The 57,671-nt window shown below is 42.1% G+C and carries 52 protein-coding genes (2 of these 52 running past the window's edge); 29 read left to right on the plus strand and 23 right to left on the minus strand.

The window, feature by feature from the left end; genetic code table 11:
* Nucleotides 1–1,066: the 3' portion of a SurA N-terminal domain-containing protein gene (locus CCS02_RS02015; RefSeq protein WP_072838032.1), read on the plus strand. It extends 758 nt beyond the left edge of the window; 1,066 of the gene's 1,824 nt are visible here — the last part of the coding sequence; its start codon lies beyond the left edge, outside the window; it ends in the stop codon at nt 1,064–1,066.
* An 80-nt stretch (nt 1,067–1,146) separates the two neighbouring features.
* Here CCS02_RS02015 and CCS02_RS02020 read toward each other — a convergent pair whose 3' ends face one another.
* From CCS02_RS02020 to CCS02_RS02050, 7 genes are read right to left on the minus strand one after another with little or no spacing between them, the layout of a single operon-like run.
* The gene (locus CCS02_RS02020) at nt 1,147–2,073 is read right to left on the minus strand and encodes a Dyp-type peroxidase (RefSeq protein ID WP_100188129.1); all 927 of its coding nucleotides are present in this window, start codon (nt 2,071–2,073) and stop codon (nt 1,147–1,149) included.
* A gap of 27 nt (nt 2,074–2,100) precedes the next feature.
* Nucleotides 2,101–3,936 carry a BatD family protein gene (locus CCS02_RS02025; RefSeq protein WP_100635496.1) on the minus strand — a complete coding sequence of 612 codons (1,836 nt, stop codon included), beginning with the start codon at nt 3,934–3,936 and terminating at the stop codon, nt 2,101–2,103.
* Entirely contained in the window at nt 3,930–5,693 is a 1,764-nt protein-coding gene (locus CCS02_RS02030) for a VWA domain-containing protein (protein ID WP_100635498.1), read from the minus strand. Before CCS02_RS02030 ends, CCS02_RS02025 begins: the two co-directional genes overlap by 7 nt.
* Nucleotides 5,690–6,718 carry a VWA domain-containing protein gene (locus tag CCS02_RS02035; RefSeq protein WP_100635500.1) on the minus strand — a complete coding sequence of 343 codons (1,029 nt, stop codon included), beginning with the start codon at nt 6,716–6,718 and terminating at the stop codon, nt 5,690–5,692. Before CCS02_RS02035 ends, CCS02_RS02030 begins: the two co-directional genes overlap by 4 nt.
* Nucleotides 6,711–7,208 carry a DUF4381 domain-containing protein gene (locus CCS02_RS02040; RefSeq protein WP_100188125.1) on the minus strand — a complete coding sequence of 166 codons (498 nt, stop codon included), beginning with the start codon at nt 7,206–7,208 and terminating at the stop codon, nt 6,711–6,713. The genes CCS02_RS02035 and CCS02_RS02040 overlap by 8 nt, the downstream gene beginning before the upstream one ends.
* Nucleotides 7,208–8,119, minus strand: coding sequence for a DUF58 domain-containing protein (locus CCS02_RS02045; protein ID WP_100188124.1), 912 nt, complete (start codon nt 8,117–8,119; stop codon nt 7,208–7,210). Before CCS02_RS02045 ends, CCS02_RS02040 begins: the two co-directional genes overlap by 1 nt.
* Nucleotides 8,120–8,152: 33 nt before the next feature.
* Nucleotides 8,153–9,121 carry an AAA family ATPase gene (locus CCS02_RS02050; protein WP_100188123.1) on the minus strand — a complete coding sequence of 323 codons (969 nt, stop codon included), beginning with the start codon at nt 9,119–9,121 and terminating at the stop codon, nt 8,153–8,155.
* A gap of 273 nt (nt 9,122–9,394) precedes the next feature.
* On the opposite strand from CCS02_RS02050, the gene CCS02_RS02055 reads away from it, so the two are divergent.
* The 7 genes from CCS02_RS02055 (at nt 9,395) to CCS02_RS02085 (ending at nt 15,631) form a co-directional block, all read left to right on the plus strand.
* Complete coding sequence (locus CCS02_RS02055) at nt 9,395–9,622, plus strand: DUF2835 domain-containing protein (RefSeq protein ID WP_100188122.1); 228 nt, start codon at nt 9,395–9,397, stop codon at nt 9,620–9,622.
* 107 nt (nt 9,623–9,729) lie between these two features.
* On the plus strand, nt 9,730–10,770 hold the full coding sequence (locus CCS02_RS02060) for a quinone-dependent dihydroorotate dehydrogenase (protein ID WP_100188121.1): 1,041 nt from the start codon (nt 9,730–9,732) through the stop codon (nt 10,768–10,770).
* 124 nt (nt 10,771–10,894) lie between these two features.
* Nucleotides 10,895–13,060 (plus strand): bifunctional 23S rRNA (guanine(2069)-N(7))-methyltransferase RlmK/23S rRNA (guanine(2445)-N(2))-methyltransferase RlmL, encoded by a 2,166-nt coding sequence (gene rlmKL / locus CCS02_RS02065; protein WP_072838042.1) that lies wholly within the window; start codon nt 10,895–10,897, stop codon nt 13,058–13,060.
* 136 nt (nt 13,061–13,196) lie between these two features.
* Nucleotides 13,197–14,057: a formyltetrahydrofolate deformylase gene (gene purU / locus CCS02_RS02070; RefSeq protein ID WP_072838043.1), complete on the plus strand. Its 861-nt coding sequence runs from the start codon at nt 13,197–13,199 to the stop codon at nt 14,055–14,057.
* A 239-nt stretch (nt 14,058–14,296) separates the two neighbouring features.
* Nucleotides 14,297–14,557: a hypothetical protein gene (locus CCS02_RS02075; protein WP_012069448.1), complete on the plus strand. Its 261-nt coding sequence runs from the start codon at nt 14,297–14,299 to the stop codon at nt 14,555–14,557.
* A gap of 517 nt (nt 14,558–15,074) precedes the next feature.
* Nucleotides 15,075–15,332, plus strand: a complete 258-nt coding sequence (locus CCS02_RS02080) for a type II toxin-antitoxin system Phd/YefM family antitoxin (protein ID WP_012069454.1) — start codon at nt 15,075–15,077, stop codon at nt 15,330–15,332.
* Complete coding sequence (locus CCS02_RS02085) at nt 15,320–15,631, plus strand: type II toxin-antitoxin system RelE/ParE family toxin (protein ID WP_100635502.1); 312 nt, start codon at nt 15,320–15,322, stop codon at nt 15,629–15,631. Before CCS02_RS02080 ends, CCS02_RS02085 begins: the two co-directional genes overlap by 13 nt.
* Before the next feature lie 273 nt (nt 15,632–15,904).
* Here the strand turns inward: CCS02_RS02085 and CCS02_RS02090 are convergent, their stop codons facing one another.
* Entirely contained in the window at nt 15,905–16,990 is a 1,086-nt protein-coding gene (locus CCS02_RS02090) for a DUF3549 family protein (RefSeq protein WP_100635503.1), read from the minus strand.
* A gap of 117 nt (nt 16,991–17,107) precedes the next feature.
* On the opposite strand from CCS02_RS02090, the gene CCS02_RS02095 reads away from it, so the two are divergent.
* The 5 genes from CCS02_RS02095 to can all read left to right on the plus strand — a co-directional run bounded on the left by CCS02_RS02095 (nt 17,108) and on the right by can (nt 21,957).
* Nucleotides 17,108–17,449 carry a YqcC family protein gene (locus tag CCS02_RS02095; RefSeq protein ID WP_072841478.1) on the plus strand — a complete coding sequence of 114 codons (342 nt, stop codon included), beginning with the start codon at nt 17,108–17,110 and terminating at the stop codon, nt 17,447–17,449.
* The gene (locus tag CCS02_RS02100; RefSeq protein WP_100635504.1) at nt 17,446–18,309 is read left to right on the plus strand and encodes a DUF1853 family protein; all 864 of its coding nucleotides are present in this window, start codon (nt 17,446–17,448) and stop codon (nt 18,307–18,309) included. Before CCS02_RS02095 ends, CCS02_RS02100 begins: the two co-directional genes overlap by 4 nt.
* 58 nt (nt 18,310–18,367) lie before the next feature.
* Nucleotides 18,368–20,347, plus strand: coding sequence for a putative bifunctional diguanylate cyclase/phosphodiesterase (locus tag CCS02_RS02105; RefSeq protein WP_072841474.1), 1,980 nt, complete (start codon nt 18,368–18,370; stop codon nt 20,345–20,347).
* Between the two features lie 127 nt (nt 20,348–20,474).
* The gene (locus CCS02_RS02110) at nt 20,475–21,332 is read left to right on the plus strand and encodes a putative RNA methyltransferase (RefSeq protein ID WP_072841472.1); all 858 of its coding nucleotides are present in this window, start codon (nt 20,475–20,477) and stop codon (nt 21,330–21,332) included.
* Complete coding sequence (gene can, locus CCS02_RS02115; protein WP_072841470.1) at nt 21,325–21,957, plus strand: carbonate dehydratase; 633 nt, start codon at nt 21,325–21,327, stop codon at nt 21,955–21,957. Before CCS02_RS02110 ends, can begins: the two co-directional genes overlap by 8 nt.
* Nucleotides 21,958–22,084: 127 nt before the next feature.
* Here can and CCS02_RS02120 read toward each other — a convergent pair whose 3' ends face one another.
* Both CCS02_RS02120 and CCS02_RS02125 read right to left on the minus strand, forming a co-directional pair.
* Entirely contained in the window at nt 22,085–23,038 is a 954-nt protein-coding gene (locus CCS02_RS02120) for a LysR family transcriptional regulator (RefSeq protein WP_012069462.1), read from the minus strand.
* 108 nt (nt 23,039–23,146) lie between these two features.
* A complete protein-coding gene (locus tag CCS02_RS02125; RefSeq protein ID WP_100188107.1) occupies nt 23,147–24,337 on the minus strand; it encodes an AGE family epimerase/isomerase in 1,191 nt (396 codons plus the stop codon).
* A 222-nt stretch (nt 24,338–24,559) separates the two neighbouring features.
* Here CCS02_RS02125 and CCS02_RS02130 point away from each other — a divergent pair, with 222 nt between their 5' ends.
* Together CCS02_RS02130 and CCS02_RS02135 are read left to right on the plus strand one after the other, a co-directional pair.
* Nucleotides 24,560–25,774, plus strand: a complete 1,215-nt coding sequence (locus CCS02_RS02130) for an ROK family transcriptional regulator (RefSeq protein WP_100635505.1) — start codon at nt 24,560–24,562, stop codon at nt 25,772–25,774.
* Between the two features lie 35 nt (nt 25,775–25,809).
* Nucleotides 25,810–27,306 carry a TyrR/PhhR family helix-turn-helix DNA-binding protein gene (locus CCS02_RS02135; protein ID WP_100635507.1) on the plus strand — a complete coding sequence of 499 codons (1,497 nt, stop codon included), beginning with the start codon at nt 25,810–25,812 and terminating at the stop codon, nt 27,304–27,306.
* Between the two features lie 56 nt (nt 27,307–27,362).
* Here CCS02_RS02135 and CCS02_RS22110 read toward each other — a convergent pair whose 3' ends face one another.
* The 4 genes from CCS02_RS22110 to CCS02_RS02150 all read right to left on the minus strand — a co-directional run bounded on the left by CCS02_RS22110 (nt 27,363) and on the right by CCS02_RS02150 (nt 32,001).
* Nucleotides 27,363–27,524 carry a hypothetical protein gene (locus CCS02_RS22110; RefSeq protein ID WP_157789920.1) on the minus strand — a complete coding sequence of 54 codons (162 nt, stop codon included), beginning with the start codon at nt 27,522–27,524 and terminating at the stop codon, nt 27,363–27,365.
* 212 nt (nt 27,525–27,736) lie between these two features.
* Nucleotides 27,737–28,558: an HAD-IIB family hydrolase gene (locus CCS02_RS02140; protein WP_100188104.1), complete on the minus strand. Its 822-nt coding sequence runs from the start codon at nt 28,556–28,558 to the stop codon at nt 27,737–27,739.
* Between the two features lie 63 nt (nt 28,559–28,621).
* A complete protein-coding gene (locus CCS02_RS02145; RefSeq protein ID WP_100635508.1) occupies nt 28,622–30,034 on the minus strand; it encodes a sigma-54-dependent transcriptional regulator in 1,413 nt (470 codons plus the stop codon).
* A 14-nt stretch (nt 30,035–30,048) separates the two neighbouring features.
* Complete coding sequence (locus tag CCS02_RS02150; RefSeq protein WP_232728796.1) at nt 30,049–32,001, minus strand: transporter substrate-binding domain-containing protein; 1,953 nt, start codon at nt 31,999–32,001, stop codon at nt 30,049–30,051.
* Nucleotides 32,002–32,189: 188 nt separating this feature from the next.
* Here CCS02_RS02150 and CCS02_RS02155 point away from each other — a divergent pair, with 188 nt between their 5' ends.
* Together CCS02_RS02155 and CCS02_RS02160 are read left to right on the plus strand one after the other, a co-directional pair.
* A complete protein-coding gene (locus CCS02_RS02155; protein WP_100635510.1) occupies nt 32,190–33,161 on the plus strand; it encodes a TAXI family TRAP transporter solute-binding subunit in 972 nt (323 codons plus the stop codon).
* A 113-nt stretch (nt 33,162–33,274) separates the two neighbouring features.
* Complete coding sequence (locus tag CCS02_RS02160) at nt 33,275–35,863, plus strand: TRAP transporter permease (RefSeq protein WP_100635511.1); 2,589 nt, start codon at nt 33,275–33,277, stop codon at nt 35,861–35,863.
* A gap of 85 nt (nt 35,864–35,948) precedes the next feature.
* Here CCS02_RS02160 and CCS02_RS02165 read toward each other — a convergent pair whose 3' ends face one another.
* Nucleotides 35,949–36,302 (minus strand): HopJ type III effector protein, encoded by a 354-nt coding sequence (locus tag CCS02_RS02165; protein WP_100635513.1) that lies wholly within the window; start codon nt 36,300–36,302, stop codon nt 35,949–35,951.
* Nucleotides 36,303–36,362: 60 nt separating this feature from the next.
* Nucleotides 36,363–37,556, minus strand: a complete 1,194-nt coding sequence (locus CCS02_RS02170; RefSeq protein WP_072841453.1) for a Bcr/CflA family multidrug efflux MFS transporter — start codon at nt 37,554–37,556, stop codon at nt 36,363–36,365.
* A 293-nt stretch (nt 37,557–37,849) separates the two neighbouring features.
* Between CCS02_RS02170 and CCS02_RS02175 the strand changes: the two genes are divergently transcribed.
* Complete coding sequence (locus tag CCS02_RS02175) at nt 37,850–39,736, plus strand: ABC transporter ATP-binding protein (protein ID WP_100188100.1); 1,887 nt, start codon at nt 37,850–37,852, stop codon at nt 39,734–39,736.
* A 36-nt stretch (nt 39,737–39,772) separates the two neighbouring features.
* Nucleotides 39,773–40,102 (plus strand): DMT family transporter, encoded by a 330-nt coding sequence (locus CCS02_RS02180; RefSeq protein ID WP_072841449.1) that lies wholly within the window; start codon nt 39,773–39,775, stop codon nt 40,100–40,102.
* A 93-nt stretch (nt 40,103–40,195) separates the two neighbouring features.
* Here CCS02_RS02180 and CCS02_RS02185 read toward each other — a convergent pair whose 3' ends face one another.
* The 4 genes from CCS02_RS02185 to CCS02_RS02200 form a co-directional block, all read right to left on the minus strand.
* Nucleotides 40,196–41,062, minus strand: a complete 867-nt coding sequence (locus CCS02_RS02185; RefSeq protein WP_100635515.1) for an ABC transporter substrate-binding protein — start codon at nt 41,060–41,062, stop codon at nt 40,196–40,198.
* 149 nt (nt 41,063–41,211) lie between these two features.
* Nucleotides 41,212–42,969, minus strand: coding sequence for an alpha-amylase family glycosyl hydrolase (locus CCS02_RS02190; RefSeq protein ID WP_100635517.1), 1,758 nt, complete (start codon nt 42,967–42,969; stop codon nt 41,212–41,214).
* 116 nt (nt 42,970–43,085) lie between these two features.
* On the minus strand, nt 43,086–44,315 hold the full coding sequence (locus tag CCS02_RS02195; RefSeq protein WP_100188097.1) for a glycosyl transferase: 1,230 nt from the start codon (nt 44,313–44,315) through the stop codon (nt 43,086–43,088).
* Nucleotides 44,316–44,384: 69 nt separating this feature from the next.
* Complete coding sequence (locus CCS02_RS02200; RefSeq protein ID WP_100635518.1) at nt 44,385–45,206, minus strand: HAD-IIB family hydrolase; 822 nt, start codon at nt 45,204–45,206, stop codon at nt 44,385–44,387.
* A 138-nt stretch (nt 45,207–45,344) separates the two neighbouring features.
* Here CCS02_RS02200 and CCS02_RS02205 point away from each other — a divergent pair, with 138 nt between their 5' ends.
* On the plus strand, nt 45,345–46,238 hold the full coding sequence (locus CCS02_RS02205) for a DMT family transporter (RefSeq protein WP_100635520.1): 894 nt from the start codon (nt 45,345–45,347) through the stop codon (nt 46,236–46,238).
* 523 nt (nt 46,239–46,761) lie between these two features.
* Here the strand turns inward: CCS02_RS02205 and CCS02_RS22115 are convergent.
* Nucleotides 46,762–46,902: a hypothetical protein gene (locus CCS02_RS22115; RefSeq protein ID WP_157807962.1), complete on the minus strand. Its 141-nt coding sequence runs from the start codon at nt 46,900–46,902 to the stop codon at nt 46,762–46,764.
* A gap of 487 nt (nt 46,903–47,389) precedes the next feature.
* On the opposite strand from CCS02_RS22115, the gene CCS02_RS02210 reads away from it, so the two are divergent.
* Genes CCS02_RS02210 through CCS02_RS02225 form a run of 4 tightly spaced genes read left to right on the plus strand, consistent with a single transcriptional unit; the run spans nt 47,390 to nt 50,620 of the window.
* Complete coding sequence (locus tag CCS02_RS02210) at nt 47,390–47,677, plus strand: hypothetical protein (protein ID WP_100635521.1); 288 nt, start codon at nt 47,390–47,392, stop codon at nt 47,675–47,677.
* A 2-nt stretch (nt 47,678–47,679) separates the two neighbouring features.
* A complete protein-coding gene (locus CCS02_RS02215) occupies nt 47,680–48,222 on the plus strand; it encodes an ABC-three component system protein (RefSeq protein WP_100635523.1) in 543 nt (180 codons plus the stop codon).
* A 47-nt stretch (nt 48,223–48,269) separates the two neighbouring features.
* Complete coding sequence (locus CCS02_RS02220) at nt 48,270–48,731, plus strand: ABC-three component system middle component 5 (protein WP_157807963.1); 462 nt, start codon at nt 48,270–48,272, stop codon at nt 48,729–48,731.
* Nucleotides 48,728–50,620: a hypothetical protein gene (locus CCS02_RS02225; RefSeq protein WP_100635526.1), complete on the plus strand. Its 1,893-nt coding sequence runs from the start codon at nt 48,728–48,730 to the stop codon at nt 50,618–50,620. The genes CCS02_RS02220 and CCS02_RS02225 overlap by 4 nt, the downstream gene beginning before the upstream one ends.
* A gap of 380 nt (nt 50,621–51,000) precedes the next feature.
* Here CCS02_RS02225 and CCS02_RS02235 read toward each other — a convergent pair whose 3' ends face one another.
* A complete protein-coding gene (locus CCS02_RS02235; RefSeq protein WP_100188086.1) occupies nt 51,001–51,438 on the minus strand; it encodes a DUF3010 family protein in 438 nt (145 codons plus the stop codon).
* A gap of 360 nt (nt 51,439–51,798) precedes the next feature.
* Between CCS02_RS02235 and CCS02_RS02240 the strand changes: the two genes are divergently transcribed.
* Complete coding sequence (locus tag CCS02_RS02240; protein WP_100635528.1) at nt 51,799–53,031, plus strand: pyridoxal-phosphate-dependent aminotransferase family protein; 1,233 nt, start codon at nt 51,799–51,801, stop codon at nt 53,029–53,031.
* An 84-nt stretch (nt 53,032–53,115) separates the two neighbouring features.
* Here CCS02_RS02240 and yddG read toward each other — a convergent pair whose 3' ends face one another.
* A complete protein-coding gene (gene yddG / locus CCS02_RS02245; RefSeq protein WP_100635529.1) occupies nt 53,116–54,042 on the minus strand; it encodes an aromatic amino acid exporter YddG in 927 nt (308 codons plus the stop codon).
* A 256-nt stretch (nt 54,043–54,298) separates the two neighbouring features.
* Between yddG and CCS02_RS02250 the strand changes: the two genes are divergently transcribed.
* From CCS02_RS02250 to CCS02_RS02265, 4 genes are all read left to right on the plus strand, one after another.
* On the plus strand, nt 54,299–55,291 hold the full coding sequence (locus CCS02_RS02250; protein WP_100635531.1) for a Bug family tripartite tricarboxylate transporter substrate binding protein: 993 nt from the start codon (nt 54,299–54,301) through the stop codon (nt 55,289–55,291).
* 99 nt (nt 55,292–55,390) lie between these two features.
* On the plus strand, nt 55,391–55,831 hold the full coding sequence (locus CCS02_RS02255) for a tripartite tricarboxylate transporter TctB family protein (protein ID WP_072841427.1): 441 nt from the start codon (nt 55,391–55,393) through the stop codon (nt 55,829–55,831).
* 1 nt (nt 55,832) lies between these two features.
* Nucleotides 55,833–57,353 carry a tripartite tricarboxylate transporter permease gene (locus tag CCS02_RS02260; protein ID WP_072841425.1) on the plus strand — a complete coding sequence of 507 codons (1,521 nt, stop codon included), beginning with the start codon at nt 55,833–55,835 and terminating at the stop codon, nt 57,351–57,353.
* 99 nt (nt 57,354–57,452) lie between these two features.
* A protein-coding gene (locus CCS02_RS02265) for a response regulator transcription factor (RefSeq protein WP_072841423.1) crosses the window boundary here: on the plus strand, nt 57,453–57,671 show its start. Its footprint extends 465 nt past the window's final position; 219 of the gene's 684 nt are visible here — the first part of the coding sequence; its start codon is at nt 57,453–57,455; the stop codon falls past the right edge of the window.

Below are 57,671 nucleotides of genomic sequence, written 5' to 3' on the forward strand. Positions count from 1 at the left end.
AGATGCTTATCAGGCTTCTATTTCTGTTTTGGCGCAAGAAGAAAGATCCGCGTCACATATCCTTATTGAAACATCTGATCGTAGCGATGACGAAGCTAAAAAACGTCTTGAAGAAGTAGAGGCTAAACTTAAAGCAGGTGCTAAGTTTGCTGATTTGGCTGCTAAATATTCAGATGATATTGGTTCGAATAAAGATGGCGGTAATTTGGGTTATGTCGAAAAAGGCATTATGGGTTCTGCTTTTGACGATACGCTTTTCTCTATGAAAAAAGGCGAAGTTAAATCGGTTAAAGGTCAGTATGGATACCATCTAATCAAACTGGATGATATTTCAAAACCTGATGTACCAAGCTTTGCTTCCAAAAAAGAAGAGTTGCAGCAAAAGTTACGTGAAGACAAAGCAAGAGATGCTTTGCTGACGGCTCATGAAGATATTACTGATTTGGCTTATGCGAGTGATAAGTTAGACGCTATTGCAAAAGAATACGGTGTTGATGTACTTCAAAGTGCGTATTTTGGTCGTGATGGCGGCTCTGATGAGGTCACTAGTAATCCTGCAGTTATTGCTGCTGCGTTTGGCGCGCCTGTTTTAGAAGATGGTCAGAACAGCAACTTGGTTGAGCTGAGCGATGATCAGGTGGTTGTGCTGCATTTAAATGATCACAAGCCAGAAGCTTTCCAGTCTTATGAAGAAACGAAAGAGCAGGTTGCTTCTATCGTGGTGCAAAACAAAGCGGTAGAGTCACTGCGCGCTAAAGCAGAAAAAGCGAAGAGTGCAAGCAATACCAAGTGGACTTCTGTAAAAGATGCTAAGCGTGGTCAAGATGAAATGACATCATTGGCTTTCTCTTTGCCTCATCCAGATGGCAAGCCTGTTATTGAAGTGAAAGGTTTATCTAATGGTGATTTGGCTTTGATTCGCTTAAATAAGGTTGATGCTGGTAATGCGACGGTTCCTGATGATCAGAAGCTAGCTTATGAGCGTTACTTGAATCAGACTCAAGCGACTCTTAGCACTCAAGGTCAGCAAGACTACCTAAAAAATAAAGCAAAAATAGAAAGATAAACAACAGTTTTTGCAAAAAAAAGCCACTCAAATTTGAGTGGCTTTTTTATTTTCTTGAAATTTCTAATGGGTGAATTTTTTTACTTGCTGTTAGAAAGAGACATTAACCATTGGTTTGAAGGTATAAAGAATGCTTGTCCTGTTGTGGCGCGAGTGTACTTCATTAGGTGGTCTGTGTTGCCGTTCTCGTCACCTTTCACCATGCTTTCCAGCATGAGATTAAAAATCACTGGCGTCTTGCTGTAGCTAGCAAACATAAGACCTTTTTCCGTTAAAGTGGCGAATGGCATGCTGTGGCGCAAGATTTCCATCGAGTTGCCATTTTCATCTTTTAGTGAGGTGCGCTTGGTATGAGCGTGAACGGATTTTTCTGCTGAAGGGTATTCTTGGTTGGTGTGCTTAGTTCGTCCAAATATATCTTCTTGAGTTTTTATATCTTCTTTTTCCCATTTTTCTAAGTCATGAACGAAACGCATTAAATTGAAGTATGAGCCATGTTCAAACCTTGGGTCTTCATCGCCGACTAGAGCCACTGCCTTGCGTTGTTCGCCAGCTGGGTTTTCAGTGCCATCCACAAAACCAGTCAAATCACGATTATCTAAATACTTAAAGCAACTGACTTCGTCGACTAACGTGACGCTATTTCCAAAGGCTTTAAAAAGAACGCTAGCTAACTGGTATGTTGCATCATGGCGAGATGAGCGTATATGAAGAACAAGATCAACATCTGTTGGTGTGAATTCAATATCTTTGCCGGTGATATGAGGGAAAGTGGCAAGAAGTTGTGGGCGCGTAGTGTCTAGTTTATCCCAAATTAGATCGCTAAGGCCTATAGCAGCGTGTAGCTCTGCTGCTGGGAATTGTGCTTGGAGTTCTTCAATAAGCGCAGGAGCGGCTGCTAAGGCGTTTTTAAGGGTGTTGATTTCTGATCTATTTACATTGAATGTAATAAAAAGGGCGTCACTTGAGGCTTCGGCAATAATACCTGTTTGAAATGGTGTCATCATGTTGGTCCTTTTTTGCAATAGCATTCATTAAAAGTTTGGATAAAGTGTTTTTAGCTGACTAGCCTGCGAAGGTTTGGCTTGTCCGCTTGTGTACTCTTCAAGTGCAATGGCAAGAGGCTCTCCTTGCCATTCATGTGCTGGATTGTTTGAGTACAGCATTAATTCCGCTTCCATTAGAAGTTGAGTCACTTGAACGGATGTTAGGCGTTTTATGTCATCTACACTGCGAATTTCATTGTCTCCCCAGCGATGGCGGGCCCACTCTAAAAGTTTTGGTCTTAAAGATTGGAGGCTGTTTTGCTGGCAGCATTCAATTAGCGCGTTGTAGGCACTTTGTTCGTCAGAAGTGCTGAGTGGTGCAAATTCTTGCAATGTAGGGACTTGGTAAATGTCATCTGGCTGTGTTTTTTTGCGCTTGAACCAAATAATAGCCCATATAGTTAGCATGGACACTGCCAAGAAAAGTAATCCAGCAATTAGGTAATGACGCAGTGAAAAGCCATCTTCAGTTTGTAGTACTTCTAGATCTAATCCATTTTCAGGTGTTGACTGAGTCGGTTGCGTGGTTTTTTCTATGGTTTTTTTGGCCAAAGATATTGGGGCAACCGAGCGAGTTTGTGCTGGTAATGGTTCACTGATTGTTTGTTTGTTTGCTGTGGCGTCATTTGCCTTGCTTGAAGTACTTGGTAATGGCGCTATTTTAATGCTTTTTGTTGAGGCGCTGGCCGTACTGATTGTTCTTGTTTCAGTGTCCCAATAGGTGATATTGATGTCTGGTAGTGTAAGGGGGCCTTGTTCTGTTGGCACCACTTCAACCGTGATGCTTTGGCTGCCAGTCACACCGTTGGCCGTTTTTTGGTTATCAAACTTTGGTGGTTTTGGATAGAGTTTGTATTTGCGAGTACTGTTAAAATCTAGTGTTGGAATCTGTTCTGGCAGCGCACCTTTAGCACTGATGTTAATGGTCCAAATAAGTGTGTCGCCCACTCTTGGGGCATCATTCGACTTATCAAGAGAGGTCGATACAGTTACCTTGCTGCTAGGTAACCAAGCATCACCCGTGTAGCTGGCTGGGATAGGAGTCACTTGCAGGTTGAGTGGTTCGCTTTGAACCTTAATCATTCTTCTGCCAGTTGATGTATTGATCATTGCTTGAATGCTTTGAGGTGGTATCGTTAATAGACCGCTACGCTGTGGAAACGCTAAATAGTCCCGCGTAATCACCTGATACTGCGTGCCATTAACCGTTTGATAATTCATCTGGTCGTCAGCAAGTCTTTCAATGACAAGATCAGGATGCGAAGGAACTGATCGGTTCGCATTCTGAAGTGCAACTGACGTATAAAGTTTGACGCTCAATATGACTTCTTGCTGAAGGTATGGCTCTATTTCAGAGACTTCCGTTTTTAGCATGACAGGCGGATTACCATTGCCGTCCAAGAGCTGTGGAGAGCTTTTTATGGTCAGTCTAATTGGTTGGGATTCATGATCGCCTATTTTAATCGGTGGAATTTCAACCGTGCCGACAGATTTTGGCATCAAGGTGACAACCCAGAAGTTTAAAGCAGTGCTGGTGCCTAAGTTGAAGCTAAATTGGCTATTTTGGCTTTTACCTAAAATATCAAAATCGCGTTCTAAGGGGGTTAGATCTGGCCCGTTCCCGGTGTCTGAAAAATCAGCACGTAAAGTCAGTTGGACGACTTCGTTCTCGGTTGAAACGTTTTTATTGAGAGTTGCAGTAACGCTGGCGGCATGAATAGAGCTTGATAATGTAATAAAAAGCAGGGTCGTCATTAGTGAGAAAAACAAGCGACTTGGCTTGTTTTGCGATATTAATGAAAGGAAGTATTGCTTTATTACCATGGGTTTTGCCCATCCTCTTGCGAAAATCGATTTTCATTGCGCTTTTCTTGGTGTAAATACCAGAGCTTGCGTTGCAGTAGTAATCCTGGGTCGTCTTGGATTTGTCTTAGCCACTGGTTCAGCGCTTGTGTTTTTTCTTTGTCTAACTGTGTGTTTTCAGGCTTTTTCTGTTTTTGTTCGTCTGAGTTTTCATTTTGCTTATTATCCTCAGGTGTTTTGTTTTTGTCTTGTTTTTCGTTCTTTTTATTATCTTTTTTTGAGTCAGACGGATCTTTTGAGTCGTTTTTATCCTCAGGATCGCTTTTATTATCTGCATCAGACTGGTTGGGTTGTTTGTTTTGATTCTTCTCTTTGTCTTGTTGTTTAGATTTTTCCTGTTCTTTTTTCTGTTGGTCTTTCTTTTGTTGTTCTTGTTGCTGTTTTTTTAAGTAATCGAGATTGTCTTTGGCGGCTTTTAGTGAAGGGTCCTGTTCCAATGCTTTTTCATAGGCTCGAATAGCCTGTTCAGTATCGCCTGATAATGCCAACGCATTACCCAAATTATAATTTTCTGCCGAATTTCTATTTAGGTTTTCTAGCTGCTGAATTGTTTCAGGATAATTTTCTAAAGCGTACGATGAGGCTGCTTTCCACTCTGGTTGCTGAAAGTATTGATCAGCAGCTTGCCAATTGCCCTGATCCACAGCTTGTTGACCTTTTTGATCTGGCGTCAAAAACCAATCAAGAGGTGAAGCTTGTAGCTTCTCTGAAGGCAAATAAATGACACTAACCAGCAGCATAAAAAGCATGCCTTTGCGAAACTGAAATGCCAGCCAAAATAGAAAGGGTAAAGCAAGCCATTGGCCTTGTTCTATCCAGTGTATGCTTTTATTTTGTGCTTTTTGGGTTTGCTGATTATCCAATGCGGTATTGGTGATCTGCGCGAGCTCTTGAGAGCTTAAGCGTCCTTGGTGAAATGTCCCGTCAAGCGATGTTGTGAGGGCTTTTAAGTCTTTGATCGGTGTGATCGGCGAGACATTCCTGCCATTCTTTTTCAGAATTTGGCCGTCAGGTAGTTTGATTGGTGATGTATTGGTTGTGCCAACAGCCACTAAATCTAACTGTATGTTTTTGCCTTTAAATAACGTAGGGATTGCCGTCTTATCCTGTTCGCTAAGGTCGTCGGTTAACACAATAAGATGCAGTGGCGTGGCGTCATCTTTGCTAAGAGATAATGCGGTTTCAATACCACTGGTCAGGTTGCTGCCATACGTCGGCATGATGATCGGATCTAATGCGAGCAAAAAATGGGTGATGGTTTCTCTGTCTTGGCTAAAAGGGCTGATAACAAAGCCTTCACCAGCAAATGCGACCAGTGCAATATCTCCTTCTTTACTTTGAGCCAAGATATCTCGAATAGTTTGCTTTAACTGAGTTTGTCTATTGGGTTTAATATCGGTTGCGTACAATGACAATGATTGATCGACAACCAACACTGTTTTCTGGGTGTTTTCAAACATGGTGGTTGGTGCTTTCGTCCAGCTGATGCCAGCTAAGCCAATCCAACATAACGATATTGCTGCTAAACCGAACCATTTATTCACATTGCTGGATGTATTTTGATAAACCAAATGCTGCATCAAACGCTGATCAACCACTTTATCTAGCGTGCTTTTATTCGAACTTTTTCCTGTGATGAAATACGCCAGTAGTAAGGTTATCGGTAACAAAATAAGCCAATAGGGGCGTTCAAAATGAATCAAGTCAAAAAGCATCATGCTTGACCTCCTTTGCGCGAGATTCTTTTATGAAAAAAGTTACTATTCAATGTAAGTTGCTTGCTGGCGAGTAGTGCCAAACCTAGAAAAATAATCGAGCCAAGACCTAGCCAATGGAACAAACTGGTCAGTGGTCGTTGCCAAATATCTTCGGCAGGAGTTGGTTCTAACGCATCAAGTGTTTGATAAATAGCTTGTAGATCTTCGGTGCTTTTGGCGCGGAAGTATTCACCACCTGTTTGTGCGGCAATGTTTTTTAATAGCGTTTCGTCTAGATCGCTTGAAGGATTGATGGCTTTAGGGCCAAAGAAGCTTTGTACAATCATGCTGTCTGCGCCAATGCCTATGGTGTGGATTTTTACGTTTTGTGAGGCGGCAAAGGCGGCGGCTTGTTGTGGTTGTACTCGACCTGCGGTATTCGCGCCATCCGTCATTAGAATAAGCACTTTTTTATCGGAGGGTTTGTCTTCGAGTCTTTTTATTCCCAGTCCGATGGCATCGCCAATGGCCGTCTGTTCACCAGCAAAACCAATTTGAGCTTCTTGCACGAGCTGATTAATCGTCTTGGTATCAAAGCTTAGCGGTGCTTGAAGATAGGCTTTTGAGCCAAAAACGATAATACCAATACGATCACCGCGGCGTTCTTGAATAAAGTCAGACAAAACAGATTTTGCGGCTTCTAATCGGTTTGCAGGTTGGCCGTTGAGCGCCATGTCGGTAACTTGCATACTGCCAGATAAATCGAGAGCAATGAGCAAGTCTCGACCTGACGGAGTGACTTTTGTCGGTTCGCCTAACCAAACCGGTTGGGTCATCGCAAAGATCAGCAGAATCCAAGAAACCAATAGGCAGGCGTAACGCAAAGTTGGGCGTTTAGGTATCGCTTTGCCATCTTGGTGATTGACTAACTGTTCCGTATTACCCCACCAAATACCGTCGCCTTTGGGCTTGGCTTTTGGCAGAAAATACATAATAAAGGGCAAAGGTAAAAGAAGAAGGAACCAAGGCCAAGACAATTCAAGCATGGTGTTTCCTTATCCAATAACAAGTGTTTTTTATCATAGTGCTGCGTTGTTCTGTGGCTAGCTCAATCTGGCTTCTATAAGGACCATCGATAAACTCGCTGCCAAGAAAAGAAAATTGTCGTTTTGCTGGCATGGATTTGTCTAACGTTTCAAACAAGGTCTTGCTGGGCAAAGCGGCGGTTTCTGTTTTGCCTTCACTAATAAGGCAGCGTCGAACCATTTCGTGGCAAAGTAAAATGCAGTCTTTATCGCTAAGTTCGCTCGATGTATTGGTGACGGCAGACAAAGCTTCCCGTCGGTATGTGCGCTTTTTGTGGCGTCGATACCATAAGACGAGCAAGCCTATAATTAATAGAATAACAGCTGCAACAATAAGCCAGGTCCACCAAACTGGCGGCCACATAGGAACAGATTGGGGCAGCAGGTAAGCTTTGTGCGGTAAGTCTATTGCTTGTGTTGCTGGTTGTAGAGGTGCTTGTGCAGCAGGCATTAGTGTAACGCTCCTTGTGAAAGTAAATAACGAGCGATTTTTTCAGGTGATTCGGTGATATCAAATATTTGGTGGCGAATACCAAAAGAAGCCAGCTTTTTACGCATCAACGTATTTTGTGAGAGAAAATCGGCTTTCGCTTGTTGCATGCTGTTTTTGCTGATGGTAACGGGTTTAATGCCATTATTGTCGGCCATCTGATATTGGCCAGCAGGTAGATTAAAGACATTGCTATCGATGATTTGTATCCAGTGAACAGAATTGTGCTCGGCCAGCTTCATTAATGCGCTTTCTTCGTCATCATTCCAGCTTTGTTTGTCTGTCAGTATTATTACATCTTTATTGTGAGCTTTATTGGTAAGCAAGGTGTTCGACCAAATACTGGTCGCATTACTGCCATTGGCTCGGTTTTCTATCTTAGACGCGTCTTTTAAATAGTTCAAAAGCGTAGGCAGAGTGCCAGATTTATTGCTGGCATGTTCTTGGTTGCCGTAGGTGATTCGATAAGACAGAGTGTCGCCTTGCTGTTTGGAGCGCCACGCAATAATGCCTGCAAGCTGAATAAAGCGCGTGGCAATAAAGGTATGACGAGTTCCAAAATAAGCGCGGCTAGAAAGATCAAGCAATAACAGTCGTTGATGATCGTTTTCTTGCGCATAAAGTCGAGTATGAGCTTGGCCTGTTCGAGCCGTCACTCGCCAATCGATATGGCGCAAATCATCGCTGGCTTGATAAGCGCGAAGTTCGAGCATTTCCATGCCATGACCTTTTTGTCGTGAGCGACGCTCTCCTGAGTTGGTCGCAAAACGAATGGCTTTGGGCGCTCGTCCTAAATGCTTTGCATAACTTGCCAATAGAGCGAAATGGGCGTCATCCAGCTCAGGAGATTCGGGTGATAATAATGGACTCATCGTACTAATTGCCTTTTTCTGCGATTCCCTGAGTTACAGTGCAGGAACGTGACTAATCAATCGCTTCAATAGATCGTCAACAGATAATCCGGCGGCTTGTGCTTCAAACGTCGTAATGATGCGATGGCGCAACACAGGTAAGGCAATCTGGCGAACATCGTCTGGTGTGACAAAGTCTCTACCGTTTATCAGTGCATTGGCACGAGCGCAACGATCAAGAGCCAAGGTGCCACGAGGACTGGCGCCAAATTCAATCAGATTAGTTCCTTTACCTGCATCGCCTAAATAAAGTTCTGGTTGGCGGGTTGCCATGACGAGCTGCACTATGTATTGCTCGACACTTTCAGACATATACAAAGATAAGGCTTTATGCTGAAGTTCAAGAATTTCATGGGGTTTGCAAATTGGCTGTGGCTTGCTTGCAGAGGTTTTGTGCAAATCTTGCTGACGCACTAATCTCAGTACATCCAATTCGCTAGCAGCGCTTGGGTAACCGAGGTTTATCTTCATCATAAAACGATCAAGCTGCGCTTCAGGCAAAGGATAAGTGCCTTCTTGCTCGATTGGGTTTTGCGTGGCAATAACGAAAAACAGTGCAGACAGTGGATAGCTATGATTGCCAACGGTGACTTGTCTCTCGCCCATGGCTTCAAGCAGTGCAGATTGTACTTTGGCTGGCGCGCGGTTGATCTCGTCAGCTAGCACTATGTCGTTCATAATAGGGCCGGGGATAAAGCTGAACTTGCCCGTTTCTTGCTGATAAATATCGGAACCAGTCACATCGCCGGGTAACAAGTCTGGCGTAAATTGAATGCGTTGGAAGCGGCTATCGATGGCGCTAGCAAGAGCTTTTGCAGCAGTAGTTTTTGCTATGCCCGGTGGCCCTTCTAGAAGCACATGGCCATTAGCGATTAAAGCGACAAGTAATTCATGGGTTAAATCTGGTTGGCCAACAACGGCGTGATTTAGGTGATCTTTTAATTGCTCAATTACAGTTACCATCGAACCTAGGTTCCTTATACTTTTGTCAATAAAAGTGTCAACGCAAGATGAAACCCTTGCAAAACGACTGTGCTCACCAATACTTTGTTAAAACAGGCTTAAAGCGCTCATTTATAACCTATAAGCTCGGCTTTGGCGTCTGTTTTTGCCTCGTCTTGGCTTCGCTCGTGACTTCGTGCAAAGGTCTCCATATAATAGTCTTCATCTTATCGGATTCAAATCTTTACGCACAGGGTGATCTCTGTAAGGGTAACGTAAGCACAGGACGAAAAAATGGCGAAAATTGTATTAAATGTGGCTTTGCCTGCGTTTAAATATGAAGCTATGTATGCTGGTGCGGCGAAAAACCTAGTCGCGAGCAGTCTAGATGGGCGTAAAGTTCAGTTGCCTTTGTCGGCTTTTCAGCGTTTTGTTACTCATCAAGGGATTTACGGTTTTTTTGAAGTAGAATTTGATGACATGAATAAACTGATTGCCGTTACTAAAGTTAAAGAGTTTTAAATTAGATAGCCTAAAGTTAGATAGCACGAATTAGAAGATTAAATAAATTAGACAGCACCGACCAGATAAGGCATTTATCTGATTTTAACCGCCTAGGAGCCCTAACAATGTACCAACTTGCTCGCTCGTTACTTTTTAAATTGGACCCAGAAGTGTCTCATGAATTGTCATTGGATCTTCTTGCAGCAAGCAGTCGATTGGGTTTGAATAAATTTCTAGGTGAATTGCCATCGACTAAACCTATTGATGTGATGGGATTACGTTTTCCCAACGCGGTAGGTTTGGCGGCGGGCTTAGATAAAAATGCCGATGCGTTTGAAGCCTTGGGCGCATTAGGTTTTGGTTTTGTTGAAGTAGGAACTGTCACACCGAAAGGGCAGGCAGGGAATCCTAAGCCACGTTTGTTCCGTTTGCCAGAGCATGAAGCCATTATCAACCGTATGGGCTTTAATAACAAAGGCGTAGATCATTTGGTTTCACGGATTAAATCTCACCGCTATCCTGGTGTGTTGGGTGTCAATATTGGCAAAAACCTAACCACATCAGTAGAAGACGCGGCAGCAGATTATTTGGCGTGTTTAGAAAGCGTTATTCCTTACGCAGATTACATTACAGCAAACATCAGCTCGCCAAACACACCGGGACTTCGCAGTTTGCAGTTTGGCGAAAGCTTGGCTCAGTTAATTGCGCCATTGGTTGCGGCACGTGACCGTTATGAAGCAGAACAGGGTAAGCGTGTGCCATTAGCGGTAAAAATCGCCCCAGATATGACTGATGACGAAATTAAAATGGTTGCTGATACTCTAGCTGAGCAGGGTGTTGATGGTATTATTGCCACCAATACTACCTTGTCTCGCGATGCGGTTTTGGGCCATAAGTTTGAAAAAGAAGCGGGCGGACTGAGCGGTATGCCCGTTCGTGACGCGTCTACTCATGTGGTGAAAGTATTGGCTGAACATTTGAAAGACACCTTGCCTATTATTGGTGTTGGCGGTATTTCAAGTGGCGCCGATGCGGTAGAAAAACTGCAAGCTGGTGCGCGTTTAGTTCAGATATATTCGGGCTTTATTTATCACGGCCCAGAGTTAATTAAGGAAGCTATAGCAAGCACTGATGCTTATTACCGAGAGCTTGATCTCGGTATCTAAAGATCGAATTGAAAACAAGGTGCAGCGTATTTTTGTACCTTGTTTGAAAAAGAGGGCGGGACACAATCCTGCCCTCTTTATGCGTTTCGAAACATTCATTGAAATTTAAAAAAGTATTTTATAAATGAGCACGATATTACAGACAACTGATTCAGCAAGTCAGGTTTACGCATTAGAAATAACCTGTCCTCTTGGGTTAGAGAATGTCTTAGAAAAAGAGCTGCATGGCGAAGGCCTGACGCAAACTCGATTGGGTGAAGCGCAGGTTAAGCTGACAACAGACTTAGAAGGTATGTACAAAGCTTGCCTTTGGTCTCGCGTTGCAACTCGCGTTATGTTGCCGATTGCCAATTTCAAAATGGAATCTGCCGACGACTTATACGATGGCGTAAAAGCGATTCAGTGGTCCGACCACATGAGTGCAAGCAACACCATCGCAATTGATTGCCACGGTACCAACCACCATATTCGTAACACTCAGTTTGGTGCGGTTCGTGCGAAAGATGCGATTGCCGATTATTTTGTGGCCTTATCTGGCGAACGTCCTAACGTTGAAAAAGAACAGCCAGAAGTCCGCATTGCTTTGCGTATCAAACGTGAAGTGGTGACAGTGAGTATCGATTTATCCGGCGAAAGTATGCATCGCCGTGGTTACCGTCAACAAGGCGGCATGGCGCCTCTGAAAGAAAACTTAGCAGCCGGTCTTTTGCTACGCGCAGGTTGGGGAAGGGATTGCGGTTTGACGCAATTAATCGATCCTATGTGTGGTTCTGGTACTTTCCTGGTTGAAGCCGCGATGATGTCTTTGGATATCGCGCCGGGTTTACGTCGTCCATATTGGGGATTCAAAGGCTGGAAACAGCACGATCACCGTATGTGGCAGCAGTTAATGGATTTCGCTAAGAACCGTAAAAAAGACCCTGCAACCTTGGGTATTCGTTTTCAAGGTACGGATAGAGAGCAAAAAGCCATTGCTGCCGCGCGAGAAAACATCAAGCGCGCTGGGCTAACAGACGTTATTGATGTGACCATGTCGTCGTTCCAAGAACACGAATTCGATATCAACCCTGATGCTCCGGGGCTATTAATTACCAACCCACCTTATGGTGAGCGTATCGGTGATGAAATGGCCTTGATTGCCTTGTATCGTCAGTTAGGCGAATGGGTTGTGACTCACGTACGTGGCTGGCAGTTTATGATGCTAACCAGTAACGATCATCTGGCGCGTCAAATTCCAGCTAGACCAGAGAAAAGCACACGAGTGATAAACGGTGGCATCGAGTGTCGCGCTTATCAGTTCCCATTGTTGGCTGGCAGCATAAAAGAAGACGTCGTCGCGCAATCAGTCATGACGCCGGGCGCACAAATGTTTGCTAACCGTCTGCAAAAGAATGCTAAGAAATTGAAAAAATGGGTCGAGAAAAACAAGATCCAGTGTTACCGCGTTTATGATGCTGATATGCCAGAATACTCTGTTGCTATTGATGTCTATGACAATTGGGCGCACGTTCAAGAATATCAGGCACCAAAAAGCGTTGATCCCGAAAAAGCCAAACAGCGTTTGTTTGAAGTAATGTCTGCCATTCCGACCGCGTTGAATATTTCAGAATCCAATGTGATCTTGAAACAGCGCCAAAGACAGACTGGCAAAGAGCAATATGAAAAATTCGATCAGACGAAACACGAAATGATCGTAGAAGAATACGGCTGTGAATTCATCGTTAATCTAAAAGATTATTTGGATACTGGTTTATTCCTTGATCACCGTCCAGTACGTAAATTGATTCAAGACAAAGCCAATGGCGTACGCTTCTTAAACTTGTTCTGCTACACAGCGACCGCGTCGGTTCATGCTGGACAAGGTGGTGCGCGCAGTTCGTTGAGTGTCGATATGTCGAACACTTACACCGAATGGGCGCGTCGTAATATCGAATTGAATGAATTTTCAGATCGTCACCATCAGGTAGAGCGTGCCGATTGTATTGAATGGCTAAAGCAAAGCCGTGATAAGTTTGATTTGATCTTCATGGACCCGCCGACGTTTTCGAACTCGAAAAAAATGGCAGATATCCTAGATATTCAGCGCGATCATGGTGAACTTGTACGTTTGGCGATGGCAAGACTGGCGAGAGGCGGGGAGCTTATCTTCTCTAATAATTATCGTCGTTTTGTATTGGACGAAGCGTTAGAGCAAGAATACGATGTGAAAAACATCACTCGCGAAACGCTCGACCCAGATTTTGATCGTAACGACAAAATTCACCAGTGCTACATTATTAAGAACAAGTAATTAAGCATAAGCAGTTAAGAATAAGTAGTTAAGAATAAGTAAGTGAATTCAGTATAATTCGCCGACGTTTTTAAGGCTAAACACGTTGTTTAGCCTTTGCGATTTTTAAAAGTTTTTAAGGTTTGTAAGTTTTATTATGAGAAAGAAAACATTTCGACTTGTGATTAGTTGTCCCGATAGAGTGGGGATTGTAGCGGCGGTGAGTCAGTTTTTAAACGAGCGTCAAGGCTCGATTATCGAAGCGAGTCATCACACAGATTTAGAGCAAAAATGGTTCTTCATGCGTCACGATATTGATGCAGAGAGCTTGGCTATTGATGTAGAAACATTCCGCAAAGAATTCGCGCCAATAGCAGAAGAATTCAACATGCGTTGGTATGTGAAAGACAGTGAAGATCGTCCTAAAGTTGTCTTGTTGGCAACCAAAGAATCTCATTGTCTAAACGACATCATGCATCGCTGGCACACAGGCGAACTGAACTGTGAAATCGTTGGTGTTATCGCGAACCATGAAGACCTACGTTCTATGGTCGAATGGTACAAGATTCCATATTTCTGCATTCCAGTGCCGAAAGAAAACAAAATGCCAGCCTTCCAAGAGATCGAAGCCTGTATCGATTCTACACAAGCCGATACCATTGTATTAGCGCGTTACATGCAGATCTTCCCTGAATACTTGTGTGAGAAATACCGTCACAAGGTAATCAACATTCATCACAGCTTCTTGCCGTCTTTTATTGGTGCTAAGCCTTACCATCAGGCCGCTGTTCGTGGTGTGAAGCTGATTGGTGCGACCTGTCACTACGTCACAGCCGATTTAGACGCAGGCCCGATTATCGAACAAGACGTGATTCGTGTTCGCCACAGCCATGCGGCAGAAGACATGGTTCGCTTAGGCAAAGACATCGAAAAACTCGTACTTTCACGCGGACTACGTTACCACTTGGAAGATCGTGTTCTAGTGCACGGTAATAAAACCGTTGTGTTTGCTGAATAAAGCAACTACTGCAAGGTTTGTGAAAGGGAAGGCTTCATGCCTTCCCTTTTTTTTAGTTTTCTGAGACTGTTGATCAACGAGCTCAGCTCGTGACAGGGCGAAAAAGTTTCTTTTTTTATCTTTTTGTAATCTTAATGGTAGAAAATTACCCTTCTTGAAAAAAGTGTCTATAGTTAGCATGAACGATAAATGATCAATTGATTTAAATTTAAGAGACGGCAGGCAATGTGAGGTGAACAATGAAACTCAAGTTAACGCCAACTCAAAACTTATGTGTTGGGTATCTAGAATCTGGTTTTAAATTAATCCAATTGGGTGAGCAATTTTACTTTATCAAAGGCGAACGACGCCAAAAGGTATTGCCAAAAACCTTAGATGCACTAGTGAACCGCGGCGCACTGGCTCACACCGAGCAGGGCGACTACATGCTAAGCGATGAATTCGTAGAACACCGAAAACGAATGCGTGAAATGAACGAGCCCAAACAGACTCGTCATTGACAACCTATTTATATCTACCTTGGCCCCATTTTTTCTTCTCAGGTGAATGGGGCCTTTTTTATGGAACGGATTCATCGTAACTCGACGAACACCCATCAAGAAGAGATACAAGCTACCATCTCATGAAGTTTGTCGCACAAACCTAACAAAGCTTTTAAGAGTGATTCTAAACGCTTGCGGGTATCGCTTCGTTCAAAGTATGGCATGCGCTTGTCACACTTAAGCGCGCATTAGCCATACCTGCTTGGACATTACTTGGGTATCTATATTTTTAGAAGCCTCTCTTAACAAGCAGCTCGCTTTTAAGTGTCACAGCGCAAATGCCACCGAGGGAGGTCTTGTCAGGTCACGTCTCGTTCCTCGTCTCATCTGACCTACGTGATCGGTTGGGTGAATGTTCACCTGATAACGCTTAATTATTAGTACTAGAGGGGATAATAAGCCGGTGACGGTAGGCATTAGTTCTTTTTAAATTGGAGTGATACTATAGTGATACATTTTAATCTGAGGTGTCGCTATGAGAACCGAAGTCGTTACTACATTAAAGAGGCAGGCAACGAAGTTGCTTGCTGATTTGCGTGAGTCAAAAGAGCCTATTCTCATAACTGAGCATGGTCAGCCATCAGCCTATTTGCTTGACGTAGCTGATTACGAGTTGATGGTGGAGCGGATGAAAATCTTGGAAGGTATCGCAAAAGGCGAGCAGGCCATCCGTGAAGGTCGAACAATGGATATGTCGCAAGCCAAAGAGAAAATGAGTAAATGGCTCAAATAATTTGGACTGAGCCAGCACTGGATAATCTGAATGATATTGCCGAGTATATTGCAGTTAGTAATCCGTACGCTGCGAAGCAATTAGTAGAAAATGTTATCAGTAAGGTGCAGAGACTCGAACAATTTCCTGACTCCGGCAGAATCCCTGAAGAAATTTCGACTCTAAATTATCGAGAAGTTGTAGTGAATCCCTGTCGTGTTTTCTACAAAGTTGATAACGACTCAGTCTATATTCTTCACCTGTTGAGGCAAGAAAGAGATTTGCGAAAGTATTTACTCTCTACTGAAAATGAAAGCTAACTAAGTGCTCAAATAGATTTTATCAAGACATTCGCTTTTAAGTTTATCTGCACTAATGCTGCCGGGGGTCGTCAGATCAAGCCTCGTTCCTCGTCTCATCTGGCCTACGTTATGCTTAATCAATTTGTATTTAAGGGATTGTGCGCAATCACACCGTGACTTGAAGATGGAGTGGCAATAAGTCATTTCATTCATTCCAAAAAACCTGAGTCTGTAGCGCTTTTAAGTTCACACGCTCCAGACTCCAATTCCTCTATTTCTAACCTTTCCCAATCACTGCACTGACTTTGGTGTTTGCGTGAAGATGTAACTCACCGCTTGTGCCAGTTTTGGGCTGACGTGTCCGCCGCGAAGTAATGTCCAAAGCGGTTGTTTGGTTTCTGGGTGTTGGCTTAGTTCGGCGGCGATTTGTTTGAAGGCGATGTAGCCATCTTCTCGATGCGCCAATTTTTCCATGATGATACGCAAAAGCTGTGGGTTCTGACCTAACCAATGTGGGCATTTTGCGGCGAGTGCGGCGATAGGGTGAAGGTCGTCATCGTGGCATTCAGCTAGGCTGCCAAGTAAGCCAAATAGTGGCAATAACAGTGTGTCGTTTAAGTCGGCTCGGGATAGGGCGCGTAGATGGCTTGCCTGCATGAGAGCGTCTTGCTCGGTTTGCAGTTGCGCGATAAGCGTATCTTGTAATTGACTTGACAGGGTTTCGTGTTCAAGGGCGTGACATAAAGCGCTAACAACAGGCTTAGCGGCTTGTTGAATGGCTTTTTGTATCAGGGCTTGATATTTGTCTTCGTTTACTCTGGCGGCGAGTTCTGCTATGCCTTGCAGTCCTAATGTTTGCCAGCTGTCGTTTTGTTTTGTTAGGTCCGACGATAGGTGCTTAACAACGTCGTCAAAGTAATGTGACGGTGTTTTATGTAGGTTTTTGCCTAGAATAGCATGCAGGCTTGCCATGCGTTCTTGGTCTGGTTTGAAGGCATAAGGGCTGTCTTCAAGCGCTTCTGATAATCCTGCTTCTTCACCTTTATGTAGTATCTTATCGACGATGCTTTTTATAAAATGATCTCGCGTACCAAGGTTTAAACATCCTGCTTCGTCTAATGGTAATTTAATAAACCAAATAACACCTTGATCAATGATGTCTTCTTTTTTAGATTTTTTGCCTTGTTGGCTTCCCATGTTTAATAAGCAGGCCAGCCAAGCGTGCTGACGAAATGGGAAAGGGTAGGCTTGTTGTTTACGATCGAACTGTACCGCTTGTTGTGGTGTGATTTTGGTGATGTTGCGTCCTAGGTCGTAGTAGCTTACATCACAACCGACCATATCAAATAAGTCAGACAAAGATTCTATTTTGTTCATGATAAAGTTTTGGCTCTTGTTGCCGCTTTTATTGGCGCTCTATATTGTCTGTAAAGGCGCAATTATGCGTGTAAATAAAAATACGTTATATTACCGTTTTTCAAAGGAGAAAGCAGGTTGAAAAAAGCCTTTTCTGACCATCATTTGTTAGCCGATTTATTGATGGACTTGCAAATGGCAATGCAAGATTGCGATGTTTGGCAATGTGAAGAACCAACAAAAGACGCGTTACAAAGTTCAGAACCTTTTTGTATTGATACCATGAGATTCGAGCAATGGTTACGTTTTGTGATGATAGAACGCTTTAAAACTATGTTGGCAACAGGAAGTGATTTGCCTGTACGTTGTCATATTTCTCCCATGGCGGAGGAAGCTTTTAAGGATAAACCACATGCTAAAGTTCGCCATATAGTCACATGCTTAAACCGCATTGATCAGCATTTAAGTGGTACTTTGTGATATCAAATTGGGTCCATCACCCATTAGTCAAAGATCTTGCTTGGCTGGTGGAAGGGCATTATATCGAGCGTGATTTTGATCTTCAGCCTTATTGGGTTGTGGATGTAAATGAACGTTTGTTATTGCTGGACAGTGATCCTGAACCTCTTGTTGCTGCCATGGCAGCTTGTAAGTCGCACTTTCTTGGTAGTTATTTTGAGACGTTATTTTCGTTTGCGATAGCACATTTATCACATTTGAAAATCCATTTGGAGCATTTCCAAATTGAAAGCGAAGGCAAAACGCTGGGGGAAGTGGATATTCTGGTGGAAACACCTGATGGCGAGCTTCATCAGTTCGAAATAGCGATTAAGTATTATTTAGAAAGGCCGGATCTTTTTCCTCATGATTGGATCGGGCCAAACAAGAATGACAGTTTATTTAAGAAGATCACGAGAGCCCGAGAGCATCAGTTACAGATCTTGCAAACGGAAGAAGGGATGTCTGCAATTGAAGGTGTTGCTAAAGGTCGGCGGCCTATTTCAAATCTATTGGTTTTTGGTCGCTTGTATTCTGCTTTAAGTAGTAAAGAAGAGGTTGGTGCGTGGCTTAAGCAGATTGATCGTGGCGGTTGGATTCGTGTGTCTAATATTGATTTACTCATGCCATTTTTTTCAGGTTTTTTAATCTTACAAAAGCCCCACTGGTTGTCGGCGCCCAACATAAATGATAATTTTCCTTTCAATTCTCTACAATCTGCCTACAATCTTGTAGGCGAATTCCTACTTGATGATCGTCCTCGTCATGTTTTTATTAGGTCGGCTCTTTATAAAACAGACCAAATACATCGAAATGTGTTTATTGTGCCTGATTCATGGTGAGAGATTCGACAGAGTCTAAACCCAAAATCTATTTTATTATTAGTAGTGTTTAAAACAAATGACCGATTTATCTACATTGCTGCATCGTAAGATGCCATTAGCTGCTTGGATTATAGACATAGAGCAATCAAGCGTGCCATGGTGTAATGAAGCGGCAGAAGTTCTATTAATGGACTCTTTGAGTGACATTAAATCGGGCCAACGTGTTATTGGGTCTGAGTTAAAAAGTCGCTTGGCTTTGTATTTAAAAGAGCTTGAGGTAGGAAAAACACTTCCCTTCAAATGGCCGTTCGTTTCAAAAGATGGTACACATTATAATGTACGCGGATCTGTTATTTCTTTAGGTGGTGCGCGTAAGGGATTATCGGTCGAGGCACATCCAGTCTCGGCGCCTCGTATTTCAGTAGAAAACTCTCATTCCAGTCTTCTTTCACATTTTACAACCTTATCTTTCGCTGTTTTTGAACAAAATGGCATTTATCTAGAAGCCAGCAAATGCTTTACAGAGCAATTTGGTGACATCGAGCATGTACGAGATTTATTTGCTGTAGCTGGTGCTGCTAACAGCTTTATTAGTCGTTTGGCTCAACGAGAAAGTATGTCTCAAGATATAAGGCTTTCTACTAAAAACGGGGTTCGTTGGCATAAGATTGAAGTGTCGCATCAGCTTAAGACAAATGTTGTTTATTTGTTAACCCACGATATCCAAGAAGAAAGAGATCACGAAGTAGCGCTTTATCGACTGAATAATTACGATGGCTTAACTCATTTACCGAATAGAAACTTGCTGTATCAGCAGTTAGAAAGTGCGCTGGTGAATGCTCGTAAACGTCATCGTCAATTTGGTCTTTTGTATTTGGATTTGGATGGTTTCAAAGTTATTAATGATAACTTCGGTCACCGAGTCGGTGATGAGCTTATTCAACGAGTCGCAGAACGCATAAAAGGTAGTATTCCCTCGGGTGCTTGTTTGTATCGGTTGGGGGGCGATGAATTTGTGGTGGTATTGGAAAATACCAATGAAATTGAAGAACTAGAAAGCATTGCTCGAAGTATCATGCAAAATGCGAGTAATACCTATCCTGTAGCAAAAATGGAAATGATGATTACCGCGAGTATTGGTATTGCAAGCTATCCTCAGCATGCCGATGACGTAGATAATTTGCTCAAAAATGCTGATGCAGCCATGTATCGTGCTAAGTCTACTGGACACAACATGTATTGTGTTTATGAAGATCATATGGCCGACAATATTAATGCGCATTTGACATTGGGCGGTGGCTTACGAAAGGCGATAGAAGAAGAGCAATTTATCCTTCATTATCAGCCGAAGATTAGGCTTCCTGATGAAGTTGTAGTAGGTGCAGAAGCTTTGATTCGATGGGTTCATCCAGAACTTGGGATGATCAGCCCAGATCAATTTATTCCCCTAGCAGAAGAGAGTGGTTTGATTCTTCCTTTGGGTGAATGGGTTATTCGAAGAGCCTGTCGTCAGCTGCAAGAATGGCGTGAAGCTGGTTTGGATCCTATTAAGCTCTCGGTTAATTTGTCTAGTCGTCAATTTATGCAAGCAGATTTGGTTGATATGGTGCAAAGAGCACTGGAAGAAACCGGTGTTGATCCTAAGTATCTTGAGCTCGAATTAACAGAAAGTATGTTGATGGCGGATGCTCAGCAATCAATTGAAAAGTTACATAGCTTCCGTAAGTTGGGACTGACGCTGTCTATTGATGATTTTGGCACTGGCTATTCATCACTTGCATACTTGAAAAAATTCCCAATACAAACTCTAAAAATAGATAGATCTTTTATTCATGATTTAGGTTTGGATTGTGATAACGATGCCATCGTGAAAGCCACTATTGCGATGGCGAATAGTTTAAATTTAAAGGTAATCGCCGAGGGTGTGGAAAACCGTTCACAAATCGATGTCTTAAATGGTTACGATTGCCAAGAAGTGCAAGGTTATTTGTTCTCTAAACCGTTATCCAGTGATGACTTTCTTATGTATCTGAAAGCTCACGGTGTGATGGCTTAGGCACTAGAAATTAAAATGAAACGTTGAAATAAGAAAGCTTTATGGCGTTGGATTTTTTAATGTTCTGCTTGCTGTTAATAGGTTATTCTCCTTGCTCAAGCGCCAATTAATAAACTATGGGTACACTGTGTCGACGCTCGAAAACCTTTCTTGTCCGATAGATGCCGCACTGCTCACTCGTAATGAACGAGTCTTAACGTGCGAACATGGACACACCTATGACTTAGCCAAAACGGGCTACGTTAATCTTCTTCCCGTACAAAACAAACGTTCTAAAGACCCAGGTGATAGCAAAGAGATGGTCGCCGCACGGCAAGCCTTCTTAAATCAGCAGCACTACTTTCCCATTGTTAGCGCGATTTTATCTTCTTGGCCAAAAGATCATTTAGTTAATGGTGTTCGAATTCTCGATGCTGGTTGTGGTGAAGGTTATTATCTTAGTGAAATTGGTAAGGCTTTAAGTAATCAAGGTATTAGTGCCGAGCGCACTGGTCTTGATATTTCAAAGTGGGCCATTGTCGCTGCTAGTAAACGTGACAAAGCGGTGAGTTGGTTAGTTGGTAGTAATGCGAGCTTACCAGCGCCAGATGAGCGTTATGATGTTGTATTGTGTCTGTTTGGATTTCCAGTCTTTAAAGAGTTTTCTCGGGTGCTCAGTGAAGAGGGCTTGATGTTGCTGGTAGAGTCCGGCCCAAATCATCTAATCGAATTACGTAAAATACTTTATCCATCGATTCACGATTACAAACAAACTTTTTCTGAGGGTGTAGCGGATTTCGAGTTAGTTTTGGAACAAGCAGAAACCTTTACTTTTAGCCTAGATTCGCAAGAAAAAATTCAAGATTTATTAAGTATGACACCTCATATTCATAAGGCGTCGTACGAAGGTCGAGAAGCTGTAAAACTGCTCGATTCTATCATCCTCACTGCGGACATTAAGCTTCGCTGGTATCGAAAGAAAATTAAGGAAGTGAATCATGTCTAGCCATTTAGATGACCTTTTTAATAAAAACAGAGAGTGGGCTGCTAAAGTAACCGCTGAAGATCCAGAGTTTTTTTCAACGTTATCAAAGCAGCAGCAACCTGAATATCTCTGGATTGGTTGTGCAGACAGCCGCGTTCCTGCTAACCAGATTGTCGATTTATTGCCCGGTGAAGTTTTTGTTCACCGTAATATTGCTAATGTTGTGGTGCACACAGATTTAAACTGCTTGTCGGTTATTCAATTCGCGGTTGATGTGTTAAAAGTGAAGCACATTATGGTGGTTGGTCATTATGGTTGTGGTGGCATTAAAGCCGCAATGGGCACTGAAGAGCACGGTATGATAGATAACTGGTTGCGTCACATTAAAGACGTATACCGTTTACACAGAGGCGAATTGGACGCGATAGAAGATGAGCACACTCGTTTTGATCGCATGTGTGAACTGAATGTGGTTGAGCAGGTTGCCAACGTTTGCCAGAGTAGTATTGTGCAAAACGCTTGGAAAATTGGCCAAGAATTACATGTGCACGGTTGGTGCTACAGCATCGAAGATGGCCATATTACCGACCTGAAGCGAACAGTATCTAGTGCGCAAGAGTCGCTTGAGCAAATGAATAACATGTAAAAACCAAGTTAGCGGTACATCGCGAACTTTCTTTGAAAGCAAAAAAACGAGCCATGTGCTCGTTTTTTTTATTGTTAGTCACTTTTGTTGTCTTCTAGATACTATAGAAGGTATCTAGAGTAGAGAGTTACAGGTTGTTGTTTTCGGCAATAGTGCGAGCGCAACCGGCAATAGTAGAACGTAGCCAAATATGGCCTGGATCGTGTTGTAGTAATGGGCTCCACAGCATTTTTAGTTCTACTGGTGGAATGTCAAACGGCGGAGGTAAAACAACAACGCTAGTGTTGTCTTTCATCAAGCGAGTCGCTAATGACGGCAAGGTAGCAATTAAACCAAGCTGTTCTGTGGCGCGCATGGCGACATTGTAGTTACGGGTAAACAGACGAATGTTGCGTTTAAAGCCTAAGTCCGCCAGTGAACCATCTACCCAGCCTAGTTTTTGAACTTCTTCTGGTTGAATGCCAACGCCTACGCCAAAACCTGTTTTACTCACCCAAACGTGAGGTGAAGCAAGATAGGTTTCTAGCGAAAAGTTTTTAGCAATCTCTGAATCAGCGGGAACCAAACAAGAGAAATGATCAACCCAAACCGATTTTTGGTGAAAGGATTGTGGTAAGACATCGAAGCGGTTGATGACCAAATCGACTTTGCCTTTTTCAACATCGTGAAAGCTCACATCGCTTGGATTCATCACATCAAGAATGACGTTTGGTGCTTCGGCTTGGAGCTTTTTCATTAGTGGTGGAATCAGTGTGGCTTCGGCGTAATCACTGGCCATAATGCGAAAAACACGAGAGCTGGATTCCGCTTCAAAGCTTTGTCCTAGGTGTAGAACTTCATCAACCGATTGTAGGATACTTTGAACACGTGGCTGCAATTGAATCGCCAGAGCAGTTGGCATCATGCCATCGCTGGTTCTGACTAGTAGTGGGTCATGAAATAGATCTCTTAAACGTCTTAGCCCGTTGCTCATCGCTGGCTGTGTAATGCCTAGCTGATTTGCGGCGTGAGTTACATTTTGCTCCCGTAGTAAGGAGTCTAAATAACGAAGTAAGTTAAGATCTATTTTGTCTAACTGCATAAGGGAAGAGGCCCGTGTCCACTAATCGTAGGGGCTGCATCATACTCCATTTTATCAATGAATAGAATGACAGCCCCCCACTCATAGAGAGATTAGGGTGTAGGTGGGTTAAGACTGTTTGGCGAGTTGCTCTATGACTTCATAACAAGCGCCCATGGTGTGATAGTCTGTTTTGCCTGCTGGGCTCTTGCAGTCATCGAAGGCTTTATTATCTTGAGTTAGAATTCTAAACCAAGCGCCGTATTGATGGTCGATCATGTGGGACCAGCTGTATTGCCAAAGTTGTTGGTATTTATCCCAATAATGCTCTTCTTTGGTGGCGAGGGCTAACATAGCCGCAGCGGCGAAGGATTCAGCTTGAACCCAAAAATATTTGTCACCGTCGCAAATATTGCCTTCTGGATCGTAGCCGTAACAAAGGCCGCCGTTTGTTTCATCCCAAGATTTTTTCCACGCTGAGTTGAATAGTTTTTGAGCCGTTGGAACCAGCCAGTCTAGTGGCGAACGTTGGTTGATCAAAAGTAGCAATTTGGCCCATTCTGTCTGGTGGCCGGGTTGAAATCCCCAAGGACGGAATAAGTGTTTTGGGTCAGCTTTGTTGTAGTCCCAGTCAACTTGCCAATCAATCGTGTAGTGTTCCCAAATTTCCCCGCCAGCGAGCGCCGCTTGGCGCAAGCAAATGTTATGGGCTAGCAATGTCGCGCGCTCAAGATAATGAGGCTCTTGTGTGGCGTCGTAAGCAGCAAGCAGTGCTTCGCAGCTATGCATGTTGGCATTTTGACCTCGATAAGGTGAAACATCTTGCCAGTCGCAGGATATCTCATCTTTGTATAAACCAAACTCGGCATCCCAAAAATGTTTTTCCATGGTTTCGAAAGTTTCTTGAATCCATGGTTTTGCTTCTTCTACTCCGGCTTTATAGGCAGTTGCATAAGCGAGCATAACAAAGGCAAAGCCATAGCAGTGGTTGGTTTCATCAAGATTTTTGTCTTTGTTTAGCAACCAAACATAACCACCATTTTCTCGGCGATGACGATTTCTCAAATAGCTTAAGCCGTGACGTGTCGTCTCTAAATACTCGGCTTTGCCTTCTGCTTGATACGCTTTTGCGTAATTGAAAACGAAACGTGTACTGCTGACCAAGTGCCGAGTATCTGTATCGTAAATGTTGCCATTGTCTTTGAAGAATTGAAAAAAACCACCTGCAGGGTCAATACAGTTTGGGTGATAGAATTGCATCGTTGATTGGATGTGGTCTTTTAAAAAAGCGGTAGATGTAAACTCTGGAAAAGAAGGCATGATTTCGTCCTTTGCTATGGCTCTACTGTATAATGCGAGCCTTTTTATTTTTGTTTAAGTTGTTTATAAGATCTAATACTGATTTCTCATCTTAATGGGTTATATTATTAAATCAATTAGATTTATTAAATGAGGGCTATCCTTTGATATCTTTGCGTAATGTCACTAGCGCAGTAGAGAAAATGTTCCTAGTTTACGGGCTCAATATGAGAGTAGGGTTATATGAAATCGTCAGGTAGTACTTCTGAACAAAGCCGCATTTACAATGAACGTATTATTCTTCATTTAGTTCGACAGCATCCCGAAATCTCCCGAGTGAAGATTGCTGAGCAAACTGGGTTGAGTGCTCAGACGATTTCCGTGATCACGTCATCTTTGCTTGAAAGGCAATTGCTGCAAGTCGACGGCAAAGTAAAAGGTCGTCGTGGCCAGCCTTCAATAAAACTTAGTATCAACAAAAAAGGCGCTTATGGCTTAGGCATTAATGTCGATCGCGACCATATCAGTGCCGCTCTGCTAGATTTTAGTGGCGAATGTGTTTTGTTGTTAGAACGAATAGTGTCTTTTCCCACCGAAAACTTGGCGAAGAAAATCGCTCAAGATCTAATTGAAGAAGTGAAAACAACGTTAGGTGAGGACTGGAGTAAGGTTCAAGGAATTGGTTTGGCAAGACCCGACTATATGGACTCTTGGCTGGAAACCTTGGTGACGGACTCTGACCAAAGAGCGGATTTGAGCAATCTAAAAGCCGCTTTGGCTTATTGGCAATCGGATGCGTTTGAATCTTGGCTGACGGATTTAACCGGCGTGCCATGCTTTTGCGAGAACGACGCTGTCGCCGCGGCGACCAGTGAGTTGTTACTCGCGTCTGTTGCACCACAGCGTGACTTCTTTTACCTCTTCGTCAGTACCGCTTGCGGCGGTAGTTTTGTGGCTAATGGCGAGTGTTACTTTGGTGCTCACGGAAAAGCCGGTAGCTTTGGTTTAATTCCTACCGCCACAGGAAAGCATGGCAAATGGATTCTTGAGGCCTTGTCATTGTCTTCCTTGCGTCGTTTTTTTGCTGATAAGCAAATTCAATGGCCTTCGACTGATGATCTGTGGCTTGAACCTCAATACACTACACTTATCGAACAATGGGCGAGCGAGGTGGCGTTTGAAGTGACTCCAGCTTTGGCTTCTGTTGTTGCTTTATACGATCCAGAAGCGATATTGATTGGTGGTCGTTTGCCGCCGCCAGTATTGGCAGCGTTAATTATTTGTATCGAAAATGCGTTAACAGCACACAGTATGCTGCCTTTGCCTGCGATTCGTATTGCTCAAACGGGTCATACCGCCGGTGTTTTGGGTGCGGCAGTTTTGCCTTTGTATGGAACCTTTGCACCACAGCAAAACCTATTATTGCTAAGTTCAAAATCCGCTGTTTCAGTCTCTTAAAAAGAGAGCTAAAGAGAAAATCTAAGAGAGAACTAATGAGATTAGAAATACAATGTGAAGACAGGATAGGTATGGTACGAGAAGCCCTCGACCTATTTATTCCTCATGGTATCGATATGCGCTTAGTGGAAGTGGATACCAAGCGACGTTGTATTTATTGTGGCTTTTCCGATATACCTTTCTCAAAACTACAGCAGTTATTGGCTGATATTCGTCGCTTAGACAGTGTTGAAGATGTCAAAACCGTGATGTTTACGCCATCTGAAAGAGAGCACAATGCCCTTTATACTTTGTTAGAAGCCTTACCTGATGGTGTGATTTCGGTCGATTTGAAAGGCAATATCACCATGGTGACGGAGCTTGCTGCGGAAGATTTGAATGTATCCGTGTTGAATCTGCTACATAAACCGGTTCAGCAGTTTATCAAAGGAATTAATGTTTCCAAAGATGCATGGGCGAATCCACGAGATGGCATGAGTAAACGGATTCGTATTCGCAACAAAACCTTATTGCTGGAAATGAAGCCGATTTTTGTCAGTGACGACGAAGGTGTTGCCAATCCTGCTGGCACTGTGATTTATCTGAAATCTAAAACACGTTTGGATCGTCAAGCTGAGAGCCTAAAGCAAGCACCAGACGCGGAAAATTATTTAGAAAACTATTTCCGACCAGCAGTGATGAAAAGTGAAGCAATGAGACGAACATTGCTTCAAGCCAAAGCGTTTGCCGAAGTGCCAATGCCTTTGTTGGTTCAAGGTGAGGTTGGTACGGGCAAGAGAGACTTGGTCGACGCGTTATTTCAGTATTGGCAAAAGCATCAGGGGGACAGAGAGGCTCAACTGATTGTTCGTCACGCGCGAGAATTAGTCAGAGAAGATATTAACAAGCTAGATAAAATGTCGGGTTGGTTTGTTATTGAAGATATTGAATGTCTTGATGAGCAGGTACAGTTAGATCTGGCCAGTTGGTTGTCTCGTCATCCTGGCGAAAGTACCAGTCTTGATAGTAATGTTCGTTTGGTCAGTTTATCTTCGCTAAGTCAAAAGCAGCTTAGTAATAGCGAGGCATTAAATAAAACACTGTATTTCTCTTTGGCAACGTTAGCGCTAGCTATGCCATCGCTTCGAGATCGCAAAGAGGATATAGAAGGACTTATTCAGCAAGTAATATCAGCTCAGGCCGAACGTTATCGTTTGCCCGTGCCTTCTATTTCAAAAGGCGCTTTAACCAAGTTGGCTTTATATTCTTGGCCGGGTAATTTGAAAGAGTTACAAAATACTTGCTTACAAACCTTACTGACAATCAAAGACAAAGAGTGGCAAGCTGAAGATATCCTGTTACCAGAAAACAATTACATGGTAGACATGGCTTTGATTGATGATTCGTTGGAAGTGACAGTGAAGCAATGGGAAGCTGAATTATTGAAGCGACTTTATCCCAATTTCCCAAGTACAAGACGGCTCGCCAAGGCGGTTGGCATGAGTCACAGTGCAATTGCGAACAAACTAAAAGAGTACGGGATAAATATGTAAATGCCAGATTGAAAAGGTTTCAATCTGGCAAATAGTTAGAATGGAGAATGGGTTATTTAGTATGGGCGTCTATGACGTGGTACTGGACGACGTACTTCTTCGCGCTCAATTTTGATTGGTTGCAGCTTTGTTTTCGGTTGAGCAGTGTTTTTCTGGATATTGGCTACCAAGAAAGCAATTGCTGCGCAGGCAGCGACGAATAACAAAAATTCAAACATGGCATTTCTCCAAACTAATTATTCTTTTAACAATCATGGTTCAAAATGATCGTTGGGTAAAGGCATTTATGTTGTCTTTTGGTTAATGAGGTATTTTCACTATTACCTTACTCGTAACGTCGTGTAAATATCTCAATCAGAATGATAAAACAGCTCATCCCTACATCTATTAATGGAGGAAGATAAATTTTAATCAACCCCTACATGGAAGATTACAAGTTGTACCTTTTTCTTAGATACCTTGCTACGCCATCTTCATCATGATGACCAATGACATCGGTAGCAGCATCTTTCACATGAACTAATGCGTTATCGGTTGCAAAGGCTTCATCTGAAGCAGAGAACATAGATAGATCATTGTCTCCATCTCCAAATACTACCAACCTTTCGGCACCAATTTCTGCTTTTAGTTCCATCAATGCAGAACCTTTACACACATTACTGTGGTGTATGTCTAACCAAAATGCATCAGGGTTGTAAATTCCGCCACCTGAGTAGGCGGTTAAGTGACTGTGTTTTTGGCTATCTAGGACAATTTTTTCAATAAACTCGGGTCGACCCATAGCACTAATGTTGGTGATTCTTGCGCTATGAGATAGCTCTGCTATTGGGTGAAGGCTCATGTTTTTATGATTGCCCAGCTCATTGGCTATGTGATCGCTCAAATGCCCTGTCAGCGGTGAATGGTAAACCCTGTGTGAACCATCGTCTTCTAGGCAGAAGATAAAAGGCGTAACTTCGTTTTCTTCAAAAGAAGTAAGAAGCTCTGATATATGGCTTTGTGACAGCAGGTTACGATGACGGTAAAGGTTTTGTTGAGGATCCCACCATTCAACCCCGTTTTTGAAGATCTGCCAGTTAGGAAATTTATGGCCTTCAATGCAAGGCATGGCGGCAAAGTGCGTGCGGCCTGTCGCGACAGTGTAGAAAACCCCTGCGGCTTTTAAACGTTCAAGGGTGTCTAGCGTGTAGTCAGAAAGGCGTTGATGCCGATTCAGTAGGGTTCCGTCTAGATCAAATGCTACTAATTCCATAATCACCTCATATGTATGGTTATAGACTATCGCATTGCCTTAGCTGAATATTCAAGTGCCTTTTTAGTTTCTGTGTTGGTTTTCTTTCATGTTTTTTAATCGTTTACTCAGTGCAGGCTGAGAAATTCCGAGCATTCTTGCTGCTAATGATTGGTTATTGCTTGCTCTTTTCATTGCTTCTTCGACTAATAAATCTGCCATATTGCTTAGAGTTGGTAACTGTGTATTGGTTGGAAACTGCACCGGACTTTCTGTGAAAACTAAATGATTCTCTTTGCTTAAAAGTGGTTCGAAAGGTGCGCAATTGAGTTTGTTTGATGTACTTTGGCTAACTGCGTCATACACTAGTGCTTTTAGTTCGCGGGCATTACCAGGAAAAGTGTACTGAGATAAACTTACAGATAAACTTTTTGGTGCAGTTAAAGCTGGTTTATTCATTTCTTCACAAGCTGATTTGATAAAGTGATCAATTAATAAAGGAAGATCAGCTAAACGCTCTCTTAGTGGTGGTATGTTGACCATATGGGTTTTTAAGCGAAAGAATAAATCTTTTCGAAATTTGCCTTCAGCTTGTAGCTCTTCTAATTTTTGATGTGTAGCGACTACTATCCTTGCTTCCATTCTTTTTGGTTTATCACTTCCAACAGGATAATATTCACCTTCTTGTAGAAGCCGCAGAAGCTTAATCTGAGAGGCTAAGCTTAAGTCACCAATCTCATCAAGGAATAGCGTTCCGTTTGCTGCTTTTTCGACTAGCCCTAGTCGTGTTTTGTCTGCGCCTGTGAAGGCGCCACGAGAGTGGCCAAAGAGTGTATCTGCAAATACGTTGTCATCTACTCCAGCTACGTTGACACTCACTAGTGGGCCTGAACAGTTGCTTAATTCGTGAATGACATTAGCGATTAACTCTTTACCGACACCACTTTCACCTGAAATTAAAACTGGCTGGCGTGTGTTAGCGATAGACTCGATATAACGAAAAACTGACCACATTACTTGATCTGAAGTGATTATTTTTGAAAAGATATCAGGTCTTTCTAGTTCATTGGATAGAATTTGTGAGCGCAAAGCTTGATTTTCTAGAGTGAGCTCTTGGGTATGAATCGCCCGTTTTAAGCCATCTAGAATTTGATTTTGATCCGAAGTTTTTACAAAATAATCGAATGCTCCTTGTTTTACGCACTCTACCGCTGAATCTACTTGGTTTACACCGCTTATAATGATGACGCACACATTAGGGTATTCTTCTTTTAACCATGACAATACTTTTTGACCTGAAATTCTCGGCATGGTGAGATCCAATAAAACCAAACCAATATCTTCTTTTTCCATGAACGAGGGCACTAGGCTTGGATCTGAGCATGTCATTAAATTGTTATACCCTTGTCTTTCTAATGTTAATGACATGCTTCTAAGAAAAGCGACTTCATCATCAACTAATAAAATCTTAAATTGAGGGTAGAGATTATATTTCATGAAAGGCTCTTATTTTATATAGATGGTTCTGAGTGAACGGTATTGATAAAAGTGCCTTCCATTGCATCATTTGGCTTATAAATGGGGAAAGAAACAGTGACGCTGGTGCCTTTATTTAACTCAGAATCAAAAGCTAATGTACCATGATGTGCTTTTATGATAGCAGAAGAAACAGACAAGCCTAGTCCTGTCCCGCCTTGCTCTCTCTTTGTTGTGAAGAATGGGTCTGTTAAACGCAGAATGTTGGCTGGATCAATGCCTCGCCCTTCATCCTCAATAACAAGAAGGACCTCTTTTTCATCTAAGCTCTGAGTGGTGGTGACTCGAATGGCTTCTGTGCGTTTTTCAACTGCATCACAAGCATTGATTATTAGGTTGATGATAACTTGTTCTACCCGTTGAGCACTTCCGATAATAATTGGATTGCGTTTATCTAAGTACAGTTCAAAATCATCTGTAGTGTTTCGAATAGTCGTATCTACCAAGCGAATAGCGGTAGATACTATTTGATTGATGTTTACTTCTTGAGTTATTTCATTTGGTTCTTCACGAGCAAAATCTTTTAAATCATTCACTATGTTTCGAATTCTTAAGGTGCTTTGATCCATTTCGTCTAATAAATATGGTAACTCCTGACTCAAGCGATCAAATCTAAGGCCCGCTAATGAAAAATTCGGATCTTCTTTCGCGTATTGAGCTAGATAGGGTAGAGCATCTTCCCAAGCTGATTTTAGAATAGGAAGATTAAGCATAAGCAAGCCTGTTGGGTTGTTTATTTCGTGTGCCACACCGGACACAAGCACACCTAATGACGCCATTTTATCTGCTTGTATGAGCTGTTCTTGCTGCGCTTTTAATTGGGAAGACCGCTTTTCAACTTCTTTTCGCAGCATCGCATTCCATATACCTATGGCGCTGATTGCCAACAATAAAGCGATAATAATATAGGCTGCATACAATCCTAATTCTTTCCATGGGAAGGACGACTGTTGTAATGCTCCAAACCATTTCTCATGAATTTTTTGTTGCTGACCAGTATTTCTAAGGATGGCTAAGCCTTCATTGAAAATAGCAATTAGCTCTTCATTTTTTTGCAAAGCACCATAACTTAAACGTTGACCTGAAATTGGACTAGCTATGGCATGAATATTATTAAGCTTCATCTCTTTGCTGAGATAAAGGCTGGGGGAGTTTGCTGTTAATGCGTAATCATGTTTACCAGAAGCAAGTAAGCGTAACGCTTCTTCATGTGTTTTAACGGGAATGATGATGGCTTGAATATTATTATCAAGAAGGTATTCATGCATGATGCTAGCATTTTGAACTATTACTTCTTTGTTTTTAAGTTGCGAAACATCATTAATTGAAGGGGAGTTTTTACGGGCGAATATTGAGTAGTTAATTATAGAGTGTGGAGAAGAAAAGAGGATGTTCTGCGCTCGTTCATCTGAGTAAGCTATTCCTTGAAGGATGTCAAAATGACCAGAGTGCAAGCCTTTTAATATGCTTTGCCAATCTGCCATTTCGATTTCGACATGAACGCCCATTACTTCCGCAATGGCTTTTGTTAATTCAACGGTATAACCCGTTGGTTCTCCATCTTCACCAGCAAATTCGTAGGGCGGGAAGTTGTAATCAGCTCCCACTGAAATCATTCTTTTTCCAGAGTGCCCTGTAAAGCTATCTTCTGCGGATAGCTCGCTAGAAAGTGTTGCTAAGCTTAAAAAAAAACAAAGCAAAGAGGCCAGCGTGCGTATTTTTAAAAGGCTCTGCATGTAGAGAAAATCTTCTTTTATGAATGTTATTGAGGCGAATACTAACGGTATCGGCTCAATAAAAAAAGCTTGGAAAATGGAATTGGAAAAGACAGCAGGGTTAATTTTTTGAGTGATATAACAAAAGTTATATCCATAGCTTTTGTTATTAAGTGCATTGAATGTGCTTGTTTTACATGGTTTAACTGACAATTTCTTTGCACTTCTAATCTTTCTATAACTTAAGTTATAGATTTTAGTAACAAGTAAATAGGTGTATTTATTGAATTATTTTATTATTTATCAATTACTTAGGGTTTTATTTAAAACTTGGCATTTAATTTGCGATTAGGTCCTCGCTACATGACATTATTTTAAATACCGGAATGCTTGAGGATTCTATGATAATTAAAAAAACACTATTTAAAGCTTTGCTTGTACCTGCTATTGCAGGCGCTTCCATGTTATCCATGGCGGACACTCAGTTTGTATCGATTGGTACTGGTGGTGTAACAGGTGTTTATTACCCTGCAGGCGGCTCTATCTGCCGTATGTTAAACAAGGATCGTAAAGAGCATGGAATTCGTTGCTCTGTCGAGTCGACTGGCGGCTCTGGTTACAACGTAAACAGTATCCGTTCTGGCGAGTTGGAGTTCGGTGTTGCTCAATCAGATGTTCAAACGGCAGCGTTAGAAGGGACAGGTCAGTTCGAGGGTAATCCTTTCCCTGAATTGCGTTCTGTTTTTTCTTTGCACCCTGAGCCTATTCACTTAATGGCTCGTGCAGATTCAGGTATCAAAACATTTGATGACCTTGCTGGTAAGCGTGTAAATATTGGTAATCCAGGTTCAGGTAATCGTTCTATGATGGAACTATTAATGGCTGAAAAAGGTTGGACGACAGAAGACTTTTCTATTGCTGCGGAGTTAAAAGCGTCTGAGCAAGCACAAGGTATTTGTGATGATAAATTTGATGTGACCATCTACGTATCTGGTCTCCCAAATGGTGTCGCACAAGAAGCAACAACTACTTGTGACGTCAAGTTGATCCCAATGACTGATCCTGCATCACTTGCAGTTATTCAAAAGAACAGTGCATTTTCACAAGCGGTTATTCCTGCTGGTATGTACACTGGAAACGACCAAGATGTCCTAACATTTGGACCTAAAGCAACGATTGTTACGTCAGCAAATGTATCTGATGAAGCGGTTTATCAACTAACTAAATCCGTCTTTGAAAATCTAGATTCTTTCAAGCGATTACACCCTGCGTTTGCTCGCCTAGAGCCAATTGAAATGGTTCATACATCACTTGTGGCGCCATTACATCCAGGTGCTGTCCGTTATTACCGTGAAAACGGCTACATCAAGTAAGTATCTCTTTGCATGAATTTTCATGCACCTTGAATGAAGCACCAGTCTTTTGACTGGTGCTTTTTGAGTTTTGCAATGAGTCGACACTGTGAAGTGTGTGACTAGGAGTCTGTATGTCTATTAATACAACCACCTCAGCTTCACCAGATAAGTTAGAAGAGCTTGTCGCGGAAGCCGACACAGGTAAGCGTAATCCAACTGGAAAGATCTCTATCGGTTTGCTTTTTTTTGTACCACTCATGTGGTCGTTGTTTCAGCTATGGACAGGCTCGCCTTTGCCATCACAATTTGGCATAGGCTTTTTAAACGACACTCAATCTCGTGCTATTCATTTGGCTTTTGCTGTTTTTTTGGCTTTCTTAGCTTTCCCTGCTTTTAGTAAAAGTCCCACCCGTCATATCCCGTGGTTAGATTATATTTTGGCAGTTCTTGCGGCGGCATGTGCTTCGTATTTGTATTTTTTCTATGGTCAGTTAGCAATGCGTCCAGGGCTGCCAACCACAACAGACCTTGTTGTTTCTGCTATCGGTTTGATTCTGACTCTAGAGGCGGCTAGACGCTCTCTTGGGCCTGCTTTGATGCTAGTTGCTTTGTTTTTTCTGTTATATGTATTTTTTGGAGACAGTCCTGTTTTACCTGAGATACTTCGCTGGAAAGGGGCTTCTTTCGAAAAAGCCATGAACCATATGTGGCTAACAACGGAAGGTGTATTTGGTATTGCTTTAGGGGTGTCCTCTGGTTTTGTTTTCTTATTTGTTTTGTTTGGTGCCTTATTAAATCAAGCAGGTGCAGGTAATTATTTTATTAAAGTAGCGTTTGCTTTGCTTGGGCATATGCGAGGCGGTCCTGCAAAAGCGGCTGTTTTGTCATCTGCTATGACAGGTTTGATTTCTGGCTCTTCTATTGCCAATGTCGTGACGACAGGTACTTTTACAATACCTCTGATGAAGAAGGTGGGTTTTAGTGCTGAAAAAGCCGGAGCGGTAGAAGTTTCCTCCTCGGTAAACGGTGTCATTATGCCTCCAGTGATGGGGGCCGTGGCTTTCTTAATGGTGGAGTACGTAGGTATTCCATATATTGATGTCGTTAAGCACGCTTTTTTACCAGCTACTATTTCGTACATTGCCTTACTTTATATTGTGCATTTAGAAGCGCTTAAAGCGGATATGAAAGGCTTGCCTCGTTCTACACCCGCACGTACTTGGACGGCACAATTAATTCGTACAGGTATCGTTGTATCCAGCATGCTGATACTGACAGGTATTTTGTACTATATCGTTTCAGCGATTAAGTGGTTATTAGGGGACTTTTCAGATATTGGTTTGCTTGCGTTTGTGGTGATTGGTTATTTTGGCTTGTTGTATATCTCGTCAAAATCTGATGACCTAGAAATTGATGCAAGCGATGAAGCAATTATTAAATTGCCAATTTTCGCAGAAGTATACAAATCCGGTTTGTATTACCTAGTACCATTGATTGTATTGGTGTGGTTTTTGATGGTTGAACGTAAGTCTCCAGGCTTGTCTGCTTTTTGGGCTTGTATGTTGATGGCATTTATTTTGATCACCCAGAAGCCTCTCAAAGCCTGGTTTCGTAAGCAAAAACACGTCGCTCAGCAGGCGAAATCAGGTGTTTTTGATTTAATCGAAGGCTTGAATACTGGCGCTCGCAACATGATTGGTATCGGTGTGGCGACAGCAACCGCAGGTATCATCGTGGGTACAGTTACTCTGACTGGTATCGGACAAGTTATGGCGGAGTTCGTTGAGCTGGTATCTGGTGGAGTTTTAATCATCATGCTACTCATGGTTGCTCTTATTTCTTTGGTGCTTGGAATGGGCTTGCCAACCACAGCTAACTACATTGTCGTCTCGTCTTTAATGGCAAGTGTTGTTGTGGAGCTGGGAGCACAATCTGGTTTGATTGTTCCACTTATCGCGATTCACATGTTTGTGTTTTATTTTGGCATCATGGCCGATGTCACACCTCCTGTTGGTTTAGCGTCCTTTGCGGCGGCAGCAGTATCAGGTGGCGATCCAATTAAGACTGGCTTCACGGCATTTTTCTACTCGATGAGAACTGCTCTGCTACCATTCTTATTCATTTTCAATACCGATTTGCTTTTGATTGATGTGACCTTTATTCAGGGTGTCGTTGTCTTTATTGTTTCCTTGGCAGCCATGCTAATTTTTGCTGCGGGTACGCAAGGGTATTTTATGGATCGAAGCAAATGGTATGAAAGTGCCGCGTTGCTATTGATTGCATTCACACTTTTCCGTCCCGGCTTTTGGCTTGATATGGTCGAGGCTCCATATAAAGAGCGTCCAACCCAAGAAATGTATAGCTACATTGATCAGCATCCTGCTTTAGATACACTAAGAATGTCGGTTGAAGGTGAAAATTTAGATGGTCGTTGGATTTCGAAAACGGTACATATGCCGCTATTAGGTCAAGGTGATGCAGCTGATAGATTGCTCAACGGTGCTGGCATTGAATTGCGTGAAGAAGAGGGTAAATATCTGATCGACAATTTATCGTTTGGCAGTTATGCGGAACAGCAGAAGTTGGATTTTGATTGGGAAATAACACAATTTGAAGTAGATGCTGATCGACCTGCAAAAGAATGGTTCTTCATCCCCGCTTTTTTATTGGTTGTTTTAGTGGCTTGGCGCCAGCGTAAACGCAAGGCGAAGTCTTTGTAATCGAATGGTTATTTATATCTACTTCTATTGTCCCTGAAGTTGATATTGGCCGGTTGCGGTAACGCTCCCGGCCTCTTTATAATTGTTACACTTGCTTTTGAATCAACGCGACTGTTTCGAAAGTAATACCACTCCAGCCATTTTCAATAAATTGGCGAATGTTTTGGTGGTCGCTGGCTTCTGGATTTTCTAAAACATCAACACGGTAAAAGTCACCAAACAAATTTAGGGTTTCGACTTCTGTTAGTTGGTGAATAGATCCGAAAGAAAAAACCTTACAAGAACCATTGTTTTCATTAATGCCATTGGTCTGCTTGCCATTAGAAAACGCAGCAGGCGTGAAATCGTATTCACGCTCAATCACATCAATCACTTCTTTAAATTGTACTTGCTCAGGTGTGCTCTTGATTTTCTCTATGAGCGTTTGAGTACTTAGCATTGGGACTCCGTTTGATATATAAAATTTATTTTTTTGACATTATTACGTTATTTCAAAAGATTAATGCTCAGTAGTTGGCTCGGCATATCGAACCGTAACCTTGAAGCAAATAAAAGCAATTATGCCACAAGCGGCAATGGTGCCAAGCATTGGAACAAAAGTGCCATTGTGAAGGATACTGATCACAGCGCCGCCTAAGGCGCCAAAGGCAAACCGTGATGTTCCTGCTAATGCAGTCACACTGCCATTATGGCTGCCTGCATGCTTCAAAGCGCCCGCCATAAACCCACTACCTAATATGCCCATTGGCCCCATAAATAGCATGCTGGAAATAATAATCAGCCAAAGTGGTGGATGACTAAAAAAGCTTAAGACAATCATTAACGCTGAGGCTGTTAGGGGAATATAAATTGCGTACTTAGAGAGAACTTCGGTACCAAGCTTTTCAACATAACGACCATTAATGGTTGAGGCTAGCATCATAGAAATGACGTTCAAGCCAACTAAGAAACCAAAATTAGCAGGATCAACGTCATATATTTCAATATACACAAAGGAGCAGCCAGTGATAAAACTCATCATACCTGCAAAGTAAAAGGCAGAAGCTCCGATATAACCCATCACAGAGCGGTTTTTGATCAAGGTAATATAGTTTCTAATCGCATTGCCAAATGAGAAGGGCGTGCGCTTTTCAACCGGCAAGGTCTCTGGGATGGTACGAAGAAATAACACGATGGCGATAATGGCTAAGATGCCCAGCATAACGAAGATGTAGTGCCAATTTAAAATAATGAGAATGGCGCCACCGATAATAGGTGCCGCTAAAGGTGCTAATGCCATTACTAGCATGATCATCGACATGGCTTTGGCAAATTGATTGATCGACATACCATCTTTGACTAAGGCCGGAACGCACACAGCAACAGCCGCACCGCCCAAGGCTTGAATTGCGCGCCCAGTCATTAGCATTTCATAGCTTTGGGTCAAGGCACAGATAAAGCTGCCAATGGCAAAAACAACCAAACCACCGACGACGACTTTGCGTCGGCCAATTGCATCAGAAATAGGGCCAAAAAGAATCTGTAGAAAAGCGAACACCAGCAAATAGATGCTTAGCGTCATCTGGATGAGGCCTATGTCTGTATTTAGGCTTTTAGAAATCGTTGGAATACTGGGCAAGTAAGCATCAATCGCCAACGGTGTAAGCCCAGATAAAAGACCGAGTACTAAAATAATAGGAAATGTGAGTTTCATGCTTCAACTTAAAGAGTAGGTTAGTCGGTTTTATCGAGTAGAAATCATAAACCAGTAATAGGGCGATAATTATAATAGGTTTACACTTCGTCGTTTAGTTTAATTGTGCAAGTACTGAGTAAAACCCAATAGGCTACAATTCAGAAAGACTATCTTTTCTGGTTTTCATTTATGGAACGTGGTTCAATTTCGCCTCTATTTCTAATGGACAGGAAGTTTTTTGTCCAGTACGACACTTATTTTCGCTATGTTTTTCTTGATAGTGTCTATTTTAAAGTTCGATAAGGAAGATCATGTTACGTTTTTTTGAAAAATGGGTGCCGGCTTATCCCGATATAGAAGCTGTGCAAGCACCAAAAACGCTGTTTGCTTTTTGTCGTTACTACTCAAGAGGAGTGGAGCTTCCGCTGCTGTTGATGTCTATTTTAACGGCTGCCATCGCCATTTTAGAAGTGACCTTATTCAGCTTTATGGGGCAGTTGGTAGATTGGTTGATTAATAAGAATCCAGACACCTTTTTTGCTGAGGAAAGTACGCATTTATTAATGATGTCTTTGATGATTCTGGTGGCGATGCCATTAGTAACTTTTTTTCATTCGGCGATTATTCATCAGACGCTTTTGGGTAATTACCCAATGCGGATTCGTTGGCTGTCTCATCATTATATTTTGCGTCAAAGTATGTCGTTTTTTCAGGATGAGTTTGCTGGGCGTATCTCTACTAAGGTAATGCAAACCTCACTTGCGGTTCGTGAAACCGTGATGAAATTGCTCGATGTTTTGGTTTACATCGGCGTGTATTTTATCTCTATGGTGGTATTAATTGCTAAAGCAGACTATCGCTTGATGATTCCAATGTTAGGCTGGTTGGTTTGCTATGTATTGCTGCAAATGTATTTTGTTCCTAAATTGAAAAAAATATCAGCAGAACAGGCAGATGCACGCTCCACTATGACTGGGCGAGTCGTCGACAGCTACAGCAATATTTCAACCGTTAAGCTTTTTTCTCATCATCAGCGTGAAGCGGATTATGCAAAAGACGGCATGGATGGTTTCTTGCAGACGGTTTACAAGCAAATGCGCTTGGTCACTATGCTTAGTGTAGGTGTGCAAACTTGTAACTATGTGTTGGCATTTTCTGTAGCGGCTTTGTCTATTTGGTTATGGACTGGCAGCATTATTAGTGTTGGTGCAATTGCTATTGCGGTGAGTTTGGCGCTTAGGCTAAACGGTATGTCCCAATGGATTATGTGGGAAATCAGTGCGCTATTTGAAAACATCGGCATGGTTAACGATGGCATGAAAACACTGTCTCGACCTATCGAGATAGAAGACAAGCCAAACGCGCCAGCGCTTTCAGTTCCACATGGTCTTATTGAATACGATGCGGTCAATTTTCACTATGGTAAGCAAGACAGTAAGGTCATTGAGAACCTTGTCTTGTCTATAAAAGCTGGTGAAAAGGTCGGCCTTGTCGGTCGCTCTGGTGCCGGTAAGTCAACGATAGTTAATTTATTGATGCGTTTCCATGACATTGAATCAGGTCAAATTCGAATTGATGGACAAGACATCAGTGCTGTTCAGCAAGATTCGTTACGTGGTCAAATTGGTATGGTGACTCAGGACACGTCTTTACTGCACAGAACGGTTCGCGAGAACTTGCTCTACGGTCGTCCTGATGCAACGGAAGAAGAAATGATTGCAGCTGCAAAACAAGCAGAAGCTCATGACTTCATTCAAGACTTAACCGATCCGTTTGGTAATGCAGGTTACGATGCCATGGTCGGTGAGCGTGGTATCAAGCTTTCCGGTGGTCAGCGTCAACGTATTGCCATTGCGCGAGTCTTGTTAAAAGATGCGCCTTTGCTGATTCTAGATGAAGCAACATCTGCATTGGACTCTGAAGTAGAAGCTGCGATTCAAGAGAGTTTGTACAAACTGATGCAAGGCAAAACCGTTATCGCTATTGCTCACCGCTTGTCGACAATTGCTGCCATGGATCGTTTGATTGTATTGGATAAAGGCAACATCGTTGAGCAGGGCAGTCATGAAGAATTGATTCAGCACGCTGGTATTTATGCATCGCTTTGGGCGCATCAAACTGGTGGCTTTTTAGCGGAAGACATTGATCTAGAAGATGTTGAATCAGACAGTGTTAAACCAGAAAAAACCACCAGCTAGTCGTTATCGTAAAATGTTTAATGTAGGGAAGGGCGTATGACGTATTTTATTTTGTTTCTCGCTATCTTAGCTGAAGTCATTGCTACGACGGCTTTAAAGGCATCAGACTCCTTCACTAAATTAGGCCCAAGCATTGTATTGGTTGTCGGTTATGCCGTGGCTTTTTACTTGCTAACTATAGTTATGCGCTCTATGCCAACGGGCGTGACTTACGCGATTTGGTCTGGATTAGGTATCGTCTTGATTTCGGTATTTGGCTATCTGTTTAACAGTGAAAAGCTGGATTTGGCGGCTTGTATTGGAATGTCTTTGATTGTCGCCGGTGTGGTGGTGATTAATGTATTTTCTAAAACAGTAAGCCATTAATAAATAGTTGAATACTGGAAGCATAAAAAAACTCGCTGATGGGTTTCAGCGAGTTTTTTTGTTTTAGGCGCCATTTTAAACCAGTTCTAGGACTTAAAGAGCGTCTGCAATTTCTTTCACTTGCATCCTAAGACTTTGTAAGCCATTGCCTGATAAGTACCAAAGTTTAGGTGACAAATAGGCGACTTGGATGGATTGACCACCTTGATCAGCAAGCTCTGATTTTAGCTTTTCAATATCGAGTGATTCTTTTGTGTTACCAATCGCTGCGCTACGGTCAACGATAAATAAAGTCGTTGGTTTCATCTCTGCAATATTGTTCACGCTAAGTGATGTAAATGTACGAGTGCCGCGTTTTTGTGGTGTTACATGAGACGGAACTTTTGATGCCTCTAAGCCTAATAACTGAGTCGCTATAGGTTCATCTCGTAATCCGAAAGAGCCATTGTTATGTGTCACAACCAGAATAGTCGGATTGCCTTTAATGCCAGTTTTTGTTGACTCTATATCTGTGCTTAGTTCTGCAAGCGCTTTATTTGCAGTGTCTTTAGCATTAAATAAAGCCGCAATTGAGCTGACGTTTGCACTAAAGCTTTCCCAGTAGTTGTCACCAAAAGTTTCAACTTGTTGAACTTTACCTATAGCTTCTAGGGCGCTCTTTTGGCCTGCTTGGCGACCTGTGATCACAATAAGATCTGGGTTGAGAGTTTTGATTGCTTCTAGATCTGGTGTTTTTAAACCGCCCACATCAGTGTATCGAGCATCATTAAATTGCTTAAGATAGTCTGGAAGTACTTGTTTAGGTACTCCAACCACGTAGCTTTCTAAACCTAGAGCGGCAATGGTATCTAAACTGCCAAGGTCAAAAATCGCAGCTTTAGGCAATTGCGTTTCTGCAGTGGATAGCTGGCTGAAGGCGACCAATGTTCCGATGGCTAGGATTTTTCTTAAATTCATCATGTTCACAATTACCTATGTCTTAAATAAAAAGAGCTTGAAATAAAAATAACCATTATCAATGGCTGATAATGGTTATCATTGTCTCATTTTTATTGGCAGGTTTTGCGGCTATAACCTAGTACGGTGTGTTGCTAAACATGAAACGAAAACTAACTGCTTTTGAGCTTACTTTTCTTGTTAGCAAGCCAAACGAACTGATAGGGCATTAAAGTGACTTTGCCTAAATGGTCTTCGTATACTTGTTCTGATACTAAATCTGTCCAGTCATCGGTGGCTATTAGGTTAAGTTCAGACAAGTTAAAATTTTGCGGTTGGTCTGTCATATTATAAACAGCAAACAAGCTTTGTCTTCTGTCTAGGCTTTGACGCCAGAAGGCAAAGAGGTTTTCACCCATGTGCAGCACGTACTGAGTTGCATTTGGGTGAAAAGCTGGCTGTGCTCGACGTATTTGAATTAATTTCGTTACGCTTTGGAATACTTTCTGATGATGGGTTGGCGTGTTTAGAACATGATCTAAATCTTCCATGTCCCAAATATGACGGTTTATTGAGCGAAATTGGCCGGTATTGTCTACGCGTTCTAAATCGTTTTCTGTGCCAAATAAACTATGAATATAAAAAGCGGGTACGCCTTCAAGTGCCATCATTACACCAGCGGCGCAAAGGAAGCGAGCAAACTGCCATTTATCTGGGCCGTGTAGTGCTGATCCTGATAAGGCATTCCATAGGCTGATATTGATTTCATAAGGCTTAGCTTCGCCTTGCGGCGTAGTGCGTGAGCTTATTTTGCCGCCAAAGCGCTTCATAGTATTGATCAGCGTTTCCAGTTCCCACTCCGAAAGTAAGCCTTCCGTTGGGCGCAAGCCAATACCATCATGGGAAGCAAGGAAATTTAAATAGGTTGTACCTTGCTGAGCCGGTGTCATACTCATTAACCATTGTTTTAAATGGCTACTGTTTCCGGTCACCAAGCTATTGATGAGCAACGGCGGTAAAGAGAAGTTGTAAATTAAATGAGCTTCGTTGGCATTACCAAAGTAGGTTAAATTTTCCTGATTGGGTATGTTGGTTTCAGTGATGATCACGGAATCTGGCGCGTAATGCTCAATCATTAAGCGTAATAAACGAATGATTTCGTGGGTTTGTGGCAAATTGATGCAAGAGGTACCTGGGATCTTCCACAGAAACGCCACGGCATCTAAGCGAAACCAGCGAATGCCTTTTTCTAGATACAAACGAATAATGCGCAGGAACTCTAATAGAACGACTGGATTTTCAAAGTTCAAATCGATCTGATCGTGACTAAAAGTACACCAAACGTGTTTTTCGCCGTTTTTAGTTTGTATTTCTCGTAATAATGGCGATGTTCTAGGGCGAACCACAGCACTTAAATCTGCATTTGGATCGGCTTCATAAAAGAAACTCGCGCCCGGTTCAACGCCAGCTTTGTAATTTTCAAACCACATGCTTCGGCTTGAACAATGGTTAATAACCAAATCGCCCATTACTTTAAAATCTTTCGAAAGATTCACGACATCGGCCCAGCGTCCGCAGGATGGATTGACGGTTGTGTAATCCATCACACTAAAACCATCGTCCGAGCTATAAGGAAAAAACGGCAGTAGGTGAACAGCGGAAATACAATCAGACAATTTGCTTTTTACAAATTTGTGCAGGGTTTCCAACGGCGCTTCTTCTTTTCTGCGTAAGGTGTCTGCATAGGTAATCAGCATAATGTCTGATTGGTCCCATAGATTTCTATGAGGACGAGGAGACTCAGTTGACGGATCTAGATTAAATGTGGCTAAACACTTTGCCGCCAAATCCTTATTGTCCAAGCTTGGGTAAATGACTTGCAAATGAGCGATTAAGCGCTGTTCTAGATGCGACAAAGGAGCATTTTCCATGTTTACCTACCTGTCTTTTTAGTGATTGAAAAGCAACGTAGTAACGTTCAACTTAGCAAAAAGATTACTTTAAAGGCCAGTTCTTTTTTTGACCGATCTTTTATTTAGAGTCTTAATTATTTTTTAGGGCCGTATTGGGCCATATCCAATTCGACGGCTTGAGCAAGCTGGTTCATCACACCAGGGAAAGCACTCACAACGCGGTTCCAACTAGGAATGAAAGGCGTCTCCATCGGGTTGTCTAGATACTGGTTACCAGCTTTCATGATGTTACTTGCGAAGAGTTCGACAGCTTGCTCTTCTGTATGAACATCTAATTTTAGACCATTGATTTCAGCATCGTTGCGGTAAGTCTCGATAAAGTCGAGTGCAACACGATAATAGGTGGCTTTGATCGTACGGAAAGTTTCTTGGTTGAAAATAGTGCCGTTAGTCGCCAGCTTTCTGAAAATAGCTTTAGTAATGTCGATGGACATTTTAGACAAGCCGCCATCGTCATTATCGGCAGACAAGTCTTGGTGCTTGTGATCATAAATGTCAGCGATATCCACCTGACACAAACGGTTGGTCGAATAATTTCGGTACATTTCACTTAGTACGCCAATCTCCAATCCCCAGTCACTCGGGATGCGCAAATCGGTCATTACATCGCGGCGAAAAGAAAACTCACCTGCCAGAGGATAGCGATAGCTGTCTAAGTAATCTAAGTAATCCAAATGCCCAAAGACTTTTTTAAGCGAGCATAATAATGGCGTGACCAATAAACGGCTCACGCGGCCATTCATTTTTCCATTGGCGGCACGAGCATAAAAGCCTTTACAGAATTCGTAGTTAAAGTTTGGATTGGCAACCGGATAAATAAGACGAGCCAGCAGTTCTCTGTCATAAGTGACGATATCGCAATCGTGCATGGCGATAGATTCCGCTTTACCAGCGGCTAGGTTGTAACCCATGCAAAACCAAACATTGCGGCCTTTGCCCGGATCGGATGGCGAAAGATGTTCGCCTTTTAAAACGCTGTCGATTTCTCGTAGGCGAGGGCCGTCATTCCAAAGTACTTTAACGTTTTGTGGTAATACGCTGAAAAATTCTAATGCGTGTCGGTACTGGTCTTCTGTTGCTCTGTCTAAGCCAATAACAATTTCAGACAAGTAGGGTACTTGCTGTAAATGCTTAAGAATATTCGGCATGGCGTCTGTTTCCAGCTCGGAATACAGACAAGGAAGGATAAGAGACATTGGGCGTGTTTTAGCAAACTCACACAGCTCTTTTTCCATTTCTTCTAACGGACGGTGCGCCAAGTTGTGAAGTGTGGTGATGATACCGTTTTGATGAAAGTCGCCCATAGTTGTTCTCCTGATATTTTTATAATAACTGTTAGTGGTGTCTTCTCTTTCTGTCGTTAAAAGGTGCCGTTACAAAATGCCTTGTTGAATCAAAACTTTGTTGATTGCTTGTGCCCAGCCTTCTGGACCATACGCGTCGCTAAGCCAAGCATCGCAACGATTTGGGATTTCTGGTGGCGCATGAACAGGGGAGCGAATCACCACCGGAATGTCGGCTTTGCTCAGCATACCTACGTCGTTTTCACCATCGCCTAATGCCATGGTGGTAACGTCTTCGTCGCTTTGCTGTTCATACAATTCTTTGAGCCATAACATGGCGTTTGCCTTATCACAGTGCTCGCCCATCAGATGAGCGAAGCGACCGCCTTTCTGAATTTGCACGCCAAATGGTGCAAGGTCGTCGCGTAATGCATTAAGAGCAAGGTTAGAATCGGTCCAAACCATAGGCTCGGTAAATTCTCGCTGCATGGCTTGCTTGGCGTTTTCTTCACTTAAGCCAGTGATAGAAACCAGTTCTTGCCATGTCATCTCACTGAAGCGTTTGAAGGTGTATTGGTCTTGCTTATCATTGGTGAGTTCGATTAGTTCATCGCGTTTTGGGCCGAATGACTTGCGCCAATACTCACCGCAGTCCTCTAAAGTTTCGTCTACAGAGAGGGCTAAATTCTTAGGGATATAAACAGCAGAGCCGTTTTCCACGATAAAAGGGTCTTGGTGGTTGAGCTCTTGTCTAAGAGACATAAGCTCAACAAATGTCTTGCTGGTGTTGATGACGCAAGGAATAGAAAAAGTCTTCAGCGACTGTAAGGCCGCCTGTGCAGGTTTGAAACTGTATGTGTGATGATCGAGTAATGTGCCATCCAAATCGGTAAAAATTAAAAGCGTTGTCATGTCGATTCCTTTTTGGGTCCATCAAAATACCGCTGGTGGACGTTAGTATAAGTCTTGCAAATCTGGTGCCAGTGCGTAAAAGTGGCTTTTTCCTTATGAGGTACATGCCTAAGATTAACTAGGCTGTTGAACAAATTGATGACAAGTTTGCTACGTTTATGTGTCTTTGTGATTCTGGCTTTGTTGGCGTTCGCGGCAAACTCTGTTTTGTGTCGTCTGGCGTTAAACGAAGGTCTTATCGACCCAGCTCAATTCACCACGTGGCGCTTGCTTAGTGGGGCAGCGACCTTAGTGTTGCTCAGTGCTTTTCAATGCCTCAATAATCAGCGCAATGATTTGAAAATAGCGTGGTTAGAAGGTAGCTGGTTATCGGCCTTTGCTCTGTTTATATATGCCTTGGGCTTTTCCTACGCCTACGTGACGTTATCTACCGGAATGGGCGCCTTGATACTGTTTGGTGCCGTACAACTGACCTTGATCTTATTCGCTGTGCGGGCAAGGCAGAAGCTGGTTTGGTTGGAATGGTTAGGGCTGGCTATAGCCTTTGTAGGCTTTGTCTATTTAGTGCTTCCAACTTTGTCATCGCCTTCTTTATTGGGCTTTGTCTTAATGACGCTAGCAGGTGTGGCGTGGGGCTTGTACACATGGCGAGGCAAAATCTCGGCTAAGCCTTTGTTTGCCACAACGTCTAACTTCGTTCGCACCATTCCCATGTTACTGATTGCCTTGGCCGTTATTCATCTCAATACCGAGCAATCACCGATCGCCCAGCCTGTAGGTATTATCTTAGCCGTCACCTCGGGCGCCATCATGTCAGGCTTAGGCTACGCCATCTGGTACGCCGTCCTGCCTTATCTTAGTGCTTCCATAGCTGCCGTGTTACAGCTACTCGTTCCTATTATTGCCACAATAGGAGGCGTGTTTTTTGCCAATGAATCCATCACTTTACACCTCGTCATCGCCACCTTAAGTGTTCTGGGTGGCGTGCTACTCGTGATTCTCGCAAGAAAACGAACATCTAAAAGTGCATAGTTTTGGTGCATTTTTATCTCAATGCGCCATAATCGACTGGTTTATTGATTGAAAATTGATCGTTGTTTTAGTCCGACAATGTAATTATTCCCTCCCCTTATGTCTTCCAAGGGGAGGGCTAGGGAGGGGTTATTACTTCGGAGCTTTGACCCTGATTTCCGCTGGAGATGCGAGCAAAGCAAACACCACCGCTCGACACTATCGTTTGACCTCGCTCTTGGTGTTTGTCTTGCTCACATCAATCACCTCATTTAGCCTGATAATGTAATTATTCCCTCCCCTTATGTCTTCCAAGGGGTGAGGTTAATCTTTGGGCTTCAAGTGTATTTGTTACTGCTCAATTGCTTTTAGCTGCATGCTTATTCCGCTCTGCTGAGCGGGTAACTTTTTGCTGGCGCCCAAAAAGTAACCAAAAATTCGCTTTAAGATCTTTAATGCCTGTTTTTCGTCGCAAGGACATGATTGTTACCTACGCTCCTTTTATCGTAAAGCATGGATTGATAATTTGGTGGGAGATAGACCTTCAAACAATGACTCTGAAACGCCATAAAGTCGCGCAATCAGGATTGCGTCGAACTGACTTCTTCGCAGCTAATCGTAGGGCATCATGAGCGCAGCGTAATGTGCCGCTGAAAGCGAAGCTTTCATTGTGTAGAAACGTCATTCCCCTCAAGGGGACAAGTGCCCGCGAAGGCGGGAATTAATCTCAGATAAGCTATGTCAAAGTGCTACCCATATTGAACCGTAAGTGAATACGTAATTTATGGGTGTAAATGCAGTTTATTTTTTGGATTGCCAATTTCTGGATTGTTTTGTCTGAAAAAAATAATCAAAAAAGTGCGTGTTTTTACTGGTAGCTGGTTAGAAAGTCTTTTAGTATCAATCAATAATAATCTACCGTGCGCTCTTTTTTAGGAATCAACGCGCTGTGGAAAAAAAGAATAACGCGCACGCTCGTTTTTCCAGTTTTTATCTTTTGTTGGTATCTCTATATAATGGCTTTAGAGTCAGTGACTTAGAGTTATGCGAAAAAGGTTTTAAATATGTCTAAGCGCGCATGCGCACCATTAAAATGTTATATTCATAAAAAATAGAATTTATCTTAAAGGCCTATTCCTTTAAGGTTTTAAAAGCTAAATTATGGTGGAAATATGGATATTGAAGTTGTAAAGTCTCTGACAAAAACAGGGGGGGCGGTTGGCTCATTTTGTGTCATTTTATATTTAATGGTTGATAAGCTATTTCAAGAACCAGTATATAATTTTTTGGGAAGTGATAAGGTTTTTATTTTATTACTTATTATTCTCGGAGTGGTGCTTACAGCAATAATTGTCACACAACGTACAAAATCACCAAAAAGCGATATTAAACAGTCGAAGGCCGGGCCGACCGTGAACTACACAGACTCTTCAACTCATAACGGCGACAATAGGTTTTAATTATGGGAGGGCAAGTTAATTATGAAGATGCTTCAACCCATAATGGTAATAATGTATTTGAATCGGAGAAGTCAGCCCTTGAAAAAGCTATACAAATAATAGTGGCTTCAGCTTCTAAAAATAGTGGATTGGTTGACATTATTGATGATCTGAATGACTACATTACCGACCATCCGTATAGAGAAATTATTGGACTAGAAAAAAAGCTAACAAATGGTAATCGAGAAGAGCTATATCCTAAAGCGGTATTATTGAAGAATCGTTTTGAGCGAAGAATTGCGAAAGCTCAATTATCAATAGTTGAGCAAAAGGTTTACGTCCAAGTTCTTTCACATATTTTGTCAGCTTTTGACCAGTATATAAGGCCGAAGATCCTAAGTTCTCAGTCAAAAGAATTAATAGATGCTGCCGTTTTTGAAAGAATCATTGAGCCTGTACATAAAGCAATTATTGATTTTGATGATTGCGTAACCAAAGAATTAGTTTCCGGAATGTTGTTTTTTTTAACAGGAAAATGCCATGTTGCATGGGATAAGTCATGTTGATATATCACCCTATTTATGACCTAAATCACAGTTTATTTAGGGCGTTAATGATTTTAGAAGTTAGTGAGCATGACGAAATACATCTTGATCTATTTCGAATTATAGACCTTTATACTTTATTTCCCCATTTGATAAAGGAAATAAAGCCTTTCCCTAATCAATTAAGGATGTATAAGAAATTCATCAAAGACATACCTGATCCATATGAAAGGATTGGAAATATAAAAAGGGTTATGTTTGAGCTGGAAGGTGTTCAAACCACAGCCTTGCAAAACCTGCTTGCAAAAGGCTTTATTGATCTTGAAGCTTTTAAGTTAAAGAAAATTCGACGATCAAAGATTAGCTTGCCCTCTATAATTTCGGATGAAATAAATAGAAACGATATTGCAACCTCTGAATGGTTTAAGATGCTTGTTAATAGTTTTTATCATATAAAAGTAAAAGGGAAGGCAGGTTTAAAATCAAGAACTGGTCTTATGGAGTTTCGATATGATTTGGAGAAATCATGAGTAAATCAAGATTGTTTATAGAGAGACTCGTGATTCTCGCTGGTGCTAAAAGAGTTTATGATCAGCCGTTCCATCCAGGTATTAATATACTAAGGGGGTGGAATACTACGGGAAAATCTACAGTAATGGACTTGCTTGTTTTTGGTCTTGGTGCAGAATTAACATCATGGAATGAGCACCAAAGCAAGTGTGACTGGGTTATTGTGCAGATAAATATTAACGGTTTTACTTTGACTGTTAAGAGAGAAAGAACAGAATCTGGCAAGTCAGCAATGCTTTTCTTTGAAGGTACCATTGATGAATCCCAGAAAGATTCTGAGAACTGGCAACGTTTTCCGAACAGACGCTCAGACGAGAAGCATAGTTATTCTCAGCAGCTTTTCGAAATGCTTGGTCTCCCACAACATAAAACCGATGACTCAAAGAATCTGACTATGCACCAGATTCTTAGGCTCATATATGTTGATCAACTTTCTGCGACAGAAAAAGTTTTAAATGCTGATTTAAATTATGACAATGTAACAATTAGACGGGCAATAGGTGAATACCTTTTAGGCTTAGATGATTTAGAGTCCCACAACCTTCGGCAAGATTTAATATCTGCAAACAAAGAGTTTGAGAGTTTTAATGGTGAGCTCAAAGCCATTTACAAGATGTTCGGCAATGATGCCTCACTAATTAATAGGCAAGCTCTCATCAATGACCTTAGCGATACTCAAAAAACAATAAATGAACTATTTGAGAAGCGCGGTTCTATACAAAGAGGCGAAGAAGATGATATCGATGATCAGGCTAAAAATAGGATTGCAGGGCTACAGAGAGAAATTGATAAGTTAAATTCAGATATAACGAATATTACTAGTTTGAGACATTCTATTCGTGTCGAACTAATTGATACCCAAGAATTTTTAGAAGCTCTGGAATACAGAAAAATTGGTCTTTCACAATCAAAACTTATTAACAATGAACTCGGTGGTTTAACTTTCAAATACTGTCCTTCATGTCTTAGTCCTATAGATGCTAATAAAAGTCATGACTCTTGTGGACTGTGCAAAACGAGTATTAAAGATAGAGAGCGGGACTACGCATATGTACAAATGAGCAATGAGTTGAACTTTCAGATTAGAGAAAGCAAGATTTTAATCGCAGATTTTAAAAAGCAAAAAGAAGAGTTAAGCTCAAAGCTTCCAGCTTTAAAACGAAAGGTCGAGATTGCCAAAGAGGAATATTCAGAAATAGTTTCGTACTCAGACAGTAGAAGTGCGATTATCGCAGACATTTCAACTGAAATTGGTTTTTATAAGAGCCAGATGATAAACATCGAAGAAAAGATGGAAATGGTTGAGAAAGTTGAAAGTTTAATAAATTTAAAACAAAAGGCTCAAACAAAAATCAATATAATCGAAGAGAGGTTAGAGCAAATTAAGGAGTTAAACAAAAATAGATATTCGAGTGTATTTGAATCTATAGAAAAACATGCTTCCGAACTTCTTATTTCAGATGGAGGTAATGAGAAAAATTTTGATTATCCTGAAGATGTGCTAATTGATTTTTCAAAAGATCGAATGTCAGTCAATGGTCGAAGTAAATACTCAGCTAGCTCCATGGTTGTAATGAAAAACAGCATTCGCTTATCTGTATTTTTGCATGCAGTTGATGATGATTTATCAAGATTACCCAATATTCTTATCATGGATAATATAGAAGACAAAGGGATGGTTCCAGAAAGAAGTCAAAACTTCCAACACTCATTAGTAAACGCATGCAATAGCCTGAAAAATGAGTATCAAGTTATTTTTACTACTTCCATGATCGCAGATGATCTAAATAATACACCTAATTGTATTGGGCCATATTACCCTAAGGGTTCTCATACTTTAGAATTTTAATGATTATATATATTTGAGTACAGAAAAATAAAAATTGCATCCAGATGACGCCTACGACGCATATTAATGCGGCGTTATATGCTCAGTCTGCCCGTTTGGCATTAACATGATAACGAAGACGAATTCTTTATTGTATTAAAAGTGGAACTTACTTTGCAGCTGAGAAATGAACATATCGTATTGAATACTAGTGAAATGTACTTAGTGCGAAAAGGTGTAGAGCATTGCCCTAAAGTAGGGCCTGATACGTGGATTTAGCATCTTACAGATCTTTTAAGCTGATAATTTTTAGCTGCCACTTAGCTTAGTAGTAGCCCTAATTACAAAAAAAACGGACTCCATTCAATGACGTCCGTTTTTTTATTGCGATATCTAACTATTTACGCTTCAGGAATGTGTTCTGAAAGCGCTGCATAAGCCACGGTGAAAGCGCCTTCTTGGAATGCGCGTAAGCCTGTTGCTTTGAAGGGGATTGGCATTGGGTTGTGTTGCAAGATGTCTTTGGTTTTTGCGCCGCTGAACAAATCTACTTCAACCGTATTAATCAATTGGATAGCCGCTTCAATTTTAAAACCTACCGCGCCGCCGGCGAATTTGCCTTTTGTTGGGCGTTCACGAATAACGGCTCTTTTCACTTTGTAATCTTCAAACAATTTTTTCAGCATGAACTGAAATTTACGTACGCTTTCGCTGTCGTTTGGGTTGTTAAGTGTGTGTCGAGTTTGGCGACAATCGGCGATTTGAAACAATCCGTCTTGTTTAGACAGAAGGCAAAGAATCACTTCGCTGCCTTTAATTTCGATACCACAAGTAATCATAACGAGATCCTGAATAGGGAATTTCGCGCATTATCGCACAATTAATTCCTATCTCGTACAGTTAACAGGCATCTCGTACATAGTTAACAGGTATTTCGCAGAGTAAAAAATACTGCTTGTTGAAATGGAAACCAGTCATATCTAAGGCGAAAGTGAAAGCTTGTGGTTTATTACACTCTTTTCATTTTGCTGTCTCTCATTTCTTAAAGGGATATTGTACTATTTCAAAATATTATTTTGTTAAAATGCAAATCACGATATTTTCTACTGTAAAAGTGTAAATATATGCTTTTTACCCTAGAGATGTTTTTTTCAACATTGACCACTTTTTTTAATTATAACTAACATAGGCTGCATAAAATGACTGCTTCATCGCCAATGGGGATTCCTCGTCCCCAGGTGAAATCTTTAGACGAAATCCTTCCTCACGAACCTTTGTTGATGATGGGCGCAGGCCCTGTTCCTATTCCTGAGCGTGTCGCCAAGGCCAATTCTGTGGTGATTAACCACCTTGGTAGTGTGATGGCGCAGGTTATTGGGCAAGTTAAAACAATGGCGCGTTATGTGTTTCAAACAGAGTCTAAATGGGTACTTGGCGTAGCAGGGCCAGCGTCAGCCGCAATGGAAATGGCAGTGGCCAATTTGTTGCAACCGGGCGAGCGTATTTTATGTATTAACAATGGCTTCTTTAGTCATCGTATGGCGGAAATGGCGACGCGTATTGGCGCCGATGTTCATGAGTTGCACGTTGGAGTTCATGAAGCGGCGAATCCAGAGCGTGTTCGTAAAGCCATCGAAGAAACACATCCAAAAGTATTAACGCTGGTGCAAGGCGAAACATCGAATACTGTGTTTAACCATTCATTAGAGGAAATCACCAAGATTGCTAAATCTTATGGTTGTTTGGTGGTTGTGGATGCAGTTTGTACCTTGAGTACTATGCCGCTGAAGATGGATGCGTGGCAAGTAGATGTAGTTATCACGGGTGGGCAAAAAGGCTTGTCGTCCATTCCGGGTGTATCGCTTTTGGTGTTTTCTAATGAAGCATGGGCGGCAGTTAAGAGTCGTACCAAGCCAACGGCTCAATGGTGTTTTGATGCACAGTTAGCTGAGAATTTTTGGCACAACGATGGTTATCATTATACGGCGCCTGTTTCAGGCATCATGGCGTTACATGAAGCATTGAAATTGGTGTGTGATGAGACATTAGAAAATCGTTTTGCTCGTCATCTACGTTGTTCTAAAGCGTTGCAAGCGGGCATTGAAGGAATGGGATTAGAGTTATTTATTCCGCCAGCGTCGCGTTTAAACTCTGTGGTTGGTATTAATATTCCTGAAGGTCTAACAGCAGGGCAGATTTGCCGACATATTTCGGAAATGTACAGAGTTGAGATTGCTGGTTCATTTGGCCAGCCAATCGTTCGTATTGGTCAAATGGGCGAGCAGTGCCGTGAGCACAACTTGTTCCGTACCTTGCATGCCTTTGGCAGCACTATGCGTGACTTGGGTGTGAAAGTTGATCAGCCAAACGGTATGGCTGAAATGGAATCGTACCTGCAAAGTGTGCCACGCACGCTTTATCAAGTGGCTTAAAGAGTAAAATGAAGTAAGGCGCTTTTTTGTTGAAGCGCCTTACTTTTTAAATGAAGTTTTAAACTAGATGTTTTTTATATTGAATTAAATGCCTTCTGCTTCATAAGCTGAGGGCATTTTTTTATTCGGCATTAAGCTGGCAAACAGCGCCCCAGCGGTAATTAATAGGCAAGCGATGATTTGCCCTGTGGTTAATTGAGCATCGGTAAAAAGTCCAAGCCAAGCAGTCGATAGTGCCGGTGCGGTGTAAGACAACACACCAAGCAATGATAAATTGCCTTTTTTTACACCAAAGTCCCAACAGAAAAATGCGATGCCAACAGGCCCAAATCCAAGCCCTAAAATTGCAATCCAAGTACTTGCTGGGAAGTCTAGCGAAAGTTTCCCATTTTCGGCTTCGATCATAAGATGTGAAGCGCCCGCTAATATGGTTGTGACAAGGCAATACCAAAGTACCGCGCTAGAAGGAACGGTTTGAAAGCGTCGATTCGCTACCGAATAACTTGACCAAATGAATGCGCAAGCAAAAGCCGCTGCGTAGCCAGTCCAGTTATAGACTGGGTTTACGTCAATCTCTGTTACTTGCCCTTTTGATTGCAGCATGATGCCAGTGCCGATAAAAGCAATAACAGCGCCCACCAAATGTGTCCATGAAAGAGAGTTCTTAGTCATACCCGCCATTAAGACAATCAACAAAGGCCAGAGATAAGCGATAAGTCCAGCTTCAACTGGTGGTGCATGCTGAAACGCATAAAAGTAGCAGAAGTGATAGAAATAAAATCCAAGCCCACCCATGGCAATGGCGCTAGTCGGTGTTTTTGACCACGACGACTTTAGTTCGCCTTTGATTAAATAAACGATAAAAAACAATAAACTTGCTACACCAAAAGTGACTGTGAGCAATAAGAGTGGTGGCACAAGGTTGGCTTGAGTGGTAAAAAGCGCAAGGCTACTCCAGAGCAGAATAGCGATACTTCCAATGAGTGTGGCTTGTGGAGAATGTACTGTCATCTTGTCGTTTCCTAAATCCTGATCTAGTCTGATTAAACAAGATTTTATCTTGGTTAAGGCTTAATGACATTGTCAAAAATGTGTGACTTGCCTTGTCAAAAATACGTTTTTTATCGCAAATAAGTAAGAAATATTGATCTATGACAGGGTGGTGACAGGTTTGAGAGGTAAGGTTTGTTTACTCAAGTCAATTGAAATACCTATTTTAAGAGCTTGATTAGCTAACAACAAAAAAAATAACAAGCAGGAGATAACCATGCTTAATACCATTTCTTTGAAGTCTGTTCTAATTTCAAGTGCAGTAGCACTAACCATGGCTGGACAGGCTTACGCCTTCGAACCAGCTCGCAGTGGTGAATGTATTGCCCCAGCGAACCCAGGTGGTGGATGGGACTTTACTTGCCGTAGCGTTGGTAAAGTATTAGTTGATCAAGGTTACTTTAAAGGTAACGTTCAGACAGTTAACATGACGGGTGCTGGTGGCGGTGTAGCTTTTGCTCATACGATTAGTAAACGTGATACAGACGAAAACCTTATTGTTGCTGCTAGTACAGCTACAACAACACGCCTTGCTCAAGGCCAATTCCCAGGCATGAATGCTGACCAAGTTAAATGGGTTGGTACATTAGGTGCTGACTACGGCATTATCGCTGTTGGTAAAGATTCCAAATACACTTCTTTGACTCAGGTTCTTGACGCGCTTAAGAAAGACCCAAGTGCGGTTAAATTCGCTGGTGGTAGTGCATCTGGTGGTTGGGATCATTTGAAAGTATTGATGACTGCGCAAAAAGCAAACGTTGAGAATTTGCCAAAAGTTCGTTACCTAGCATACAGCGGCGGTTCTGAAGCTTTGGTTCAAGTTGTTGGCGGTCACGTAGATGCATTTACTGGTGACATCTCTGAAGTAAAAGGCTTCATGGATTCTGGTGATTTACGCGTTCTAGCGGTTCTTTCTGAAGAACGTTTACCAGCGCCATATGACTCTATTCCTACAGCAATGGAGCAGGGTATTGATTCTGTCGCTCCAAACTGGCGCGGATTTTACGTACCGGGTAATGCGAGCAAAGAATCTTACGATTGGTGGGTAAAAACCATGGATGAGTTGTACACAACTCAAGAATGGAAAGACGTCATGACTAAAAATGGTTTGATGCCATTCCACAAGTCTGGTGCTGACTTTACTCAATTCGTAAAAAACCAAACTCTAGACATTAAAATCTTATCGCAAGACATCGGTCTAATTAAATAACCTCAGACCGCTTTTTGGAGGGGGTATCTGTTCTGATACAGTGCTCCTCCTGTTTTCGACTATTTTTCACCCTTTGATTTATTAACATGGAGCAGAGACATGCGTATTAACGATCGTGTGTTTGGCATGCTAATGCTTATTCTTGCCGTGGGTTACGGCTGGGAAGCAACGCAATTCCCCATTCCTTTTGGCGGACAGGAAAGTGTCGGTCCTGAAACTTTTCCTATCATGCTAGCCATCATTTTAGGTATTAGTTCGATTTATATGATTGTTCGTCCTGACCAAGACGAGAAATGGGCGCCAGCGGCCATGTTGATTGAGCTTAGTGTTGTGGTTCTTTCTATGCTTGCTTTTGCATGGGCAATTGAACCGATTGGTTTTATGCCTGCTGCGGCATTGGTTGTGAGCTTTTTAAGTTGGCGTATGGGGGCAAGCATTGCTAAGAGTATTATCACTGGTGTGACAAGCTCTGTAGTTATCTTTTTCCTTTTCAATAATGTGCTTGAATTAGCACTGCCTCTAGGTCTATTGGAGTTTTAATATGGATACTATGAGCTTATTAATGCAAGGCTTTGCGGTTGCGTTAACGCCTGAAAGTATTATGTTTGCGGTTATTGGTGCCATTTTGGGTACCTTGATTGGCGCATTACCGGGTCTTGGCCCTGCAAATGGTGTTGCTATCTTGATTCCATTGGCGTTTAGCTTAGGTTTGTCGCCAACCTCTTCTCTTATCTTGTTAACGTCTGTTTATGCGGGTGCCATGTACGGCGGTCGTATTTCGTCTATCCTGTTGAACATTCCAGGTGACGAGCCAGCTATGATGACCTGTTTAGATGGTTATCCAATGGCGCTAAAAGGCAAAGCAGCTGAAGCCTTGGCTATCTCTGCAATTGCCTCTTTTATCGGTAGCTTTATTGCGACAATCGGTCTGGTTATTCTTGCGCCAATCTTAGCGAAATTCGCACTGAGATTTGGTCCATCTGAATACTTTGCATTGTTCGCTTTAGCCTTTGCGACCTTGGGTGGTATTACTGGTAAAAACCAGTTTAAAACCATGATGGCAGCGGCGATAGGTTTAATGATTGCTACGGTTGGTATCGATATTTCAACTGGCGTGCAGCGTTTTACCTTTAATACACTTGAATTGTTCGAAGGTGTTGATTTCATTATCGCAATCGTTGGTTTGTTTGCGATCAGCGAATTGTTGTTCTTCTTAGAGCGTCACGCTGGTGATGGCTTAAAACAAGTTGCGATTAACAAACTGAAACTATCAGCAAAAGACATTATCAAAGTGCTTCCTGCTTCTTTCCGTGGCGCGGTACTTGGTTTCATTGCGGGTGTATTACCAGGTGCGGGTGCTTCTTTGGGTAGCTTTATTAGTTACACTTTGGAAAAACGCGTTTCGGATAAAGGCGAATTTGGTAAAGGTGATCCTCGTGGTGTTGCTGCTCCTGAAGCCGGCAATAACGGCGCGGCATCCGGTGCACTTGTGCCAATGTTAACTCTTGGTGTTCCAGGTAGTGGCACAACAGCTGTGTTATTAGCGATGTTGATTTCTTTAAACATCTCTCCTGGTCCAATGTTATTCCAACAAAATGCGGATCTTGTTTGGGGCGTCATTGCGGCGATGTTTGTTGGTAACTTTGTATTGTTACTGCTAAACATTCCAATGGTAGGCATCTTCGTTAAGTTGTTGAGCATTCCACCTAAATATTTGATGCCGGTTGTTACCTTGATCGCGTCTGTAGGTATTTATTCCGTTAGCCATAGTGCATTGGACTTGTACTTTATGATTGGCTTCGGTGTATTGGGTTATATCTTCCGTAAGATTGATATTCCACTAGTACCGATTATTTTAGGTATGTTGCTTGGGCCAGAAATGGAGAAGAGTCTTCGTCATGCATTAGTACTATCTGATGGTGATTGGACGGTGCTTTTCAATAGCGGTTTGAGTATTGGTTTGTGGACTGTTGCGATACTAGGTTTGATTCTACCTATGATTGTAGGCCCGATTGTTCGCGCTAAAATGTCTAAATCAAAAGAAGCTGTTAAAGACGTTTAAGCCCTGTAATACTAGAGGCTCTGTAATAACAAAATTCGAGTAGCGTATGTTGCTCGAATTTTGTTGTTTTTATAATAAAAAACACAATGGCTAATGGTTATGCGAATTCTGGTGGTAGAAGATACTCAGGTCTTAGGGCAAGCGATCTGTGAGCGATTAACAAGCCTAGGACATGGCGTTGATTTAATCGGGGATGGTAAGCGTGCGGATGAGTTATTGAAGTATCAGTCTGTAGATTTGATATTGCTAGATCTTAATTTGCCCGGCTTATCTGGATTACAATTGCTGCAGAAACTGCGCCAGCGCGATGACGACACG

It is taken from the genome of Marinomonas sp. ef1, assembly GCF_002806845.1.
Classification (GTDB): domain Bacteria; phylum Pseudomonadota; class Gammaproteobacteria; order Pseudomonadales; family Marinomonadaceae; genus Marinomonas; species Marinomonas polaris.

Bases quoted from the DNA above. Each gene is read 5' to 3' on its own strand.
- CCS02_RS02105 (WP_072841474.1), top strand. From the start codon at position 18,368: ATGACCGATTTATCTACATTGCTGCATCGTAAGATGCCATTAGCTGCT.
- CCS02_RS02085 (WP_100635502.1), top strand. From the start codon at position 15,320: ATGGCTCAAATAATTTGGACTGAGCCAGCACTGGATAATCTGAATGAT.
- CCS02_RS02130 (WP_100635505.1), top strand. From the start codon at position 24,560: ATGAAATCGTCAGGTAGTACTTCTGAACAAAGCCGCATTTACAATGAA.
- CCS02_RS02160 (WP_100635511.1), top strand. From the start codon at position 33,275: ATGTCTATTAATACAACCACCTCAGCTTCACCAGATAAGTTAGAAGAG.
- rlmKL (WP_072838042.1), top strand. From the start codon at position 10,895: ATGAGCACGATATTACAGACAACTGATTCAGCAAGTCAGGTTTACGCA.
- can (WP_072841470.1), top strand. From the start codon at position 21,325: ATGTCTAGCCATTTAGATGACCTTTTTAATAAAAACAGAGAGTGGGCT.
- CCS02_RS02215 (WP_100635523.1), top strand. From the start codon at position 47,680: ATGGGAGGGCAAGTTAATTATGAAGATGCTTCAACCCATAATGGTAAT.
- CCS02_RS02120 (WP_012069462.1), bottom strand. From the start codon at position 23,038: ATGCAGTTAGACAAAATAGATCTTAACTTACTTCGTTATTTAGACTCC.
- CCS02_RS02190 (WP_100635517.1), bottom strand. From the start codon at position 42,969: ATGGAAAATGCTCCTTTGTCGCATCTAGAACAGCGCTTAATCGCTCAT.
- CCS02_RS02155 (WP_100635510.1), top strand. From the start codon at position 32,190: ATGATAATTAAAAAAACACTATTTAAAGCTTTGCTTGTACCTGCTATT.
- CCS02_RS02210 (WP_100635521.1), top strand. From the start codon at position 47,390: ATGGATATTGAAGTTGTAAAGTCTCTGACAAAAACAGGGGGGGCGGTT.
- CCS02_RS02145 (WP_100635508.1), bottom strand. From the start codon at position 30,034: ATGAAATATAATCTCTACCCTCAATTTAAGATTTTATTAGTTGATGAT.
- CCS02_RS02165 (WP_100635513.1), bottom strand. From the start codon at position 36,302: ATGCTAAGTACTCAAACGCTCATAGAGAAAATCAAGAGCACACCTGAG.
- CCS02_RS02135 (WP_100635507.1), top strand. From the start codon at position 25,810: ATGAGATTAGAAATACAATGTGAAGACAGGATAGGTATGGTACGAGAA.
- CCS02_RS02040 (WP_100188125.1), bottom strand. From the start codon at position 7,208: ATGCCTGCTGCACAAGCACCTCTACAACCAGCAACACAAGCAATAGAC.
- CCS02_RS02255 (WP_072841427.1), top strand. From the start codon at position 55,391: ATGCGTATTAACGATCGTGTGTTTGGCATGCTAATGCTTATTCTTGCC.
- purU (WP_072838043.1), top strand. From the start codon at position 13,197: ATGAGAAAGAAAACATTTCGACTTGTGATTAGTTGTCCCGATAGAGTG.
- CCS02_RS02195 (WP_100188097.1), bottom strand. From the start codon at position 44,315: ATGGGCGACTTTCATCAAAACGGTATCATCACCACACTTCACAACTTG.
- CCS02_RS02170 (WP_072841453.1), bottom strand. From the start codon at position 37,556: ATGAAACTCACATTTCCTATTATTTTAGTACTCGGTCTTTTATCTGGG.
- CCS02_RS02200 (WP_100635518.1), bottom strand. From the start codon at position 45,206: ATGACAACGCTTTTAATTTTTACCGATTTGGATGGCACATTACTCGAT.
- CCS02_RS02180 (WP_072841449.1), top strand. From the start codon at position 39,773: ATGACGTATTTTATTTTGTTTCTCGCTATCTTAGCTGAAGTCATTGCT.
- CCS02_RS02030 (WP_100635498.1), bottom strand. From the start codon at position 5,693: ATGATGCTTTTTGACTTGATTCATTTTGAACGCCCCTATTGGCTTATT.
- CCS02_RS02060 (WP_100188121.1), top strand. From the start codon at position 9,730: ATGTACCAACTTGCTCGCTCGTTACTTTTTAAATTGGACCCAGAAGTG.
- CCS02_RS02090 (WP_100635503.1), bottom strand. From the start codon at position 16,990: ATGAACAAAATAGAATCTTTGTCTGACTTATTTGATATGGTCGGTTGT.
- CCS02_RS02080 (WP_012069454.1), top strand. From the start codon at position 15,075: ATGAGAACCGAAGTCGTTACTACATTAAAGAGGCAGGCAACGAAGTTG.
- CCS02_RS02035 (WP_100635500.1), bottom strand. From the start codon at position 6,718: ATGCTTGAATTGTCTTGGCCTTGGTTCCTTCTTCTTTTACCTTTGCCC.
- CCS02_RS02045 (WP_100188124.1), bottom strand. From the start codon at position 8,119: ATGAGTCCATTATTATCACCCGAATCTCCTGAGCTGGATGACGCCCAT.
- CCS02_RS02140 (WP_100188104.1), bottom strand. From the start codon at position 28,558: ATGGAATTAGTAGCATTTGATCTAGACGGAACCCTACTGAATCGGCAT.
- CCS02_RS02220 (WP_157807963.1), top strand. From the start codon at position 48,270: ATGATTTTAGAAGTTAGTGAGCATGACGAAATACATCTTGATCTATTT.
- CCS02_RS02020 (WP_100188129.1), bottom strand. From the start codon at position 2,073: ATGATGACACCATTTCAAACAGGTATTATTGCCGAAGCCTCAAGTGAC.
- CCS02_RS02240 (WP_100635528.1), top strand. From the start codon at position 51,799: ATGACTGCTTCATCGCCAATGGGGATTCCTCGTCCCCAGGTGAAATCT.
- CCS02_RS02205 (WP_100635520.1), top strand. From the start codon at position 45,345: ATGACAAGTTTGCTACGTTTATGTGTCTTTGTGATTCTGGCTTTGTTG.
- CCS02_RS02125 (WP_100188107.1), bottom strand. From the start codon at position 24,337: ATGCCTTCTTTTCCAGAGTTTACATCTACCGCTTTTTTAAAAGACCAC.
- CCS02_RS02260 (WP_072841425.1), top strand. From the start codon at position 55,833: ATGGATACTATGAGCTTATTAATGCAAGGCTTTGCGGTTGCGTTAACG.
- CCS02_RS02050 (WP_100188123.1), bottom strand. From the start codon at position 9,121: ATGGTAACTGTAATTGAGCAATTAAAAGATCACCTAAATCACGCCGTT.
- CCS02_RS02225 (WP_100635526.1), top strand. From the start codon at position 48,728: ATGAGTAAATCAAGATTGTTTATAGAGAGACTCGTGATTCTCGCTGGT.
- CCS02_RS02175 (WP_100188100.1), top strand. From the start codon at position 37,850: ATGTTACGTTTTTTTGAAAAATGGGTGCCGGCTTATCCCGATATAGAA.
- CCS02_RS02025 (WP_100635496.1), bottom strand. From the start codon at position 3,936: ATGGTAATAAAGCAATACTTCCTTTCATTAATATCGCAAAACAAGCCA.
- yddG (WP_100635529.1), bottom strand. From the start codon at position 54,042: ATGACAGTACATTCTCCACAAGCCACACTCATTGGAAGTATCGCTATT.
- CCS02_RS02250 (WP_100635531.1), top strand. From the start codon at position 54,299: ATGCTTAATACCATTTCTTTGAAGTCTGTTCTAATTTCAAGTGCAGTA.
- CCS02_RS02235 (WP_100188086.1), bottom strand. From the start codon at position 51,438: ATGATTACTTGTGGTATCGAAATTAAAGGCAGCGAAGTGATTCTTTGC.
- CCS02_RS22110 (WP_157789920.1), bottom strand. From the start codon at position 27,524: ATGTTTGAATTTTTGTTATTCGTCGCTGCCTGCGCAGCAATTGCTTTC.
- CCS02_RS02185 (WP_100635515.1), bottom strand. From the start codon at position 41,062: ATGATGAATTTAAGAAAAATCCTAGCCATCGGAACATTGGTCGCCTTC.
- CCS02_RS02075 (WP_012069448.1), top strand. From the start codon at position 14,297: ATGAAACTCAAGTTAACGCCAACTCAAAACTTATGTGTTGGGTATCTA.
- CCS02_RS02055 (WP_100188122.1), top strand. From the start codon at position 9,395: ATGGCGAAAATTGTATTAAATGTGGCTTTGCCTGCGTTTAAATATGAA.
- CCS02_RS22115 (WP_157807962.1), bottom strand. From the start codon at position 46,902: ATGACGTTTCTACACAATGAAAGCTTCGCTTTCAGCGGCACATTACGC.